Origin of the sequence: Nakamurella lactea DSM 19367 (genome assembly GCF_000426645.1) — a bacterium.
Lineage (GTDB): Bacteria > Actinomycetota > Actinomycetes > Mycobacteriales > Nakamurellaceae > Nakamurella > Nakamurella lactea.
This window is the reverse complement of the sequence record NZ_AUFT01000007.1, coordinates 403,700-455,947: the sequence shown is the minus strand read 5'-3', so window position 1 is coordinate 455,947 and position 52,248 is coordinate 403,700. Positions and strand designations below refer to the sequence as shown.

The window sequence follows — 52,248 nt, the reverse complement described above, 5'->3', positions numbered from 1 at the left end:
TGACGTCCCGGGACAGGTAGGCCACCGCCCGGCGCATCACCTCCGCCTCCTGCTCCAGCAGCCGGATCCGCTTGCGGGCCTCCCGCAGCTCGCCGGACTCGCCCGAGGCCGGCGCCGCCGCAGCCAGCCCGTCGGCGATGTCGGCCTTCTTTACCCAGTTGTGCACGCAGGCCTCGGAGATCCCGAAGTCCTTCGCGATCTGGGTCCAGGGGACTTCGCGTTTGCGGGCCAACGCGACCACGTCGTTGCGGAACTCTTCGGGGTAGGGCTTCGGCATGGTGACCATCCTTCCAGCAAGGACCTCATCCTCACAGGATCAGTGGTCAACCAGACCCGGGGCACTCCCGTGCCCAAGTTGCAGTTCGCCAGTGATAGTCGTGGTTGTCATCTGGTAAAACCTCACTTCGCAACCCAGCCATGGCGTATCTCGGCCACCGTAGCCGCTCTTGTGCCCATTGACCCCGGCCCTGGCGATTCTGCGCAGGCGAGAAGGCAGCGGGCCGACGATGATGGCTACGGCGGCTCGAGGCAACCCGGACAGCCATCAGCGAAATGCGGCCGGCTTTGCGGCCGCAGGTCTTGGAATTGAGGACACCCATGAAGACAGACGTGTTGACGCCGCTGCAAGTGTTCAACCTGCCTCAGCGCCTCGCTGTCCCGCTGTTCCAACGGAAGTACGTCTGGAGCCAGGCGGACCAGTGGGAGCCCCTCTGGGACGACATCCGCCGCCTCGCAGAACTACGGCTGAAGAGCCCAGGCGTAGAGGCGCAGCACTTCCTGGGCGCTGTCGTGCTTCAGGAGCAGTCTGGCCGGTCGGGTGCACTGCCCGAATGGACAGTGATCGACGGTCAGCAACGGCTGACGACCCTGCAACTGATCTTTGACGCCGCCGGCGCGGCCATGGAGGCACGCGGCCTGGACAAACTCGCGCGACGACTGGACAAACTCACCACCAACTCCGAGGACGACTCGGATGATCCGGACGACCGACTCAAGGTGCTGCCGACCAATCGCGACCGGGCCGCGTTTCACGAGGTGATGAACGCCCGTCCCCCCATTGACTACACCACGCTCGCCGAGCACCAGAGCCTGATCGTTCGAGCACACCAGTACTTCGGCGAGCGGGTGGAAGAGTGGATCTCGGACGCCGGCTCGACAAGCGACACCGTCGCGGCCCATCGGGCGGATCAACTTGTCCATGTACTGCGACTCGGGCTACAGCTGGTCATTGTCACCCTGGACCGCGACGACGACGCACAGGAGATCTTCGAAACCCTCAATGCCCGCGGAACACCTTTGACCGCCGCCGATCTCATCAAGAACTACGTCTTCAGAAAGATCGACGCCGAAGGCTCAGATACCGAACGCGCCTATCACGATCATTGGATGATCTTCGAGGACCCGTTCTGGGAAAAGGAGATCAGCGTCGGTCGATACTTCATCGCCCGGTCCTCGTTGTTCCTCAACCAGTGGCTGGTCGCACAGGTCGGCGAGGAGGTCGGCCCGCGGGCCACCTTCACCCGGTTCAAGCACTTCGTGGATCACGAATTCGACGGGACCATGCTGGACCTCGTCAGTTCGCTTCACCGGCAGGCCCAGTTGTACCAGCGGTGGTCGGAGCGATCCCTGGACCCGCACGCCGACCTCGGCCCGATCGAACTGTTCATGTATCGAACGGCCGAGTTCGAGTTCGTCAAGCCCGCGTTGCTGTGGGTCGGCGACGTCGACGCCCCACTTCCCGCGGCAACTGCGAGCGCCGTGGTGGCAGAAATCGAGAGCTGGGTCATGCGGCGTGCCCTGCTCGGCTTGTCGAACAGCGACCTCGGCCGGATCGTTGCCGACCTGATTCGGATCCATCGGCCGGTGCGGAGCGACATCGTCGCAGAACGAGTCACCGACTATCTTTCGCAACTCGATCGCGCCAGCACCTTTTGGCCCGGGGACGAGATAATGCGTCGAGAGTTGTCAGAGCTGCCTGCCTACCGGCGGATCCGACGAGGTCGGCTACGCAGATTCCTCGAGGCCGCTGAGGACTTTCAGCGGGGATTCGCGGCGGCCACACCCGCGAAGGCCAGCAACCGTGTCCCACGTGGCCAGCTTCAAATCGAGCACATCCTCCCCCAGCAGTGGCGATTGAATTGGCCCGTCGACGGGCTGACCGCCGAGATCTCCCGTGACGAACATGTTCACCGTCTCGGCAATCTCACTTTGATCACCGGCTCGCTCAACGCAGCGGTGTCCAACGGCCCCTGGCTCGGCGCGAACGGCAAGCGGGATCAGCTCGACCGATACGACACCCTGTTGGTCAACCGTTGGATCAAGCGGCACGGCGCGCAGGGATGGGACGAAACCACCATCGACCAACGGACCGATCTCCTCATCGATGCGTTACTCGGCACCTGGCCGGTGCCGGACGGGCACGTCGGAGTCGTGGCCGACCCCTTGCCTCCCACGGTTCAGAACATCGAGCTGAAGCAGCTCATCGCAGCCGGCCTCCTGTCCCCGGGCACCATGCTCGTCCCGCGCTCAGGCACTACATCACAACAGGCGGAAGTGCTCGATGACGGCAATCTGCAGATCGGCCCAAACCGATTCAGCAGCCCCTCGGGCGCGGCGCGATCCATACTTCAGCGACACTCCAACGGCTGGACCTATTGGCAATTGACCGACGGGACGACGCTCGCCGCACTCCGCGACGAATACGTCGCGGACAAAACCGAGGCCTCGAGCCGGCATAGCTCGCTCGACATGGGGCAGACGAAGATCAACGATGAGCCGACCAGCCCGCCGCCGCACACCGGCGAGGATGCCGGCTGATGACATTCGCCGAGCCTCAACCATGACCCGCAGCGCCTTACCGCGGAAAAGGTGCTCGCCGGGCTGCGGCCGTTCCAGCGGCGCACCGTCGATCACGTGATCCGCCGGTTCTACGGGCCGGACCCGACTCGTCGGTTCCTGGTGGCCGACGAAACCGGCCTGGGCAAGAGCATCGTCGCCCGCGGGGTGATCGCCCGGGCCGTCGAGAAGCTGCAAGACGACCCGGCGACCACCAGCATCGATGTGGTCTACGTGTGCTCCAACTCGGACCTGGCCCGGCAGAATCTGGCGCGGCTCAATGTGACCGGGCACGACGCCGCGGTCTCCCCCGGCCGGCTGGCGATGCTGGCCGCCACCCACGGCCGGATCCACCGGGACGACAGCACCTGGCAGACCCCGATCAACCTGGTGTCGTTCACGCCCGGAACGTCGTTCAACACCAGGAACAACGTCGGCAACGCCGAGGAACGGCTGCTGTTGCTGGAGATCCTCTGGCACCAGCTCGGTCTGCAGCACCGGCTCGATCAGCGGGCCGCCTACCGGGTGTGCCAGGGAGCCGTCGGCAGCTGGCAACGGATGAGCGACCGGCACCTGGCCTGCCGCAGATCGTGGGGAACGCTGGATCCCGAGGTGGTTGCGTACGTCCGGGCCGAGGCCGCAGCCCCCGACGCCAACCATGCCAGCCTGGTCGAGTGGCTGAGCACCTTGATCGGCCAGCACCGGGTTGGCTCCCAGATTACCGACGGGCTGCGCGCCGAGGCGGCCGAGGCGACGCGACAGGGTCGGGAGCTGCTGATCCGGTCAGGCCTGGCCGTACTGGAGCCCAACCTGGTGATTCTCGATGAGTTCCAGCGGTTCAAGGATCTGCTGAACACCGGCAGCGACGCCGGCGAGCTCGCGGAGCAGTTGTTCGGACATCCGAAGGCCAAGGTGCTGCTGTTGTCCGCGACGCCGTTCAAGGCGTTCACACTGGCCGAGGAACGCGACCAAGACGACCACCAACAGGACATGTTCGACACCCTGGAATTCCTAGCCAAGGGCGGCACCCACCACTCCATGGACGAGATCAAGGCTGGGCTGCGCCACTACCGCACCACGGTGCTGCGCGGCGAGAGTCCGGCCGATCAGGCCAGCCTGCTGCGGCATCGGTTGTTGCCCTTGATGAGCCGCACCGAGCGGCCGGCCGCCGTGCAACAGAACAGGGTGCGGGAGGTGGTGCACCGGGTCGACCGGGTGACAGCGGACGACCTGCTTGAGTTCGCCCGGCTGGATGCACTGGCCGGCAGTGTCGAGGCGCACATGACGGTCGAGTACTGGAAGTCCGCGCCGTACTTCGCGAACTTCATGGACGGCTACCAGGTCCACACCAAGACCCGCACCGCGCTGCAGGCGCAGGATCCGGACGTGGTCGCGCAGCTACGGATCGTCCGGCGCCTCCCCCGCTCCGACATCGAGCAGCGGCGACCGGTCGACCTGGGCAACGGCAAGCTGCGCGAACTCGCCGCGCAGACCACCGGAGCGGGCTGGGAAAGGCTGCTGTGGGTGCCGCCGACCCTGCCGTACACCACGCCGGGTGGGCCGTTCGGGGACAGCGCGGAGATGACGAAGCGGCTGATCTTCTCGTCGTGGATGGCGACGCCGACCGCGGTGGCGTCGCTGCTGAGTTATGACGCCGACCGGCGGCTCGCGGAATTCGGTCGTGTGCTGGACCGGCGCAGGCAGCGGGCGCGGCTGACGTACCGGATGCAGGACGGGCGGGCGGCGTCGATGTCGACACTGGCGTTGTTCTGGCCGGTGCCGGCGCTCGCCCGGTTGGGCGATCCGCTGGCGACCGCCCGCAGCCATGGCGAAGCCGTGAATCCGCAGGAAGTGCTGCGCCGGGCGTCCGGGGTGATCGCCGAACGGTTCCGGGAACCAGGTCAGGAGTCCGCAGCCAGCGAACTCGACCACTGGTATTGGGCCACCGCGCTGACGTTCGACAAGCGGTTGCCGGTGAACCCGGCGGTGGAGGCTGCCGACATTGCGGGACTGATGTCGTCCGGCACCCCGGCTGACGATGATCCCGGTTCCGGTTCCGGTGGCGCCCGGGCGCATGTGGAGGCGTTGGCCGCGCTCGAGCCGCCCAGCGCCGGCAACCGCCCGCCGGAACTGGCGGACACGGTCGCCGCCCTGGCCTGCTTCGGTCCGGCGAACGCGGCCTGGCGGGCGCTGCGGCGACTGGTCAAGCCCGGCGACGCGGTGACCGAGCGGACGGTGTGGGAGCAAGCGGTGCGGGTGGCGGAGGGGCTGCGGTCGCTGTTCAACCGGCCGGAGGCGATGAATCTGCTCGATGGGCTGTACGGTTCCGAGCCGCCGTACTGGCGGGCCGTGCTGCGGTACTGCGCGGACGGCAACCTGCAGGCGATGCTCGACGAGTATGCCTACCAGCTCGCCGCCGAACGCCCCGGCACGATGACGGAGGCGACCCTCGCCGACATCGCTGCCGAGATGTCCGCGACTCCGGCGCTGCGGCGGGCGACGTTCCGGGTGTTCGACCCGGACGCCTGCGAAAGCACGCAGTCGCTCGACGCCGCATTTGCGATGCGCTACGGCGACCGGACCGGTTCCACCACCGTGGGCGCGCGGCCGCAGGAGGTCCGGCAATCGTTCAACAGCCCGTTCTGGCCGTTCGTACTGGCCTCGACCTCGGTCGGGCAGGAGGGCATCGACTTCCACCACTGGTGCCACAGCCTGGTGCATTGGAACATCCCGGCGAACCCGATCGACTTCGAGCAGCGTGAGGGCCGGATCGACCGGTTCCGTGGGCACGCGGTGCGCCGCAACGTGATCGCCGACCTCGGGCGCGACATCCTGCGGATACCCGGGAACGAGCACCCGTGGGACGTCGCGTATCGGCTGGCTGAGGAACGAAGCGAGCAGCGCGACCAGCTTTACGGATCCTGGCTGTACGACGGGCCGGCGAAGATCGAGCGGACGCTGTTCGAGTTCCCGTTCAGCAAGGATGAGATCGCGCTGCAGCAGGTGAAGCGGGATCTGGCACTCTACCGGCTGGCGTTCGGCCAGGGACGGCAATAGGACTCTTTGGCAGTGGTGCGGTCGGAAGTGGGATCATTAGAGGACCCAGACGACACCATCGACCGCAAGCCTTAGAACACCTGACCACTGCTCAACGCGTGCATCAAAGTAGCACGCTTAGCATGCTATGCCTGATATTCGTTGGACGAGCGAGCGCGCGTCTTCACCTGTTCAGCATTGAGCCTGGGACCTAGGTTGCGATCGCAAAAGCCAAGTCCGGTTCCCGGGGTCGGTCAACCCTTACCTTCTCCAAACGTGTCCCTAATAATCCCCGCGAGCCGCCTCGCCGAATCCGCATTCAGCTGAAACGACTGGCTACTCTTTCCAGGAATTGCGCGATCGTCCGATCCGAACGTCGTCAGATGGAGATAGATCGAGCCTTCACTGGCGGTAACAGTTTGGAAGTAGCAATCAACCTCTGTGAGGTGAAGCCGAACAGATTGGTGACCCGGGCTGAATGACCTGATGACCGCCAAAATGTCCTCCCTGAGTTGAGTAACCCAGCTCGACTTGGTCCTGTCGGGCACGAAGGTAACGCGCGCGGATCGAGTCTGCAACGACGCTGGGGTCGTCATGCTCCCAGAACCGTAACACGTCGTAGCCGAGCGACTGAAGCCGCGCTGTCGTGTTCAGGTCCCGCTCGGCGTTGCCCTCGATTTTGGCCCGCCAGAACTCGGCGTTGGTCTTCGGCGGTACGAAGTGCTCGACGCAGCCATGCCAGAAGCAGCCGTCGATGAAGACATAGAGGCCGACCCTGCTGAAGAAGATGTCAGCGCGCCGACGACGGTCGAACGCGAGTGGCGTCGCGACGCGGTAGCGCAGGCCCATCGCGTGCAGTCGTGTCCGCACGGCGAGCTCCGGCGCGGTGTCGCGTGCACGGATGGCCTGCATGTTCCGTCGAACGGCAGGCGAAACGGGCGGCTTCGTCGGCTCGGCCGGAACCATGTCGGCACCCTCAAGTACGGTCGTCTACGGAGTGTTACCCGGTCGATCCCGGGTCGCCATGTCATTATTCCCCCAGGGAGGTTCCGGTTGGCCAGCCAGTGGAGCTACTTCGACATACCGCCGTCTGCGGCACGCTTGACCGGCTCGCTACGCGACATCGGGTACGACTTCCACACAGCTGTTGCGGACCTCGTCGACAACTCGATCGCTGCCGGCGCGAGCCAAGTTGACGTCGAGCTCGTTTTCGACCCGAACGCATCTTATGTGCTGATCTCGGACGACGGCGAGGGAATGACCCCCGCAGCGATGCTGGAGGCCCTACGGTTTGGCAGCCGCCGCGACTACGCGCCCAACGAGCTCGGCAGGTTTGGGCTCGGCCTGAAGACTGGGTCTTTTTCGCAGTGTCGGCGACTCAGCGTCGTCAGCCGTCACACGCCGGTTCGGCGCACATGCACTGTCCGCACGATCGATCTGGACTACGTTGAACGGGTCGATGCATGGGCCGTGCTAGCTGACGAAGGCGGCCCAGGCATTGAAGCTGCGCTCAATCGTCTCGAGGAGCGCCCAGGGACGGTCGTAGTCTGGGAGAACCTTGACCGTGTGCTGCCTGATCGCTACGCCGAATCCGGGTGGGGCCGTCGGCGCATGGCGTCCCTCGCCAAGAAGACCGCTGAACACCTGAGTATGGTCTTCCACAGGTTCATCGCCGGTTCGACCGGCACCGAACCGGTGACAATCTCGGTCAACGACGAGAAGCTGGATCCGTGGGACCCGTTTGCAGGGGACGAGAAGAATACAATCTCTCTCGAACCGGAGATCTTCGAGCTCGAGCTCGAAGACGGATCGTCCGATATCGCGTTTCGTGGCTACGTACTGCCGCCTCGCGATAAGTTCTCGACGCCTGAACGATTCGAGCACATGTCTGGACCTCTCAAGTGGAACCGTCAACAGGGTCTTTACATTTACCGCGCTAACCGCCTCGTGCAATTCGGTGGCTGGAACGGATTGCGCGGTATCGACGAACACACGAAGCTGGCGCGTGCCTCAATCGACTTCGACACGGACCTCGACGAGACGTTCCAGATTAACGTTGCAAAGATGAGCGTGGTGCTTCCGGCAACGCTGAAGAACATGCTGGAACGCCCCATTCACGACCTATGTGTTCGAGCGGACGCCGCGTATCGACAGTCACCATCTGATGTCGACTCACCGAGGTCGAGTCCGAAGTCTGCATCCTCCGATAGTGTCGCACTGCGCGAGGTTGGAGTCGCGTTGAAGGCGGCACTCCTTGAGTCCCAGGACCTTCCGGTATTCAGGGAGGCGCTGAATACCCTCCGGCAGCGTCACCCAGACCTTGCCACGTCGCTCGGACTCTGAGCCGGCCCTTGGTTTGACCGGCACCATTTCTCCAATGGGCACACGCCACATATCGGGTTGACGGGGAGGCAGACGTCGGTGCCCAGTTCCAACAGCGCGAGTTGCGCAAACTTCGCGTCTGGGCCGTAACCAATCATCTTCGAGATCGCGATGCGACCGGCGCTGTTCTGGTTCTTGCGGCCAAGCGGATTGGCCTGGAATCGATTCGCAATGCGCAAAGCTCCAGAGGTCACCACGACCGGTTCTTCTCCCTCGGTCGTCACCAGACGCGCCAAATCGGTGACGCCCGCAGGTACCACGCCTTCCGCCGCGAGTTCGTCCAGCCGTTCGTCTGTGAGATCGGGCCCACTGGCGATCACACGCGCAGCGGTGATCAGCTGCTCTACGCGCCGTTCCCGTCCGATCCATGAGAGAATCTCTGCGAGCCTCTCAGGTTCGCGGATTAGGTCCTCCGGCTCAGTGAACCTTTCCATAAGTGGCCATAAAGACGTCGCGGTGAGCGTCGAAACCCGATCGAATGCGAGCTCCCCGAGAATCACATGCCACGGTGATGTGCTGTGGAGCCACGGCGACGATGTCCGATTCACCTCGCGGAACCAAGATGCGAGCGAACTACCGATCTGCTCGCTTGATGGCGGGCGGTCGGCTTGGGTCGTGAGGCTCTTTCGCACGGCGCGCCCGACACTGAAGCCGAGTCGCGGCGGGACGGCGTTCCCGATCTGCTTGAATGCCGCCGACGGCGGGCCGGCGAACCGGAACCAGTCCGGGAAGGTCTGCACCCGGGCGGCCTCGCGCACCGTGAGGGTCCGGTTCTGCTCTGGGTGGATGTACCAGTACCCATCCTTGGCGATGTGCGCCGTGATGGTCCGAGACACGTCATCGCCCGCGAGGCGCTTGTACTTATCGTCGAATATGTCGTCCCGATATCGCTTGAGCTCGTCAGGCAGGTCCGAATAGCGGCTCTCCGAGTCGAGGAGCTCGAATGCACGCTCGTCGTCTTCGCGGACTGGCCGGGTGATGTGGTCGAAGACTTTACGTTCGTCTTCGCCGCACACGCCTTCCCGCATTGACCGCTGGAACGCAGTACGAGGTCCGTCGTAATTCGCCCACCCATCGGCGCCACCGTTCGGCCGCCAGCCGCCCGCTACCGGCGGCAAATCCGAGATGGCGTTCGCAAGGGTTACCTTTCGTGGTTCCTCCACCGGCCATTCGAACGGGGCTCCCCCGCGAACAGCGACAAGGATGAGCCGTTGACGGAACTGTGGAACGCCGTAACGCCAAGCCTCGACCACGCGCTCCTGAACAGTGTAACCAAGTCGCTCCAACTCGAAGACCATGCTCCGCAGGATGAACATCTCGCGGTCAAGCGCCATATCGGGGACATTCTCCATGACGACAGCGCGGGGCTCACCCAGGCGCACGATCTCTAGGAAAGATCGCCACAGGTCTCGGCGCTCGTCGTGAGGGTCGCGCAGCCCTTCGCGCACGAGGAAACGCATGCCCGAGCGTCCGGCTTTGGAGAACGGCTGACACGGTGGACCACCGGCAAGCACGTCAATCTGGTTGTCGCGGATCAGCCCCGCGACCTTCTCGACGATATTCGCATCCCCTAGGTCCCAGTCTAGCGCCATCCCACCAAAGTGGTGGCGGTGGGTCTCCAGAGCTTCCTTGTCATGGTCGGCGCCGATCACAACTCGGATGCCAGCCGCCTCAAGTCCGAGGCCCAGGCCCCCAGCGCCTGAGAACAGGTCGGCGGCGAGCAAGGGCTCTGACTCGTCGGTGCGTAGGTCACGGCACAACGCAGAAAGGCCTTCGGCCGTCTCGCAGTGCCGCTCGTTCGGTTCAAGCCGGACGAACGGGCCCCGGACCAGTTGGACGCCGGGTCGTCGGTCTTTTGTCATCGATCACTCCTCCAGCGAAGTGTAGGAGTGGTGACCGACATATGGCGGAGCAACCCACCGCGACCCCGCCAATCGGCTCTCGGCCGCCAGCTAGCCAGGCGCCGCCAGCGCAGCGGTCGACGCGTCGAACGCCTCCGAAATGAGTGCCTCCAAGTCTGCCGGATCGATGCCGCCTAGCGACACGATCGCCGCGATCCGGCGGATACGCTTCATGACATCCCGAAGAAGCTCGGTCCGTTGGACGGTGACGTCGCTCTTGACCCGTCGTAAGTGCTCGCTCGCAATGCCCCGCGCGATGACGGGGTTGCCGCCGATGGTCGATCGCTCGAGGATGCCGACTGCTTCATCTTCGAGCAGCTGGGGGCCGAGCTCAGTCCCGATATTGTGAGCACGCCACCACAGGCGACGGAACACATTCCGCGGTCGGCCTAGTAGCCGTTCGTAGTCCTCACGTTCTCGCTGGTTGGGGAAGCGCCAGAAAGCAACATCGGGCAGTAGCACTAAGGACAAGAACGACCATACTTCGTCACTCGCCGCGTCGGCAACGACGATGTCCATCCGTTCAAACAGCAGTCTGCAGCATCGTTGGTCGAACTCGCGCAGCGCTGGTGTGCCCTTTCCACCGCTAGTCGGGTAGCCACAGTCGACCGCGACCTCGCGGACGGCTGCTTGCAGCTCGCGAAGGTTCGCTAGCGTGACCTCCGCAGTTCGCGTCGGATAGAAGTAGCTCGCTCGGTGGGCCAGCGCCGAGCGTTCCATGAGGTCGGCATGCTGCAGTCCGCTCAGCTCTGCGAGCACGCTTGCTGCCACGGCATCTGGCAGTCGCGGGTAGAAGAGGCCGCTCATGGCACGTATCCGGTAAGAGCTTGAAGCTCTGCCTCGAACTCACCTGGGTTGCGGCGCAGATCCGATTGAAGCGAGTACAGATCTCGTCCCGGAAACAGTTGGCGAACGAGTGCTGCCAAGAACTCGCCTAGGCTACCTGCCTCATAGTCCGCCGCGATGTCTAGCTCGTCGTGTTCACAGGCGATTGCTAGGAGATGCCTTTGGACGGCGAAACGAAGGTTTCGCGTGAACTGTACTGCCGCCGGTGACTCGTGCTGGCGCATGTACTCCCGGACTTGTTCTTGATCGGTGTTGACAAACAACCGCAGACTGCCCGCAGCTGAATCGACGAGATCCGCCGATTCGAGGTGTAAGCACCACGCAGCACCGCGGCCTCCAGCGATTCCTGTATTGGCGAACGAGAGTTGAGTGACCGGGAACCTGGTGCCAACTCCCTCGAGGTGGGTCCTGCGACCCGTTGTCCACAGGATGGCGCCAGGCCGCTGTGCGGAGTAGGGCGATACAGCCGGCCCACCGAGCGAACCCAGCACGACTCGGATCTCTAGGTTCAAGGTTCCGCCAAGCAGATCTCCGGGGAGCCTGAGGTCGATCGTGGTCGAACCGTCCTCCAAGTCGACTGCAGCGCCGGCGCCTCGAAGCCCCGTGCCCGTGGCGTGCCACTGCATGTGTGCGCGTATCGCCGCCGTCGCGGGAAGGTCCGAATCAGCGAGCACCGCCGCGAGATTCGCCTCAACGATGCTCACGAGATGCACAGGCTGCTGATAGTCCCAGTTGGGCATTGACTCTGGCAGATCACTGGTGTCCCCGCTCCCGTCCGAGACCAGCCAGCTGAGTGCCCTAATGACCCCCTCGCGCGGCCGGAGATAACCTAGGCTCACCGGCGGCTTCACACGACACGCTTCTCATGGGCATGAAGCAAGACGGTGATTGCTGTGTCAGCGGGCTGGCTGACCCATAGGTCTACGAGCGATTCCCCGGCAGTTTCGGGTGAAAAGGCGGAACCGCCATACGGGGGTCCGCCATCGGTCGCCCAGCCTAGGATCACAGGTACTGAGGCGCCGGCTGGACGGTCGGAGACAGATTCCGCTCCTCCGCTCTCCAACACGACACGTGGCTCTGCCGTCACAACAACGGATTTACCCGCCGGCAGCTCGATCCGGACTCTGAAGACGGCTGCGAGTCTATCGCCCAGCATGGCTAGCCTCGGGGTACTCACAATTACTGCGGACGGCTCGGAGCGTCGGCGTCCACCCCTCGCACCCTTCCCGTCGGCTACCCCGCTACCGGTGCCGCGGTTCGCGGCTGCACCATCGCCGGCACCATCACCGCCCGTGCGCCCAGACAGGTTCCTCTCCATCGGTAAGAGTCGGGGATCGACAGCGGGTGCGATTCCAGCCAAGAGGTCACCGAGCGTGTTCGCCAACCGCACAACGCCTGCCGTCTGTTCATCAGCCTGATCGGAAACGGTGGCAATAGGGGCGGTACGAAACACTTTGCGGATCCTCTCCAGTGCCTGCTTCACAGGATTGCGTTCGTACTTCTCCATGCGCAGGTTCTCGGGCGCCCAGTCGTCGTGCGCGACAGGCTCCGATTGCGCGAATCTTTCGTTCATGGATGCGTCCGCAACAAATACGCCGATTGTGGCGAGTCCTTGCGCATTTCGAGGGACGTCTAAATAGCGAACCACTAATCGCGGGTCGCGCATCAACGCGATGTTATCGATCGGCAGATCGAAATCCGTCTCCGTCGATTGAAACTGTTCACGCTGTACATGTTTGTAAACAAGAACGCCAAGATCCATGCGGGGTCGCTCGGAACGCATCTCGCGATCCTCCCAGGGCCACATCGGGGCCACTCGCTGTCCCGAGAGAATCGCCGTCGCCCGACGATAGGCGCCCGCGTAATGTCTGTAGACTGGATGCGTAGCGGGCGAGGGTGGGTCAACAGGCTCGCCATTGGCCGCGAACGTGAACTTGATGGTGGCTCCGGCACCGCTGCCGATCATGTGCGGCCAAGCCCAGTGCGTCGCTGCACTAGCAATGTTGTTCACGATCAGGTCTAGGGTCTCACCGTTCTCTGCGACTGGACCAAGGACAGCGATGGCTGTTCCCGAACTGTCGGCCGGAATTCTATTTATCCCTATCCGCATTGCGAGTGCCTCCGCCTCGGGCCCGGTCAGAGGTTCCGCTGCACTCGAGTCTCCTGGAACTCCCCACCAGTGGCGGCCGGTGTAGCGCTTCCCTGCTTGGTCGTAGCTTTCGCCCAGACCTATCCCGATGAGACGGGACACGGCTGCATCGCGTGCAGTCGTGCGCGTGAACACCACGATTGTTGAGCAGACACTCGCCTCGTACAGTACGCCCTTGCCAAATCCGTATGTCCCGCCGCCGATTGCCTTATCGTGAGCTCGTCCGATGTTTCGGACGAAGTCAACGAAATCCGTAGGCTCATCTGTGGCGAGGTCGGCACGAGTCGGTCCCTGGAGGCCCTTGGTTCGACTGTCCGTCACTACGAGCATCGGCACCTCACCTGTGTCTAACATCTCCCAAATTCCGAGATCAGGTGGCTCGTCGGCAAATACCTCGTTCCTTAGCGCACGGACCTGACTATTTGAGGCGAAGAATCCTGCAACATCGTAATTGACCGCGCGCGCGGTTGGAAGCCTTGCATCCCAGCTATTCTGCAGTGTCTCGCGGAAAAACACCTCCCAGAAGTCGAGGTGAGGACGCCCGATCGCGCGACGGGCCGCCCGGGCATCGATGTTCCCTTCGGGCCTGTATTGTTCGGAGTGGAGATGCAGGCTCATCGGATCGCCTCCGCAAGGGTATTCACTACGTCGATCGGATACTCCATGGGTCTCGGTTCAGCGTTTCGGTCAGTGAGGTCGAGTGTGTAGCGCACCGAAAGCAGGCGGTCGGCGTTACCCGGATTTGTCAGGTTGGCCGGTACTAGGCGGGGAAATGATGGGGTGATCTCGTATGCACGTCGGTCCAAGAGCTCGAAACGGACGGATCGGTAGGCGTCCTCATCAGCAGACTCGTAACCGACTCCTGCAAGCAGGCTCAGTACTGCGTGTCGGCTCACACCGGCAGAATCCAGCCTTCCGATCACATCCGGGACTGAATCTCCGTCGTCATTCACACGCTCGACATGCTGGACCCAGAGGAAAAGGCGCCCGTCCGTCGGTTCTTCCAGTTGCCTGAGGCCGTGAATCTCGACAGCAATACGGTCGCGGAGGCCACATCCCTTAATCTCTACCGAAACTGACGACGACATGAAATCCTGCCTTTCACTGCCCGGACCCGTCCAGACCGCGAGGGCAGCTTCTGGGGCAGCAAGTTGGACTAGCTGTTCTAGGAACTGCAATTCACACAGAATTCCGAGCAGCTGTCCCTCGGAGAGCAACTGCGTCCGGGATTGCCCCAGCAGGTCCCGCCATTTGCCAATAATCCCCAAACTCGCTCCTGCAGGGTCGTCCGAATCCGTAGCGAGAGCAGCAAGCAGATCATCGCAAAGAGATGCGAACGTACCTGCGAGTGCTGGGATCTCGCAACGTACTGAGAGGTATCGCCGCCGCTGACCTGCATCGATCAGCTGTCTTGTGTGCAATGAGACCCCGCGGCTCAGTTCGTCATCAACGCCGGGCTGCTCGTCCGTCAGTGGAATGAGCAATAGCTGTCGGCCGTCGAAGTCGATAGCGTGCGCAACTGGTCCACCAGCCAACACCAAGCCCGAATCACGGATGCGAAGATTGTCGCGGCGCGCAGTAGAGCCTCCCAGCAATACGAAGGCACCTGCAGAGTCAGAAGTCATCCAAGCCCCCACCTACCGTTGGGGGTATCGCCTGCGCCTCTTCCGCCTCGCGGTCCTCGTCCGCTCCGGCCTGCTCATCCGCATGGTCCAACTCTTGGAGCTCGCCCTCGAAATCCTCTTGAATCTGGCTAGACAGGTCCGCTGACATATACGTGACCGAGCTGTTGCCGCGCGAATCCGGGAGAAACGCGGCCACGCCAAGCAAATGTTCAACCGCCTTCATCGGAAGTCGCTGCCGACTACCCGGCTTCGACTTTGTCTTCCTAGGCCGGGAGTCTTTGCTAATTGGGTAAAGGCATAAGAGACCGACGTCGCCGATGACGTGCTCCCGCAGCTTAAGCAAGTTGGCGTCACTAACGACCTCAACATCCTTCTCGATCTCAATTCGTGGAAGATCAATGTCGGCCGCGCGATCGATCGTGCTGACGAGCGCCTTGATGTTCGCGTGCGCTATCCCAGGCATGTCCAACCGGGCGCGTTCAATCAGGCGCGCTTCCCTGCCCATTCCGAGGGGGACCGTCCCGTTGGAGTCGTCCGAATGCTCCATGACGACAATGTTCCACCTATTTAGGAATCCGGCTGCGAATTCTCGCTCGACGTAACCGGCCAATAGGTCGCTTGTGACGCTCAACGCTGCAGGGTGGAAGTGATACGACCGCAGAAACTCAAGCACGAGATGTGTTGAGACGCCCCGATAGAGCGGACGGCCGTCTCGATTGGTCGTGGCTTCGACGGCTGCACTGGCGGCTGCCCCTACAAGCAGTCGCCGACCGGCTTCAAGGTTGTCGGTGAGCCAAGTTGCGTCCGTGTGGTTGAATAGAATCGTCTGCTGCCTGGTGGCCCCATAGCTGATCTCTGCGGTAACTGCATGGCGCATCTTAGCTGCGGACGTGATTCGCATCGCGGGATGAGTTCGGATGCGAATTGCCGCTTGCAGGGGCGTCATCGCCTCGCCGCTTATGTCGTACTTGCGGATGTCACGACGTACCTCCTCCTCTACCGTCGAGAGGTCAAAGAACCATCTGGCGAGGTCGGACGTCATCCAGATTCGCATCAGGTCTCCGTACCCGTGGCGATACCCGAACCAACGACCCATCTGCAACAGCGTGTCGTACGCCGACGCTGCACGAACGAAGTAGCTACACACTAGGCCCTCAAGGGTCAGGCCCCGGCTCAAGGTGTTGCCACCCACTGCGATTACGTAGGTGGGCTCGGCTTTCGAGTACAGTAGTCGCTCGTCGGATCGATAGTTATCAACGATGACGCGCGCCGTCGCAAGCACTAGGGGCAAATTCCCGACCACCGCGTCCCAGGCGACTGGAACCTCGCCTAGGCTATCAGGCGGGATCGCTTCGGCTTCCGCGTCCCACTGTTTCCGCAGTTCGGCCAGTAGGACCGTATCCTGCCGTTCGACACTCTTGCGGAGTTCCGTGAGTACCCCACGCACCACATCGGCGAGCTTTTCCTGCGCCCTAGCCAACATCGAAGTGTGGATGAGCATCGATGAGTGCCATGTACCCACGTCCCGAACAACCCGCGCCGCGGTGGCGAGCACGAACCAACGAACCGATTCGGCCAAGCTTTCTGGTGCCGACGGCTCCCATACGTCGACTGCTCCCTTGCCATTAGGCGGTTGGACCTCGCCCACATCCGTGGGCTCGATCGCCCGCACAATATCTAGGCCGTCTAGGCCTGGGTCACCCTCCTCGTCGGAATCTAGTGGCTCGCGCCCGAAGATCCGCTCCGGTCCAAAGTACGTGCCGCCTGGCTTCAGATCGACGATGAAGTCTCGCGGATACAAGTCCTTCTCGTCCTCGACGTCGATAAGAAGGTTTGCGAATGGAGTTGCCGTATATGCGACATATGCGGCGCGAGGCTGATCTAGGATTTGCTTGATAAGTCCATTGATTCGCGACCGGCGGGCAGCGGATCCCACGTCAATGCTCGCTTGGTCGGCCTCATCGTCAACCAGCATGATCGGACACCCTCGGACGGCGTCCTTGCCGGCTGAATCGAGCCAGTTGAGTAGGCGCTTCAGGCGGTATGGGTTCTTCTTCACTACTGCCAACAGCCGCTGGTCGGTCAGGCTGAGCAGATTGGCGGCATTACCCCGCTGGTGGAAGTCGGCCTCCAAGTCCGTCAACAAGTGCCACCGCGCATGCTGGTCACCGACGAGAGTCTCTTGTAGGCGTTCCTGGGTCTGTGTGCGGAGGTTGTCAGTAATGCCGGAAAGGACGATGAATAGTCGATAGCCGACGTCGGCCGCCTTGGCGATCACCGAGGTAAAGCTTGTCGTCTTTCCGCTCTGCACGTAACCGAGCACAAGGCCGCGGGTGGCAATCACATCGGCCCCCGGAGGCCGCAGCAGCCCGACAACCTTCGTCGAAGATCGATCGACCTCGTTCAGCGAATCGTTGTCCAACGACAGTCGTACCTTGACCGCCGGCCAGAAGGTGTCGTTGGCCTTCGGTCCATCGTACCAATAGCCCTTCGCCAGCTCGTTCGACACAAGCGAGAACGGGTCTCGAAGCTCGCGGATGAGCCCGACCTGGCGCTCGTAGTGAATTCGGGCCGCACGCTGGACTGGCTCCGGGACACCAAATTTTGCCAGTCGGCGAATGGCCCCCGCGATCGTGTCACCGCCTCGGACGAGACGGGCGATATCGTCCGCCAGTTCGCGCACAGCCTCGTCGTCCGCATCAACCTCTGTCATGTCTCGGCCCTCCGTCACATGGCAACCGCATAGCAACACGGGCTGGCCCGCTCGGTGTGTCTTCGGACACTATCGCAATTGGGCGGCGCAGCGTGCTGCGATCTCGCGTGTTGCGCATACGCCCGTTCTGGCCGTATCTGCCCAAGCGGGCGTCATCCGATGGGGACAGCGTGTGGCGGATACGGGTCTTCCGATTTCGGGGCGGGCTGTGCCCTGAATGGCGCCTGCTGGGCGCGGCGGGTGCGGGCCCGCCGTATCCGGCGGCGTTGGTTGGTGGCATTCGCGCCAGATCCAGTTCGTCCCCGGCCATTTCTACCGCCGCAGACGATCGGCTCTGGGGTGCGTCCTGGTACGGCGGTCGCCTTGGCCGCTGCCTTGAAGCTTGTTCGAATCGTCAACGCAGCCGACTTCCAAGCCGAATTCCAGATGCCCTGCTGGTCGACGAGAGGGATGCGCTGTCCTTCGAAGAGGAAATCGTTGCGTAGGTCGGTGCCGCCGATGGGCGTGGCACCGCCTCGCGAATGAGCATCCAGCCACTCAGCTGCTGCCTGGGCTGCGAGTCTCGCCTGAAGCCGGCCGGGGCTGAGTCACACCGCGATCCTATGGGAGCTGACTCTGCCTGCTCAGCCGCGAATGGCTGAGTTCAGGGGCTGACGTTGTCAGCACCAGAACCTATGCTCGCCGCAACAGCCGTCTAGGGGAGGAACCACCATGGGTCAAGACCATCCCGAGCCGACCGTCCTGTACGGCCACTCGTCCCTGCACGACTCGCTGTGCTTTCTCGATGAGCAATGGGCACGCGGGGCCGCCGACGACGTGACGGCCGTGATCAACGCTCGAACCGTTGGCGACCTGCGAGCACTCGAGCCGAAGCTGAAATTCCTGTCGCTGCCGATCGACCTGGCCGATCATGGGGACGATCCCGATGACGAACCCTGGTCAACCGCCGACTGCGGCGCCATCGAGGACGGCGACTGGCCGCCCATGCCAACCCAGACGACCCTCGAGTTCTCGAACCGTGACGTGATCGAGGCTGTCATCGCGGCGACCGGTGCGACCAAGCAGGAGACTGTGATCAACGGCCCGTACCTCGAGATCCCACCCTCGTCCGAACAGAACCTCGTCAAGGTCCTGGGCGAGTTCGGGTACCAGGTCGTGCGCGACGATCAGGTCGTGGCTGTCCTCGGACGAACGGCTGATGTCTGGTAGTCGGCTCGGATCGCTGGGGTAAGGGGAACCGTGGATCAGGAAGCCACACAGAGGCTGAGGGCGATCCGTGCGTCGCTGATGACGGCCAAGGATATGACGCCGGCCGAGCCGTCTTCGCCGCCGCGAGAGGGCCCCACCACTCCGATGCCCGATTCTAGTCCCAGCACCGGCCGCAGACGTAGCAAGCCGCCGGACCGCAGGGGTTCGAAGAAGCCAACCGCGTCGCCGGCACCCGCGCAACAACGAAGCTCCCGCGCTCCGCAGCACGGATCGCCGGGTGCGCAGGCGGTAACGAAGGCGATGCTTCCAGCACATCGCCTGCTCTTGAACGCTGTCCAGGCAACGCGACGGCCCCGAACCTTACGCGAATTCATGGATGCGTACCGTTCCTCCACCGCTGCACCACTTCCACAGATTGAGGTCGAATACACCCTCAGATCAATTCGCGCCCTCGTGCGTGGGTCTGTAGCGCAGCTCGACTCCAAACGACTGCGTGCCGCCCAGGAACACTTGGCAGACTTGGCGGCCCGGCAAAGGTATCGCCCGAAGCCACACCCCCCACGACGCCGTCCTCCACAATCGACGACCATCTCGGCGCCTCGGCGCACCAATGAACCCGACCTTGAACATGTCAGGGCCGGTCACGCTGCCCTGATCGCATTTGCGGCGCGAGATCACCCACCGACTCCGCTCGACGAATTTATCGCCGACTACCGAACCTCAACCACCGATCCGCTGCCCAATGAGCACGCAGTTAGCCTGCTGACGACTCTAGGCATCTGCACGCACGACATAGTTCGCGCGATCTTTCCGGGTGCTCTCGGTGAGTTCGAGCGACGCGCACTTGACCGCCTAACGATCAAGCTAGTCCAAGCGCGCTCAGCGGTCGTTCGGCTCGAACACTCCCGCAGTGAGCCGAGCGGCGACTCGCCATCTCCGAGTGACAGACGGGCCACCGACACTGGTGAGATCCACCCAGATAAAGCTGGCGCGAAAGCAACGCCCCACTCTACGAGCAGACTCGATAGCGGGCGTGAGCCAGCGCCGCCGGCGGCCGAGCCCACGGTTACGATTCCTTCACCTACTCCACCTTTCGCGAGTCGATCGATGCCCCGCTTGTTTGTCGACGCGGTTCCGGAGATCCCTCTTACTCCGATCTACCGGAAGAACCGAGCGAAGGGCATCAGCGCCAGGTTTAGCGAGGTGTTCGCGATCCAACGTGATGACACAGACGACTGGTATGACCCGATATGCTCGAGAGATACTCAACTCTTCGTCAGCCCTCAACTTGTCTTCAGAGACCACGATCCCTTCTGGGCTGACGCACGTGGCGATATTCAGCGATTCTTCACGCGAGCAGTCCTGACGCCAACCTCATCACGCAAGTGGTTAGTCCACGAGGCGGCACGGATGCTCCAATTCCCTGAGCCCCGCGAGTTCGCCCTAGGACTCACGGGTGCTGGTACGGCAGGCAGTGGCATCGGTACCATCACGGCATCGAGCATCGCAATGGCAATTCATGACGCGGCCGGACTTGTTGAGGACAAGCGCTTCTACCTCGAGTCGCTGACCATCCTGGCCGACGGAGTCGGACCGGACAGATTGTCGGATCTGGTGCTGAACATCCTCAAACAAAGGTTCATCGAATACACCAAGCGGATCGCTACCAAACACCACGTTCGCACTCAACTGAGCGAGGTACCGAACGCAACATTCGGGAAAGCGGGTTGGCGGTCTGAACCACATCGACTCCCCCACAATCCGTTCCACAAGGTGCCCATCTTGCTCGTGCCCAGCAGGTTTCTGCAAGAGTCATATGCGCTCGACAGCGCGTCGTTTTACAACTGGGCGGCCGCCAAGTTGACTGGTGATGATCGCCAGTTCCTCAACGACCTGATTGGGAGTGCTATCAGGGAGAGAGTGTCAACTTCTCGGCTACACGAAGCAGGTCGCGAGCTGGCACGTGCGCGGCCCGCATTGGTATCAGAATTTCTCGAGACCTCGCCCGCAGCATCCAGGCCATACGACATCGGCCGCGATCCAGCGCTTCGCGTCGCCTGGCTGGAGATCGGCCGCCGCTTTGCTCTGAAACACTCAGGCAGGCTGAAGGACCGCATGGCGAACACCTCTGATCCAGGGGTAGCCATTCAAGCAACCCTGGAGTGTCTCGCGGACGCGCTTAGTGCCGGGTTGGCCGACGATGCTTTCTGGAGTGACGCGGCGAGGAAGCGCGATCAGTGGGCGCCCGTCGTCTCTGTGTTCGTTGCGACAGTGCTCGAGCAACTAGGTATCGGCGTCAACTCCAACCCGATGCAACTGGGTGACGGCCTGGCCGAGATTACGATGCCAAACGGGCGTGTCTACGCGATCTGGCTCGAGCTTCAAGATGAGGCTGCGCGCCGTAGACCCACCGCCCCTCCGCGTCACCGTACCGTCGCAGCCGCGGCCGTTGTGTGGATCAGGTTTGTACGGAACGAGTCGGGCGTCCGCTTCGGCAGCCGTGCGGACAATCTCGCGGATCAATTGCGAAGGCCCGTCAGTCGAGTCGTCCTGGAGGTCGCGCGCGGCAGCAATTCTGGGCGCTTGCATTCTTTCAGATGACGGGAATTTTGCGGACACCATTCCCGCTCTGGCAACCACATTCATTGCGACTGCTATCGCCGGCCACCGACAGCAGGTATAGTGATGCTCTTCGATACGCTGGGACGTCCACCGGACGATTTCGCCGCCCACGTCATCTGTGCTCGACCAGTTCTGGTTGCATTCCCGCACAGGCGCGGAAACAGGGGCCCGGCCTCGCGCGCTCAGACTCGACCCGCTTACCCTGCGGTTATGGACGTCAATTTCGATCAAGTCGCCGTTCTTGCCTAATAGCCTCCGAGGTTAGCGTCAGGCAGCCCCGAGTCTTTGATGCTGAATAGGTGCATCCCAAACGCGCAAAGCCATTCATCGGCAGTACCTACTAAAGTCCGAGAACAGCGGCATCGACGATGCCCGAACCTCCACCACCGAGGACGCGAGCCGTGTTCTCGGAACCCGTACACTGTCCGTGAGGAGGCTTTCGGCGGGAAGCCGTGTGCTCAACCGACTGTTAGCGGTCGGCTCCAGGCTAGTGAAAGCGGTGGACGGGACCGACATGCATAGTTCCCGTGATCTCGCGGCCCGACTGACGAAAAGATTAGTGGCGATGGGGCACCCGCGCGGTAGCCAGCGGCCAACAATAATGACGGCGACTCCACGAGCTTCTTCTGGATCAACTAGGCGTATCAAAAATGGAATGCTTCAGCGCCGATCAATGCATACGAGACCGAACTTGCGCTTCCGCATGCGCACGGGCCGCGTGATACTGCAGTAAGGCGCGGACTAGAGCAATTCCACCAAATACGATTGCGCCCCAAAAAATTGCAACTGACGGACTACTATCCAAAAGGGACGATGCCGTTAAAACTGCGCCCACTCCGAAGACAATTCCGGAGATCCATGCAGAGCGGACCGAACGGCGCCTGATGCTTTTCGCAATGAATTCGATACGGATCTCGATCTCAGCTGAGTCGACAATCGAGGTACCCGATCGAAGGTTCTCCACACCCGTTGGTGCACTCACAACTGATTGATTGGTCCTCTCGGTCTGGTGAACCGGATACTGCAGCGTGGAGGGTGTAAAGGGGATCGACCCCGGTGGACCACTCGACTCTGACACGAGCGCACTAACTCGGCGGCGAGTCCGCGACTTGAAGTCCCTCCGAAACGTCGCAATCGAGTCGTGACGATGCAGTCGGGCGTCTTGGCCGGTCAACACAGGATTGTCGATCAGGTCAAGCTCGCTCGCCGATTCGAGATCCTGAAGCACTTCACGGTCGATCCGTTCCAGAATCGCCTGCATAGCACTCGCGTGCTCTGACATGACGATCCATGGATTCCTTTGCATGGCCGCGGCCCGCTCGAAGAAGTACCAGGCAATTCTATCCGCCGAGTCCCTGACCAACTGGTCGAGCTGCCCCTCAGTCAGGTTTTGGATTTTGAACTGTTGCGGGCTCATCACTGCGCCCTTGACCCGCGGAATGTCAGAGCTCTCTGCCCAGAATTTCCAATCGGGAGGCGGTGTCGGCTGCCCAACCGGCCACCAACCAGGTGGTGGCCGCCAACCAACGGGTGGCGGGGGCCACCCAGGCGGCGGGTTGAAGACCAGGTTCATGCGCGGATGATACTGCCCTTTGGTCTTGCGTAGTCCGTTGCGCTCGGCTCTGATTCGACGGAGCCTCGCCCGATAGTTGCTCGGATTGGCGTCGGGCAGCACCTCCAAGCTCGGGCACCCTCCCTGAGGCGACTTCATCGCATGATTCCACCCGGACGACGCCAGCGTCGTCCTCAGCGTCGGTACCAGGTCGACGCCGCAGACCTCGGCCAGCTGGATCAGGTAGATGAACACATCCGCCAGCTCGTCGGCGACCCGGCCGTGCAGTGGTTCGTCGGCCACCAGAGCGGCTGCCTCGTCGGCCGGCAGCCACTGCAGCAGTTCCGAGACCTCGCCGACCTCGCCCATCATCGCGATCAGCAGGCTCTTCGGGTCGTGGAAGCGACCCCAGTCCCGCTCCGCCGAGAACGCCCGGATGTCGCGGTGGAGCTGGTCGTAGTCCGTCATCCGGTCAGCTTGCCAGGCAACCGCGGTCAGCCGGCGAATGCGTCGATGAGTCGCTCCGCGAGCAGCTCCGGGGCCTCCCGTTGCGGGAGCCGATGGCGGTCACGGGTATCTGCAGCGGCGCGGCCTGGGCGAGGGTGCGCAGCTCTTCGCCTTCGGTCAGCATGCTGCGGTAAAGGCCTGCCGCACCGGCGAATCCGCCGGGCCGGCCGTAGCTGCGGGCGACGCGCCGCAGCGTCTGCTCGGCACCGACGACGCGATCCTCACCGGCTCCGCGCCGGACCCTTCGGTTGATCCGTGACCGGCCACCTGCGGGCCGGCGTGTGGCTACCACCGTTCGACGCATTGTCCGCGCGATGGCACGGATGGGCCGCCCTGGTCCGACAACGGATCGGCGCGGCCGGTCAGACTACGGCGACGTCGCCGGAGTAGACCGTGAACGTCGTGCCGCAGCCCTGCGCATGCTTGCGGGTCTCGGCCATCTCGGGGGTCGCGGCCGAGGTCTTGTAGGCGTCCTCGTTGGGCCAGAGCAGTTCGGCGACGAGGTACGGCGTGCCGCCCTGCGGGTGACTGAGCTGGAAGCTGCCCAGCCCGGGCACGGCCTTGACGAGGGGGACGTGCTCGTCGGTGTAGCGGCGGTCGAAGGCCTCCTTGTCGGCCGGCTCGTCGTAGACCACGGTCAGTCGGTACATCGGCAGTTGCCACCCTTCGGACTCGGCGTCAGAGATGTCAGGTCTGACACCCTAATGGGATCCACTGATCTCGGTAATCGTCCGGCCCAGCGTCTGATCACACGGGCTGCGGGACCTACTTGTGCACCGCGAAGTTCGTCAGCGCCGCGAAGTTCGTCAGCGCGGCCGTAATCCGCCGAGCACCAGGGTGACGATCCCGTCGGCGAAAGGCTCATCCAGCTCAGCGGTCCGGAGTATCCGGCGGTGGAACACCGGGCCGAACAACAGCTCCACCGCCGGTTCGACATCGACCGCCTCATCGACCTCCCCCGCTGCGACTGCTACCCGGATCCGGTCCGCGGTTGCGCCCAGCTGCGGGCGCAACAACCGGCGCACCAGGTCCTCGGCGATGTGCAGGTCGGTCTGGATCTCTGCGGTGATCGCCCGCTGCTTCGCCGGCTTATCGACGATAGGGAGCGTTCCGGCGGCGTCCTCACGGTTCGGCGCCGTCACGGCCAGCGTCCGACGACATCCGGATCCAGCCGCTGCAGGCCGCGAATGACCTCGTCGTCCGACCGGTCGTCCGGGACCGATAGGTGGATCTCCATCCGATCGGCCCACGGAGACACCACCACGATGATGTTCTCGAAGGCCGGCGACGCCTGGACCGTCACCACGTCGCCGGCCGTTCGGTCGACGCTACTGCCGACGGTCAGCCCGTCGAGGCTGTCCCGCCGGTGGCGTAGCTCCCGGGCGAGCAACCGCGGCCGCTCCTCCCAGGTCGCGACCGATCGTTGGCCGGCGTCGACGGCATCCAGGTAGGCCAGCAGTTCGAACCGGTAGCTGGTGTCGATCGTCGACCGGGACCCGCCCGGCGGTTCCCGCGACGGCTCCCAGATCACCTGGTCGCGGTCGCGGCGCACCTGCAGCCACAGGGATCCGCAGCCGGCGTGTCCGCAGCCGCAGATCCCGACCATCGCCCGGTGAGGTTCGCTGGTGGGCAACAGGTTTGCCGAGTCTGGCGGCAGCAAGTCCACCGGATCCGGCGGCAGGTAGACGAACGGGCCGTACGGATAGAGCGAGCCGTCCGGCCGGTGGGTCGGCCGCTGCAGTTCGAGGAGGTCGACGCCGTCGACGCTGATCAGGGTCTCGGCCCTGGTGCCGTTGGGACGGGAATCGATGAACAGGACATTGGTGCGCGGATCCGCGCCTGGCGCCGTCATGCGGCCGGGGCGAAGTCCGATCTCTGCGAGGTCATGGCACCCATGGTGCCACATCAGTGATGTTTGCGCCCCGGATGGCTGCAACCTAGAACCGGTCCGAACGTCGCGGCCGCGAGCTGGCGGAGTTGTTGTCGCGGTGGCGATCTCGGGACCGCATCGCCTTCGATTCGGATCGACGGAGCAGGTCGCCACCTGCAGTGCCACTCATCGGCGGCGCCACCACGACCGACGACGTCCCCGGTATCGACTAACTGCTAGAGCGCTGCGCGCGCCTCTGGGGGTAGCAGCAATGGCAGCTTGATGATCTTTCCGGTGCTGGCATTGACCCACCAGTTCTTGATCTTGTCGACGTTGGAGGACACTGGATTCCAGGTGTCGACGGGTCGAGGGCCGTGCTGCTTCACCTCGAAGTTGTCCATCTTTCGGAACGCTGCCTCCCGGGTGGCCTGGTCCGTCACGGATTCCTTCCCGTCCTTGAGCACACGAGTGGTCGCTTGCGGGAAGATGTCGGCAATGACGTCGGTCATCGGTCCCTGCCGCGCCTTGTCGTCGGGCGTCTTGGCGCCCTCCTTCTGACTGTCGGCGGCGGTGCCGAGCCAGTCGGCCGAGGCCCAGCCCTCGCCGAACTCGCTGGCCGGCCACACGGCGTAGTAGACCGCGTCCCTGATGAAGTTCGGTGTGACTCCGGTCGCCGGCTGATCCTTGTAGAACAGGCCGTAGAAGGTGTCGCCGATGTTCCCGATGTGCTGCCAGTCCTTGGCGGTGGTGTGACCCGACGTCGCGCTGCCCGAGGTGAAGGTGAGCATCATCGTGCTGCCCGGCTTCGGGACGGTGGTCGAGGGGCCCGAACCCGTCATCGTGGCCAGAGTGACCGTCGACAGTAATTCCTTGAAGGGCGGCGGCTTGACGTCGGCAATCTCGAAGATGCCGCCGGCGAGCTCCCTTCCGAGGACCGCGGTGAACTTGCTCGAGTAGTGGCGAAGGTTCCAGTGCTGCATCTCGTCGTTGGTCCACGACGCCGGCTCCACCTCCTCGATAGTCGTTGCCTCGACCCAGGTTGTGCTCTGTTTGGTGCGGACCGCCTCGAGCAGCGCATCGGCGAAGTCCGGAACCTTGGTGGCCTTGTGCAGTTGATCGGTGCCGTGGAACTCTTTCGTCAGCCGGGCCAGGATCACCTCTTTGCTGAGCTTGTCGCCCGTCAGGTCCGCCAGCGCCCTGGTCACCAGGCGCCGGATGGTCGTGGCCACGGCAAACTGAATGGCCTCCCGCGCCGTATCGAAGGCGTGCACTTCCTGATGGTCATCTGCCATGGCCACCAGCGCGTTCCGCACCTGGACCGGCGCCAGACCTGCGCTCCGCGCCTCTTCGCTGATGATGGAATTGAGTCGCTTCTTGTAGGCCGAGTCCCGGGTGATGTCCGCCGAGGAAACCTCGTCGCCATCGATGCTCAGGCCTGTCGTCTCCGCCTCTTCGCCGTCGTCCTCCTGGGCCTCGGCTACGCCGTTGGTCCGTCGTAGCGCGGCGATCGACGCGGCGCGGTGACTGGCCGGCTGCCCGCCCGGTTGGGCGATGACCGTCTGCGGCACCACCTGCGGGAAGCCACCCTGCACGGCAGTCGCGGTTGCCGGCTCGGTCGCCGGTCTGGCGTCGTCCGGAGTCGATGGAGTCGGTCGCGTCCGCTCGGCGTAGATCGGTCCGGTCATCTGCTCTCGATTCGCCAACATGACATTCGCGATCCCGACTACCTGCCGCGATGGTGCGGTTCGACCTATTAGGTGCCTGGCGACGAGGGTCTGTCAAGAGCCGTCATCGGCGGGATCTGGATGACCGCGCCGGCTGCCACCAGCAGGTGACATTCCGGCGCGGCCAGCCCCGTCAGACCCCGACCAGTTCCCCGTCACCCGCCGCGTCGACGTCCGCCGCCCTGGACGCCCGCGATGCTCCCCGCAACCCGAGGTAGGCGGCCACTCCGCCGAGCACCACCAGCGCCGCAGCCACCAGCAGCCCGGCCCGGTATCCGCCGAGGAAGGCGTCCAGCGGGTTCGACCCGTCACCCAGCAGGGCGGACTGCCGACCGCTGAGAACCGCGCCGATGACGGTGATTCCGAGCAGACCGGCCACCTCGCGGGAGGCGTTGAACACTCCGGACGCGACGCCGGCCTCGGCGATCGGCATGGCGTCGATGACGCTGGCGGTCAGCGGCACGGTGAAGCCGCCGGCCAGTCCGATCACCGCGAAGGCCGGCATCAACGACAGGAATGACGCATCGGCGCCGAGCAGGCTGACGGACGCGATGCCCAGCCCCATGAACACCAGCGCCACCGACACCACCCGGTGGGCACCCAGCCGGTGCGACACCCGCTCGGAGATGATCGCGCCGACCGCCATCAACAGCGCCATCGGCACGAACGCCGCGCCGGCCTTGGTGGAGGAGAAGCCGAGCACGTTCTGCAGATAGAGCGAGGTGAAGAAGTAGATGCCGAACAGCCCGAAAGCCCACAGCGACAAGGCAATCAGTCCGCCGGTGAACACCCGTGCACGGAACAGCCGCAGCGCGACCATCGGAGTGGCGGAGGCAGTTTCGATCCGCACGAACAGCACTCCAAGGAGCGCGGCTGCGGCGAAGGTGCCGAGGATCAGCGGCGAGGTCCAGCCCTTGTCGTGACCCTCGATCAGCGCGTAGGTCAACGCGAACAGGGCCAGCGCCGAGGTGACCACGCCGGGCAGGTCGATCCGGCGCGGGGCGTCGACGTCCCGTGACTCGTCGATCACCCGCCAGCCGAGCACCATGGTTGCCACGCCGACCGGGACGTTGATGAAGAAGATCCACTCCCAGCTCAGGTATTCCGACAGCACGCCGCCGATCAGCGGGCCGACGGCCAGCGCGAGCGCGCCGACGGCGCTCCAGATCCCAATGGCGGCAGCACGTTTGCGGCCCGCCTCGAAGGTGGCCGAGATGATCGCCAAGGTGGTCGGAGTGAGCAGCGCGGCGCCCAGCCCCTGCACCGCCCTGGCCGCGATCAGTTCACCGGCGGTGCCGGCCAGCCCGGCCGCGAGGGACGATCCGGTGAAGATCGCCAGCCCGACCATGAACACCCGCTTGCGCCCCCAGACGTCGGCCAACCGGCCACCGGCCAGCAGCAGGCTGGCGAACACCAAGATGTAGCCGCTGACCACCCATTCCAGGCCGGAGGTGGTCAGGTGCAGGTCGCGCTGCACCGCCGGGATCGCGACGTTGACGACGTTGTTGTCCAGGTACGTCATGAAGGTTGCCAGCCCGACGGCCAGCAGGGTCCAGGTCGATCGCATGGTTCCTTCTGCCTCTCCTCTACGGTGTACTTGTACGGCGTACATGTACGACGTAAAGGGAAGCCCATACGGTGTACAGTTGTCAACATGGTTTCGGGAACGTCCACCAAACGGAGCAATGCGCGCGGCGCCCGACGGGCGGTCGCTGCGCCCGAGCTGAGCCGCGAGTCGCTCATCGATCACGCGCTGGATCTGGCCGACCGGGAGGGGCTGGACGCGGTGGCGATCCGGCGGATCGCCACCGATTTCGGCGTCACCCCGATGGCGCTCTACTGGCATGTCAAGAACAAGGACGAGCTGCTGGATGCGATGGGAGACAGGATCTTCCAGTCGCTGAGCATCCCCCCGGCCGGCGCCGACTGGTTGGACCAGGTGCGGGCGGCGCTCGTCTCGTTGGTGGACGTGCTGCGGCGGCACCCCGGGTCGGTGGACCTGGCCATGGCGCGGGTCCTGCTGTCACCGGAGGGCCAGTTGCTCGCCGAACGCACCCTCGGCGCGCTGCGTGGAGCCGGATTCTCCGTCCGGCAGGCCGCCGATCTCGCCCGGCAGGCGCTGTTCACTGCGGTGATGCTGGTCCAGGGCCGGCCCGGCGCCGAGATCGACACCCACGAGGACGAGCGGGCGGCGAAGACGGCGGCCAAGACGGCCGCGATCGCCGGACTGTCGACGGCTCAGTTCCCGAACCTGGTGGACTGCGCGGAAGCGCTGACGAACTGCGATGACGAAGATGCCTACTACGGCGGCGGCATCGACCTGTACGTGGCCGGCGTCGAGGAACTGCACCGGAAGGCCGCCCGCTGACCGTCGCGGGACGGCGCCCATGCGAGCACGCGGCCGGCGGGCTCGCAGTCGGCTCGGTGGTGGTGGATCAGGCCGCCTTCAAGGTCAGCAGCACACTGTCGCTGGATCCGGCGTAGGTCGCATCACCGCTGTAGACGAGATCAACCGAATGACGCCCCGGCGGCATGGCAACGGTCGATACCACCAGGCGCGCCTTGCCCCGGTGCAGCGTCACTTCCCCGAGCACGGTTGAGCCGATCTGTGCGCGCACGGTGCCTGTCGGCGTTCGGTCGGACCCGTTGACAACGACGGCGATCCGCACGTCCTTACCCACCTTGGTGGTCACCGCGGACGGAGTCGCGGCGATGACTGACGTCAGCAGTTGCGGCCCGGCCTTCGGTACCGTCACCGTGTTGGCGGTCTCGGCGTTACCGGCCCGGTCGATGGCGCGGTACTCGAGGGTCATCTCACCAGCACCCGCCGGGATCGGGCCGTCGGCTGTCTCCCAGGCGCCTTGGGCGGCCCGATATTCGATCCGGAGCAGGCCGGAGGTCTCGTCCGCGGCCCGCAGCGTCACCGTTCGTTTCGTCGCGTCGACGGTGGCGTTCGACACCGGCGCGGTGGCATCGACCTTCGCCGAGGTCGACGTCGTGGCCGAGACGTTGCCGGCGGCATCGGTGGCCCGCACGTCCAGAGTGTGGGCGCCGTCGTCGGAGAACTCGACCGGACCACTGAGCGGGGCCCAGTCGGATCCGTCGATCCGCGCCTCTACCTTGGGGGCAGCATCGGTGTCGTCGGCAGCGGTCGCGGTGATGGCGACCGAACCGGTGTACCAACCGGCGGCGCCGGTCGGCGTCGGCGGGTCAGCGGTCACCGTGACGGTGGGCGCGGTGGTGTCGGACGCGGCTGCTGGGTGGGTGCGGAACGAGTCCACGATCATGTACCCGCCGGACTTCATCGTGCCGGTGATCGTATGGGTCCCTGCCGGCAAGCCCGAGATCGACAGCACGGTGCTCTGGTAGACACGGGTCGACGTTCTGAAACTCACTGTCTTGTAAAAGGTCCCGTCGACGGCGATGTCGACGTCACCCTCGTCGGAGTTGGTCTGCGAGATGATGTCCAGACCGGTGCCGTTGAACGCCAGACGCCAGGAATCGCCCAGGTTCTGAGTGGCCCAGATGTCCTCCAGATACGACCCGCCGCCACCGGTGTTGCCGCCACGCCAGATCCAGCCGGTGGTCGGCGCTCCGGTGTTGGTGTAGGCGACGCCGGAGGTGTTGTTGAGCTGCTCCGGCTGATCCGTCTTGGTCAGCTGCACGGTGATGTCGGTCTGCCCGCGCCGCACGCCGAGGTTGATGTCGTCGCCGGCCGCCAGCGAGTTGTAGACCTTCCAGAAGGTGTTCCGGTCGGCCGTCACGCCGTGTCCGTTGATCTGCAGGATGTCGTCACTGGACTGCAGTCCGGCGTCAGCGGCGTAGGAGCCGTCCGGTACGTCCGTCAGGTACAGGCCGAAGTTGTTCGTCAGACCCAGGGACGACTGGATGGCCAGCGAGGAGACATTGGTTGCCGTTGCGCCCATGAGCTTTTCGGGCTGGACGAGCAGCGGATCCGCCGGACCGCTCCCCTCGCCGTACGGCAGCTGCGCCTTCGGCGGCAACGGCGCTCCGGTGGCGCCGAACCCCGTCATCGGGAAGTTGACGAAGCCCAGCCCGATCGCCGGCGAGTCCGCGGCGACGGTGAAGTCGTAGGTCTCGGTCGGGTCGTCGGCGGTGAACTTCGGGTCGATGATCAGCGAGTGGACGTCCATCCCGGCCTGCACCCACGACGACGCCGCGTTCAGGGTCTTGCCGTCGGTCGACAGCTTCTCCCCAGGGTGCGAGTTGTCCGGGGTGATACCGATCGGCGAACCGCCGTTCCAGAACAGGTTCGCATCGATCGCGTACTTGTTGACGGCCGGCTTGTTCTGGGTGTTCTCGTAGGCGGTGCCGCCCAGGGTGATGTTGTGCTCGATGACGTCGCCGCCGTCGGCGTGGCTGACCTGTTCGTAGACGTGCCCGCTGACCAGAATGTTGTTCTCAACGGTGCGTTCGAAGCCATCGCGCAGTTTGATGCCACCGTCCAGCAGCAGGTTGTTGCGCAGCACCATGTTCGACGTTCCATCATCCAGGTCGATGGCCCAGTCGCCGTCGTGCCAGAACCGGTTGTGTTCGATGGTGGTCGGCTCGACCTGGTCCAGCTTCATGATCTGCCGCGCCGTTGCGTCGTCCATCGGCTGGCCGGTGGAGGCGAGCACATTGTTGCTGCCGGCCGAACCTGATGCCCAGAAACGTGATCGACCCCAGGCGTTGATCGATCCGTTGTCGCCGCTGCCGGAGACACAGTCGTAGAGATCATTGTTCTTGATGACGTGCCCGCCCCAGGTGCCGTCCTCGAAGTTGAGGCAGGCGCGGGGGCTCCCGCTCATCGTGTTGCCGTCGACGGTCACGTCGCGGCTCATCGAGATGTTGACGCCCGAGGACTGGACCTCGAAGCGGCCCATGTTCTGCATCAGGTTGTCGGTGATGTCGATGTCCCGCGGATAGTTCTCCGACGCCGGCCCCGCCGTCAGATCGGCGACCGGGATCTGGGTGTGGTAGTTGCCGGAGTACTCACGGACGGCGTCGGGTGAGCCGACCACCTGCACGTCGCTGGCACCGCTGCCACTGAAGGTGCTGTGGCTGACCACGTTTCCCTTGTTGTAGCCGTCCATGAAGACCCCGTTGCCGCCGACGGCATCGAACTGCGCATGGGCGATGACGATGTTCGCCGCGTTCTTCAGGTAGACGGCGCCCTTGCGGACCACCGACCAGTCGCCCTTGGCCAGGCCCTCGAAGGTGCTGTTGAACAGGGTGCGGTGGGTGTCGGCGAAGCGGAATCCGTCGAAGGTGATGTCGTGGATCGGCGCGGTGTCAGATTCGCCGGTGAGGCGGACCAGCTCGTTGAGTTCGGCGGTTTCCACGGTTGCCGTCGACAGGTCGGTGCCGGTGGGCGGGTAGTACAGCAGCTGCCCGCCGGTGTGGTCGTAGAACCATTCGCCCGGGGCGTCCAGCTCTTCCTTGATGTTTTCGGCCATCACCACGTTGCTGTTGTACGGCAGAGTCCGGTTGCAGTCCTGGGCGCGGTTATTGTCGCCCACATAGTGCAGTTGCAGAGCGTCGGCCGTTCGCCCGGTGATGGTGAACGACACGCTCCCCCAGTCACCGCAGTGCATGCCGCGGACGAATCCGGTGGTCGGGTCGGACCAGTTCGCCGATCTGGAGTTCAGCGTGGCGATGCTGGTCGAGCCGCCGAGGCGCTTCGCGCCGGCGTCGAAGTTGGGGTAGCGGGCGAGTATCTGTCGCTTGCCGTTGACGAACAGCCCGTCGAAGTCGAGTCCGGCCGGCAGCGTCGCGACCATGACGTGGCTGCCGGCAGATTGCGGCGCCCACGTCGGGTGCAGCGCCCGCCCACCGCTGATGGTGGTTCCGGTGGCTGCGTGCCAGGTGACAGGCGCCTCGGCAGTGCCGGAGTCCGCGGGGCCGAACTCGAGCGGTGCGGATTGGTAGTAGGTGCCGGCCGCGACCTCGACGGTGATCGCTCCGGTAGCCGTCGGCAGCGCGGCCCTGACCAACTGCTGGGCCTTTGCCAGATCCGCGACCGGAGCGTCGGCGCTGGTGCCGGAATTGCCGTCGTCGCCCGTAGTGGCGACGTAGATCGTCGTCCCGCCCGCTGCCGCCTGGGCGGACGTCGGAACCGCAACGACTCCGAGTACCCCGGTCGCCAAGGCCACCGCCACCATCCCGATCCGGCGGACCGGGCCCCACCGCATGGTCGTTGTGCTGACGGGCGGATACTCGATCATGCGTGCTCCTGGGCTTCGTTGCCGACGGCGGCACCGGATTCCTCCGATGTTTGGCTCGATTGGACTGTAGGCGGACCGCGGAAGCACGTCAACGATGCGGGGTTTGCCAAATGGGTGACGGATGACGGCGGCCATAGATCCGATGCATCGGGCCTTCGTGTCGAAGCCCTCCAACAACACGCTCCGAGACTGACCGAGACGCGTTGCCCGCGCGTACCACGAAGCGCCTACCGGTCAGATGGGATCGGTGAACGAGATCGGCTTGCCGGTGGCCTGGGCGTAGGCGATCTCCCGGCTCGTGGACTCGCCGATATACCCGCCCAGGTTGACGACCAGAACCCTGTCCGCCAGGTCGATCTTGCGCAGGTGCAGGGCGTCCAGCGCGGCCTTCTGCTCGTGGGTGATCACCTCGTCCGCTTCGTGATCCTCGGTGCGCAGGAAGACGCCTGGTGCGACGACGATGACACCTGCGAACGTCAGATCACGGTTCGCCGCGAGCATCTCGGCCACGAACCGGGTAGAGCCGCAGATGCAGACGATCTCAGGTCGGTCGGGCACGGCTCAGTCCTTCGGATCGAACGGGAAATCGTCAGTGTGTGCGTAGACAGCACAGACGGGCGTAGGAGCCACGAGTTTATGCAGCGGTCGCCACCCGACATGACGGCAACGAACGCCCACAGCGGGACCACACCACCGGAGGTCGCGACCACACTGCAGCCGACCGCCGGCCGTCGAGGCTGTCCCGCTGGCACCACTCCGGGTGAGCAACAGCGGCCGTTCCTGCTGGCCCGCTCATTGATAGTTGGCCACACCTCGGTCGCGGAGCCTAGGGCTTTACCCTTGGACGGCCCACCGACCTCGGGTCAGCACAGGTACGTCGTCCGCCGTCGTGGTGAACCCGCCCGCCGATGAGCCGGACACTGTCGTAGTCAAAGTGTGGCCGGGACGGACCGGTGTCGAGAAGCGTGCACCGAGGAAGGCCAGCCGAGCCGGATCTCCGCCCGCTGCCAGGGCGACGACAGCTCGGGCGGCGAAGGCCAGGGTGCACATTCCGTGCAGAATGATCCCGTCCAGACCCTGACCCGTAGCGAAAACCTCGTCCGTATGGATCCGGTAGCCGTCGCCCGACGCCGCCGCATAGCGATACGACTGATCACCGGCAACCGACTCGGTGAGCTCGCCCAGGGACGGGCGGTCCGCAACGTCGCCGGGGTTCCCCGGATCGCCGTCGAGCCGTGCCGGCTCACCCATCGGATGCAGTGACTCGTTCACCTGGAACAGGGTGAAGAGCTGAGTGCACACCGGGCCGGCGTCATCGAGCAACTCGCTGCGGCAGACCACGACCGTGCCGGCCATTTTCGGCACGACAGCGACGACCCGTGCACGTGGCTGCAGCGTCATCCCGACCCGGACAGGACGGTGGTAGGCGAACGCGTGCTCTCCGTGCAATCCCAGCCCCGGACCCTGATATACCGACTGAAGTGCCAGATTCTGGACCGACCACACCAACGTCACCGGAAATGTCGCCGGCACCAACAGTTCCGTCGAGCGCGAGCTGGCCAGCCAGTCGTCGCCGGACTGCTCACCGACGGCCTCGGCGAACTGGGCGACGGCTTCCTGCTCCACTGTCACTGGCCTGCCGACGCTCCATTCGTCGGAATCGAGCGCGCCCGTCACTGCCGGTCCTCGACCGATTCCCGATAGTCCCGCCATAGCTCGGGCATCACCCGATCAACGTCGTCGACACTCCAGTGCCGGTCGGTCTGTCGTCTCCGAGGTCCGTGCGTCCACGGTGCGGCGAACCCGACCCACCCGGCCTCGACCTCCAGCACTGTCCCCGTCAGACCGCGGGCAGCGTCCGACAGCAGCCACGCCAACGCGGGTGAGACATTCTCCGGCGCCCATAGGTCGGCGCCCTCGTCCATGTCGAACAGCCCCTCCGTCATCCGGGTACGAGCCCCTGGGGAGAGCGCATTCACGGCGATCCCATACTTCTCGACCTCTTTCGCCAGGGTCAGCGTGAAGCCGACCAGGCCGGCCTTGGCCGCAGCGTAGTTCGCCTGGCCGACGTTGCCGTAGAGCCCACTCGGCGACGAGGTGCAGACGATCCGGGCGTCCACTTGTTGACCGTCCTTGACAAGCGCTCGCCAGTGCCGCACGGCATGGTGGGTCAGCGCGAACGAGCCTTTCAGGTGCACGCGCATCACGGCGTCCCAATCCTCGCCGGACATGTTGAACAGCATCCTGTCTCGCAGGATTCCGGCGTTGTTCACCACCGCGTCGAGCCGGCCGAACTCCGCGACCGCGGTGTTCACCATCCGTTCTGCCTGATCCAGGTCGCTGACGTCTCCGTGGTCGGCGATCGCCGATCCGCCAGCTGCCCGAACCTCGTGCACGACGGCGTCGGCCGGCGAGCAGTCGGAGCCGCCGCCGTCGCGTGCACTACCCAGGTCATTGACCACCACCGATGCGCCCTCGGCAGCCAGACACAAGGCGTGCGCCCTACCGAGACCACGGCCGGCTCCGGTCACGATAGCGACGCAACCGTCGAGGCGACCCATGTCAGCGACCCGCTGCCGGAGCGGTCGTTCGTGGTCGGGTCAATTCTGCGACCGGAGTGCCGTACACCTGCGCACCCAGAGACTGCCCACCGTCGGCCGAGAGTACTTCGCCGGTGATGTAGCCGGCCCGATCTGACAGGAGAAAGCCGGCTATATCAGCGATCTCGGCCGGCTCTGCGAACCGACGGGCCGGCACCGATTCCAACACCCGTTCCCGCTCCGCAGCGGTGGCCCAGAGCGCGGCACCAGCACCTTCGGTCGTGGTCGGCCCGGGCGAAATGCAGTTGGCCCTGATCCCGTACCGGGCCCACTCCGCGGCCAGGGTCCGGGTCATCGTTACCACCCCGGCCTTCGCCGCCGCCGAGTGTACGGTGCCCGGATGTCCCAGCCAGGCGTAGCTGGCGACCACCGACAGGATTGCTCCTGGCCGGTCAGCCGCGATCAAGGCCCGACCCACCGCCGACGCGCAATGCCAGCTGCCGTTGAGCACGATGTCGATCACCGCCCGCCAGCCGTTGGTGCTCAGATCCTCTGCCGGGCAGACGAAATTGCCGGCAGCGTTGTTGACCAGGCCATCGATCCGACCGAAGCGCTCGACCGTATCGGCGACCATGCCCTCGACCGCCTCTGGATCCCGAACATCGGTCACCCGGGCCATCGCAGTACCGCTGAGCCCCTCGCCCGCGGCGACGACCTCGCGAAGGCGCTCCTCGGTGCGGCCGGCCACCGTCACCGACGCGCCAAGTTCCATCAGCCGCAGCGCAGTGGCTCTGCCAATCCCCGAGCCACCACCAGTCACCACAAAGGCCCGTCCATCAAGTGATTCCATCGTCATTCCCTTTTCCTTGTCCTCTCAGGTCCTCGCCCGTCCGTCCGGTCGAATCGAGGGATCAATCTGCCGGCAGCGGCCGGACCGGGGCGTAACGCGCCCGCCGCGGCCAGAACGATTGCAGTAGCAGGGCCAATGCGAGCACGCCGGCTGCCGCGCCTCCGATGAAAACCACTGTGTAGGAGCCGGTCCAGGTCATCACCACGCCGAGCGCAGCGCCACCGAGCCCCGCGCCCACGTCGTAGGAGACGCTGTAGGCCGCGACCACCAGACCTTCGTCGCGGCGCGGCGCCCCGTCGAGGGCAACCTGCATCAAGGTCGTGTACATCAGGGCGATCGCGATCGCCATCAAACCGGCGGCCAGGAACAGCGCCGCCGGCCGGCGCCATAGCGCAGCCAGCAACAGGCCGCAGATGTTGGCCAGACAGCCGATCGTGATCACTTCGATGATCGGCATGCGGTCGAACCATCGAGCACCGCCGATGCGGATGACGATGACGGCGGCCGAGTAGGTCAGGAACACTGTTCCCGTTGCCGCCAAACCGATCGTCGGCCCGTACAGCGGGACGAACGCCTGGAAGGCCGCCCATCCGGCAATGGAGAGAGCCAGGACCGCGGCCGGCCGCACGGCGGCCGGATGGGCCAGCGCCCGGAGCAACAGCATCGGGCTGATTTGTTCCGACTGGTCGGCCGGCGGGTCGCCGAACAGCGCAACACCGAAGACGGTGCTGCCGATCGCCAGCGACATCAGCCCTCCGGACAGCACCCAGACCCAGCCGGCGGACAGGTGTTCCATCGCCCAGTCCCCGACCACTGGCCCGAACGCGACGCCCGAGAACAACGGCACGGAGAACACGGCCAGCGTACTTCCGCGACGCGCCGCGGTGGTCGAGCGCACCACACCCGTTGCGGCGCACGTGTAAAACAGACCGACCGCAGCACCATCGATGAATCGCAGGCCCCACATCCAGGCGAGCTGCGGGACCAGCGGTGTCGCGACCAGTGCCACTGCGCCGACGGCGACGGCGGCCGTCATCAACCTCTCCGGGCGCCCCCGTCGGAGGTAGGCGCCGGCCAGGGGCCGCGAGGCGATGCTGGCCACACCGTAGACAAACACGGTGACGCCGACATCGGTCCCGGAACCGTTGAGTTCGCCGACGATCCAGTGCGGCACCAGCGGAATCAGCACGCCGACCGACAGGTAGACCCACCACATCGACAGCAAGGTTCTGGCGAACGCCGAGTGAGACACTGCATGCCCCCTGGCGCTCAGTGAGCATTCGCATGAAACACCGGTAGGTGGTATCCATCGGCGATCGGACTCCACTGCAGGGACACGGGGTCGCCGACGCGGATGGCCTCCAGGTCGTCGGCCGTGACGTTCGCCAGGAACCGGACCCCGTCCTCCAGGTCGACGAAGGCCACGGCGTAGGGGCAGTCCTCGGCAGTCATCGGCGCGAACGGCCGATAGTGCACCGAGACGGCATGTACCGTCCCTCTCCCCGCCGACTCGCGCCACTGAAGTTCGGTGGACAGGCAGCCCGGACAGGCCTCGCGCGGATGGTGCACATGACGTTCACAGTTCGGACACCACTGCAAGAGCAGGCGACGCTCCCGAGTCGCCGCCCAATACCGCGCGGTCGCGGCGGACGGGAGTGGCGCGAACTCGTTCCGGCTCACAGCGCAGCCTCCGTTCCCAGCACCACGGTGGACATCGCCGAAAGGAACTGGCCAGAGCCATGTGCGACTGCAATCTCCAGATCCTGGATCTGCCGCGCGCCCGCAGCGCCCCGCAGTTGTCGAACAGCCTCGGTCAACAGGAAGATCCCGTACATGCCGGGATGGGTGTAGGACAGCCCACCGCCGTTGGTGTTCATCGGCAACGAGCCGCCTGGCCTGGTATTTCCGTCGGCGACGAAAGCACCCGCCTCGCCCTTCGGGACAAATCCGAGATCTTCCAAATGCAACAGAGCGGTGATGGTGAACGAGTCGTATCCCATCAGCAGGCCGACGTCGCCGGCGGTGACTCCGGCGTGGTCCAGCGCACGTTTGCCAGTGATGGCCCCGGGGGTGACAGTGAGATCAGGCATCGCGTGGATCATGTTGTGGGAGTGCAGACTTGCAGCCCCGAGCACCGGGACGACCGGATTCCGCAGGTCCTTCGCCCGTTCAGTGCTGGTCACCACGATCGCTCCGGCGCCGTCGGTCACCAGACAGCAGTCCAGCTGATGCAGCGGCGAGCAGATCCTCGGAGAGGCCAACACATCGTCCACGGTGAGTGGGTCGGTGAACCTGGCCATCGGATTGAATCCGGCCCACTGGCGGGTCGCGACAGCGATAGAGGCGAGCTGTTCTTCCGTGGTGCCGTACTGGCTCATGTGCCGATCAGCGGCTAGCGCGTACGAACCCATCAGGCCGAGCCCGTACGGGACCTCGAACTCGTCCCGTGGGCCGGCAGGCTCCACCCAACCTCCCAGTCCTTGTTTGCGGTCGCTGCGCGGCGTTGCCGCGTAGACGATCACGATGGTCTCGGCGAGTCCGGTGGCAATCGCCGCAGCCGCCTTCTCCACATACAGCTCGTACCCACTGCCACCGGTGTAAGTGGATTCGGTGAAGGCCGGCGCGATCGACAGGAACTCGGCGAGGTCAAGGGATGAATCGGCGTGGGCCACGCCATCGACGTCGGCCAACGTAAGACCTGCATCGTCCAGTGCAGCCTTGATCACCTGTGCCTCTAGGGTGCGCCCGCGCGCGGGCAGCTCACCGGTGGGTGATGCGGCTTCGGCGATGCCGACGATAGCCGCTTCGCCGCGCAGGCTCCGGGTCGATCTCATTTGGCGTTCCTCCCGTGGTGAGCGCCGGTCGGTCGCTTGGTCCGCAACCCGCCCGGCGCCAATTGATCACGTCGAAGCTGTGACTGATGGTCCTCGATCAGAGGGAGAACTCGTTCCAACGCTTGAACACCATGTCGCGGTTCTCTCCCCACCATTCCGCATTGTTGATGAATTGCACCGCGGCGTGATCGGGGTGAGTTGGCAGCTTGATGGCCCATTCCTCATCCATTTTGGCGAGGGCCAACGAGTTCGTCGGCCCACATGGATAATTGCCCCATAGCCGTGCCTGGACCTCCGGCTGCACGGAGTACTCCGCGAGCTGGATGGCCGCGTCCTTGTTCTGAGCGCCCTTGGGGATGATCCAGGCCGCCGGCGTGTACATGCCGTCGTTCCAGGTGAAGTCGATCGGCGCCTTCTCGCCCTGCAGGGTGAAGACCCGGCCGCTCCAGATACTGGCCGCCGCAACCTGCTTGGACACCAACATCTGCCCGGGTTGGGAGCCTGAGGACCACCACTGGGGGACGCTGCCCTTGATCTCCTCCATCTTCTTGAACGCTCGGTCCACGTCCAGCGGGTACAGCTTGTCCCTGGCCACACCGTCGGCGAGCAGAGCGAACTCCAACTCGGGATTGCCGCCGCCCTCGATACCACCCATGGTGCGCTTGCCGGGGAACGTGCTCGTGTCGAAGAAGTCTGCCCAATTCTCCATCTTCTTGCCATTGAGGGTTTCGGCGTTCCAGCCGATGTTGGTCGAGAAGACGTAGTAGGCAATCGCTTGTTTGTCGGTGAAGGCCGGATCCATACCCTTGATCGAATGCAGTCGCTCCGGAAATTCTTCGAAGTACTCCGAGCCGAGGCTGAGCACATTCGACTTGCTTCCGGCCACCAGATCCCATTCGACGTTGCCGGAATCGACCATGGCCTTGATCTTTGCGTCGGACGGTGGGCCGGAGATCACCACCTCGATGCCTGTTTCCTTGGTGAACGGCTCGTAGAGGTATGTCTTCTCCGCGTCCTGAATGGCGCCACCCCAGTCGGCTACGACGACCTTTTTGTTCGATCCGCCGCCACCGGACACGGCCGGCTCTCCGCCCTGTGCCGCCTTAGTGGGGTCGCCGCCACAGGCGGCCAACAACGATCCCGCTCCGCCGAGCGCCAGCGCTCCGCCGGCCATCATGGCGGACCGCCGGAGCAGATCACGTCGGTTCATTCCGACGTTGAACAGCGATGCGGACACTGGTTTGCGGGCCATTCTGATCTCCTTCGTCGAGGTGCGGTCTGATCTGTCGATGTGCGGTCGGGTCCGCACGGGTACAGCTGCCGAATCTGCTGCCATGCTGTCGGCTCTGCTCAGGCGAACATGCCGCGCTTGAGCAGACTGCGGGCCAGGATCACCCGCTGGATCTCCGAGGTCCCTTCCCAGATGCGCTCGATCCGCGCGTTGCGGTACGCGCGCTCCACAAACATCTCGTTCATATATCCGGTTCCGCCGAAGATCTGCAGCACTCGGTCGACGACACGACCGAGCGCTTCGCTGGCGAACACTTTGGTGGCGGATGCCTTGGCCGACACCATCTTCGGGTCCTGGCCTTGGTCGTCGTCCCAGGCGACGTTGTAGGTCATCATGCGGGAGGCGTACAGATCAGTGGCGCAGTCGGCGAGCATGAACTGGATGGCCTGGAAGTCGGCGATCGGCTGGCCGAACTGGACCCGTTGCTTGGACCACTCCAGTGCCTCGTCGATGAGCCGCGCCATCGGCCCGAGGCAGCGCGCGGCCGTCATGATGCGCCCGTTGCGCAGCCAGTCCCGGGCCAGGACGAACCCCTGGCCCGGTTCGCCGAGCACATTTGCCGAGTCGATCATGCAGTCGTCAAACACCAGTTCAGCCTGCCGGTAGCCGCGATGCCCCATCGTCTTGTGCACCTGGCCGACCGAGAATCCCGGGGTGCCCTTCTCCACCAGGAACGCGGTGATGCGGTCGTCCTCCTGGTCCGGGTGGGTGACGGCGAAGACGATCGCGAAATCGGCGGAGTCACCATGGCTGATGAAGCGTTTGCGGCCGTTGAGCCGCCATCGGCCGTCCACCAGTTCGGCGTGGGTCTTGATGCCGGCGGCGTCGGATCCGGTGTCGGGCTCCGTCAACGCGAAGCAGTCCTGCTTTTCGCCGCGGATGCACGGGTAGAGAAAGCGCTCACGTTGTTCCGGCGTGCAGGCCAGAAGAATGTTGGACGCTCCGGGGATCGTTCCGGAGGAGACTCCGCCGAGGGCGCGTGACGTCTCTTCCACGATCAGCACCTGGTCCAGCGTGCCGAATCCGGCGCCACCGACCTCCTCGGGCATTCCCAGGCCGGCGAGGCCGAGCTTCACCGCCTTGATCCGTAGCTCACGTTCGACGTCCTCGGGCAACCCGTCGTGCTCCTCAACGTGGTCCTCCCAGGGGATCAGCTCGTTCTCCACGAAAGTGCGGACGATTCCGCGGAATTCGGTCATTTCTTCTGAGATGGTGAAGTCCATGGCGTTTGGGTCATCCTTCCTCGGTGGCAGACGGATCCGCCGTGACGATCAGTGCATCGAGTGCCTGGCACGGCGAACCGGGCGGTGGCACCAGTAGCGGGTTGATATCGATCTCGGCTATGCCGGGATGATCGGCCAACAGGCGTCCCACCCGAAGCACCACTTCGATCAGCGCGCCCACATCCACCGGCGCGGCGCCCCGGTATCCGGCGAGCAGCCGATTTACCCGCAGTCGCCCGAGCACGGCCAGCACGTCGCTCCTGCTGTATGGCCATAGCAATCGACCGGCGTCCGCCATCAGCTCCGTCAGCAGCCCACCGGCCCCGATCACGACCAGCGAACCGGCCCGGTCGTTGCGGCCGCCGACGATCATCTCGATCCCGGAGGTTCCCACCATCTGCTCGATCCGGACGCCGTGGATCCGGGTGGCCTCGGTGGTCTCGGCCTGCGTCATCAGGCGGTCGTAGGCATCGCGGACGGCGGCCGGCGTCGACAGATTCAGAAGCACGCCGCCGACGTCGCTCTTGTGCGCCAAGTTGTCGGCGACAATCTTGGCGACCACCGGAAACCCGACCGCAGCGGCCAACTCGGCCGCGGAGTCGCGGTCGTTAACTGTCCCGCCGTCCGGGACCGAAATTCCGTAGCAGGAAATGACTTGCTTCGCCTCGGTCTCGGTGAGCACTGCAGCGGGATGCTGGTCCAACAGGGTGCGCACCTGTTCGGCGTCGGGGGACGAGACCGCTGGCAGGTCGACGTCATCAGTCGAGGCAACCGGTCCGTTGGCCCACCGCCCCGCCAGGCCGATAGCCCGCAATGCCGGCCGCAGCCCGGCAAGCAGCAGAATCCCGCTCTCCCTGGCCAGCTCAACCAATTCGCCCGAGACGTCGGTGGTGGTCGTCATCAGCGCGACCGGAACGTCCAGCTCCGTTGCCGCTTTGCCTGCGCCGCCGACCATCTCCACCCAACCCGAGTCCTGCGGCCGGCCGGCAGCGGTCGGCGCGTCGCCGACGAACGCCACGACGTCGGTCGTCGGGCATTGGCCCAGGGCTGCGACGGATGCGGCATAGATTTCCTGGTCTCCCCAGCCGCCGGCGGTCAGGTCGAACGGGTTGCCCACCGAGCCGTAGGCCGGCACCAGCTCCCGGAGCCGGCGGGCGGTCTCGGTATCCAACTCAGGTAGCTGAACACCCGCCGGCTCGGCGAGGTCGGCGATCAGCCCACACTCACCGCCCGAGCTGGCGAACACCCCGAGACGCGGGCCGCGGGGCCGCACCGATCCCGACAAGAGGGTGCAGACGGCGACCAGCTCGTCCAGGTCGTCCACGCGGATCACCCCGGTCTGCTCGAACAACGCGCCGTAAGCGGCGTCGCTGCCTGCCAGCGTCCCGGTGTGGGCGACCGTCGCCTTCTCGCCTTGGGCGGATCGACCGACTTTGAGCACCGCGATGGCAACACCCGCTGCCGACGCCTGCAGCGCCAGCTTCCGGAATCGCGGAAGGTCCCGGAACCCTTCGACGATCAGTCCGACCACCCGGACCTGCGGGTCCGTGAGGAAGTAGTCGAGGCAGTCAGTGACATCGAGCACCGCCTGGTTGCCCGCGGAAACCGCATAAGCGACAGCGGGTATCCGGCCGGAGTGCATCAGCGTCAGTGCCATGTTGCCGCTTTGCGCGGCGAGCGCAACCGTTCCGTCCGTATCGGCATGCCGGTACGGCATCGTGATGCCCCAAAGCGCAGTGCGGTCCCGAAATCCGGCTATTCCCAGACAATTGGGGCCGATCATCTTCAGTGAATCACCACACGCCGCCCGCAGCTGTCGCTGCAGAGGTTCACCGCGTTGGCCCAGTTCGGCGAAGCCGCTCGCGTACACCACGGCACCGCGGACACCCAGGCTCGCCGCCTCCGCCAGGACCTGTGGGGTGGATGCCGCTGGGACGGCCACCGCGATCGCGTCCGGCACGCCCGGGAGCGCCGACAAAGTGGGGAATGCCTCGACACCGCCCACGAAGTCCAGGCGGGGGTGCACCGCCCACAGTCGTCCGTGGTAACCGACACCGGCGAGGTTCTGCAGCGTAGTCAGGCCGTATCCGCCCTTGGGCGACGCACCGACGACCGCGACACTTCGCGGCGCGAACAACGGATGCAGCGGGTGGTCGGATGAGTTCATCAGTGGCCCACGAACTTCGGCTGCCGCTTCTCGACCGTCGCCTTCAGGCCCTCGACGTGGTCGGCGGTCTTCCCGCACAGCTCCCCCCCACGAAGTTCGATCCGGAGCGCTTCATCGAAGGAGACCAGGGAGTTGTGTCGGAGGTTCTGCTTCGCGATGCCGATGGCAGTGGTCGGTCCGGCCGCCAAGCCGCCGGCGACCTCCATTGCCCGCGGCAGGAGTTCATCCGGGCTGACCACCTCGCTGACCAGTCCGATGCTGTCCGCTTCGGCGGCCTCGATGATCCGTCCGGTGTAGATCATCTCGGCAGCGCGCGACTCGCCGACGATCCGCGGCAGCAGGAACGAGCCCCCGGCGTCCGGGCAGAACCCCAAACGCATGTACACCTCGCCAAAACGCGCTGCCGTGGAGGCGATACGGATATCGGCGGTGAGCGTGATATCGCAGCCGGCGCCGACTGCTACCCCGTTGACCGCTGCAATAACGGGTTTCGGCAACCAATACAGCCGGCTCATGAACCGATGCATTTTCGGTGGCCAGGCTTCGTCGTCCGGCTTGTCGCCTTCACTCCACTCCTGAACGTCTGCGCCGGCACAGAATGCGCGCCCGGCGCCGGTGATCACCACCGCCCGGACCGCATCGTTGATGGCGATCTCTGCGAACACCCGGTCGAGATCACCGATCGTGGCGCTGTCGATGGCGTTGAGCCTGTCGGGTCGGTTCAGGGTGACGATGCCGACGTTGCCGTCGATGTTGAGTTTGACGGAAGTGACCGAAGACAGATCCATGTGGTTCCCTTCAGCTGCGTTCGTCCCAGGGGACGTCGTTGGGGTGGTGGGTGTGCCCGCGGCCTAGTCGGCGACCGGGAGGAACAGGGTGTCGGTGGGGCGCCAGGTGAGCCATTGCCGCGACCCGACGTCGATGGCGCCCGCGGCCGCGGGGCTGCTCACCTGGATCCGGGCGCCCGAGTCGTCGCGGAGGTAGACCTGGTGGTCCGAGCCGAGGTACACGCTGGCCTCGACCACGCCGGAGACACAGTTGTCGTCCGAGACCCCGGGCTCGCTGTTGTGCAGCACAAATTTCTCGGGTCGCACCACCATCACTCCGGTGTCGTCGTCACACAGGTTGGTGCTGGGGTCGATCCGCACCCGACCGGAGAGCTGTTCGACCTCTAGCGCGCAGCTGCCATTCGGCCGGGATCGCGTGGCGGGCAGACAGACCGAGTCGCCGAGAAACTTTGCCACGAAGGAGTTCGCCGGCCGCTCGTACATCTCGTTGGGTGGCGCGACCTGGAGCAGCCGGCCGTTGTTCATGATGCCGATGCGATCGGACATGGCCAGCGCTTCGTCCTGATCGTGCGTGACATACAGAACGGTGGCATCGATCCGTTGTTGCAGACTCTTGAGTTCCAGCCGCATGTGGTCTCGCAGGTTGCGGTCCAGCGCACCGAGCGGCTCGTCCATCAGCAGAATGGAAGGGGAGAAGACAAATGCGCGGGCCAGCGCAACTCGCTGCTGCTGACCGCCCGACAACTCCCGCGGATAGCGCTTCCGGTAATCCGACAGTTGCGTCATCGACAGGACGTCGTTCACCTTGGTCGTGATGTCCGTTTTCGAAGTGCGACGCATCTTGAGTGGGAAGGCGACGTTGTCGGCCACGGTCATGTGAGGGAACAACGCATAGTGCTGGAAAACGAGCCCGATGTTCCTCTTCTCGGGAACGGTGTGCGTGATTAACTCGTTGTCGATCTCGATCTCACCGGACGTTGCCGACTCGAGACCGGCCAGCATACGCAAGGTGGTTGTCTTGCCCGACCCGGACGGCCCGAGCAACGTGAAGAATTCACCCTTCTCGATGCCGAGGTTCAGGTCGACGACGGCCGCTGCGTCGCCGAATGATTTGTTGATGCCTTTGAAGACGACCTGCTCAGCCATCGGATCCTTCCAATTCGGTCGCTGCTGCAAGTGCACGGGTTCGGCGTCGGTCTCGAACAGCGGAGTACAGCTCGGCCAGCAAGAACAGGCCGACGGATACGACAATGAGCACGGTTCCGGCGACCGCAAGAGTCGGGTCGAGGTCATAGCGGACGCTGTCCCAGAGTTTCCGTGGCAGTGTGACGGATCCGCTCCCGGCGACGAACAGGATGATCACGGCCTCGTCGAACGCGGTGACGAAGGCGAACACGGCGCCGGCGCCGATCGCGGACGTCAATCGCGGGAGGGTGATCTTCCATAGGGTGCGAACCGGTCCGGCTCCCAGAGTCCGCGCGGCGTTCTCTAGTTCGGGATCGAAGTGTTGCAGGGCACTGGACACTGCCACCAGCACGAACGGAATACCCATCACCGAATAGGCAACGGACACCGCGACCCATTCACCGATCAGCTGGAGTCGGGAGAACACCGCGTAGTAACTGATGGCCAGGACGATCAGGGGCATGATGACCGGCGAGTAGAGGATCCCGTAGACGATGCCCTTGGACCGATTCTTTGTGCGGGCTAACGCCCAGGCGGCCAACGTGCCGATGGTGGTTGCGATGAGCGCGGCCACCACGGCGATACGGACGCTGTTCAAGGTGGCATCGACCCAAGACGAGTCGGAGAAGAATTTTCGGTACGCGTTGAGCGAAACCCCTTTGAGCGGGAATGCCAAGTAGTTCACGCCGTTGAAGGACTCGGCGATGACGATGAGGATCGGGATCACCAGGAACGCGAGGATCGCCCACACCAGGATCCGAAGGCCCCACCGGAACGCTTTCTCCATTCCCGTCATCGGAAGACCGGAACGAGTTCTCGTGGTCCGTCGGGCTACAACCGTTTCGGTCACTGGACACCTACCAAGCCCTGGACCTTGGTGAGCTTGCGGATCACGAAGTACAGCACCACCGAGGCAACGAGCAGCATCGTGGACAGTGCCGCGGCGCCGGGCCAATCGAAGGTCACGTTGACCTTCCGCTCGATCAACATCGCGATCATGGTCTGCCGGGGACCGCCGACGAGCGCCGGCGTGATGTAGTACCCGAGCCCCATGATGAAGACCAACATGGTCCCGCTGACCGCCGCAGGGACTGCAAGCGGGAGGTACACCCGGACGAACGCCCGGACCGGTCCCGCGCCCAACGTTCGTGCCGCGCGCATCAAGCTGTAGTCGATCTGGTCCAGAGTCGACTTAATGATCAAAATCGTGAACGGCAGCAACACATGCACCATCGAGATCACCACTGCGGGCTCGCTGTACAGCAGCCCCGAGGTCCCTCCGGTGAACGGTGACAGCAACTTGGCCACCACACCGTCGTCGCCCAGCAGCACGATCCACGCGAAGGAGCGGACCAGCACCGATGTCCAGAACGGGATGATCACCAGCAGCGCAACCAACCTGGCCCGGCGCGCCGGCAGCCTGGACATGAAGTAAGCCACCGGGAGTCCGAGAACCAGACAGATCACCGCCACTTCGACCGAGATGCGCAGAGTGATCAACAGGACTCGCTGGACGATCGGATCGGTGAGCGCTGCCGTGAAGTTGCCGAAGCCGACGACCGGCTCAGTGGCACTGTCCAGCAGGGTCTGGCCCACCGGGATGACGTACACCACCGTCATGTACAGCAGCGGAACCAGCAGCACGATCGTGGTAAAGCTCGGTGTCCTGCGTTTGCGTCGCACAGCGGGTGGCAACCCAGGGGAACCACCCGTGGTCTGCTCCGCTGGGAGGGTAAGCGACATAGGTCGCGGTCTCCTCTCGTTTCAGGTGTCGGCGCCGGAAGTCCTGCTCGGGCTGATCTGGGCCCAGTCAAGTACCAGGCTTGACGGATGTCATCGGCCGCCAACCGCAAAGCTCCGACAGGTGTGCTGTGCCACACACACAAAGACGGCCACCAGTGCCGACCTCGGTGCCGACTGGCCCGCAGGCCGCTCGGGTGATCCGAGAGCGGCAGCCTTCCCCGGAAAGGCTTGGTCGGGTAGACAGGGAACCACCACTGACTATGAGGAGCGCCAATGTCGTCGCCCGGCACGCTGTCCGACGCCGCCACCGAACTCACGGCAGCAACGAATCAGATAGCGAACGAGTTCATCCGTCTGCAGGTCTCCGCCGACTCGCACGGCAGTGAACGACTCCGCTCACGGGAACCGTTCGAGATCGCCCGGCAGATCGTGGCTCGATGCGCGGTCGCCCTCTGCGGAGATGACGAACTGGTGAGCAAGCAGTGCGCCGGCGGGAATCGCGGTGCGCGAGCCGCCCTTGAGGGTCTCCCGCCGGCGGAGGCTGTTGACTGGATCCGCGCGCTGGAACGCGTCGTCAATGACCGATTCCTGGCCTGTCAGAGCGTCGACATTTCGGACGCGCGCGAGGGCCTGCAACGGCTGGGTCGGTTGTTTGACGACCTGTGTACCCAGGAGATGGACGCGTATCAGAACACGGTCGAGGAGCTGTCCGGGTGGTATTCCCGGGTCGGCACCGACTTGCTCGGCTGTCTGGCATCCGGCGCTCCGGTTGAGCCGCACACGGTCAATGCGCAGGCCCGTATCTTGTCGGTCGATCCGCATCAGCCATTCCGTGCCATCGCGATCAGTCACGAGCCGGCGCCGAGCCCACAGCAGTGGTCACGCGTGCGACGCCGTATTTTGGACGGACTCCGGCGCCATGATCCGCAGGGACAGATTCTGGTCCGCGATCGAACCGGCCTGTTACTCGCCCTCGTCCCGACTTTGGGCGACCCGTCCGCCGTGGTCGAGCAGCTGAACCGGCTGCTGAGCGACGAGGAGCTGAGCCGGTCCTTGTTCATTGCCTCCGGTGAGCCGGCCGCGACGTTGGCCGCGGCCGGTCAATCCTGCCGACAGGCGTTGTCCGCCTTGGAGATCGGCGTCTATCGAGGTCAGCGCGGTAAGGTCACCCAGTGCACCGAGGTGATCCTCGAAGTGTTGTTGGTGCACAACAACTGGGTGTCCAGGAGGATCATCCACTCCCGGCTGGGTGCGTTGCTGGAAAAGCCGCACCTGGTGGAAACTCTACGGTCCTACATCGCCTGTGACATGGCGCTACAGCGGACCGCAGAAGAACTGGTGGTGCACCCGAACACGGTCGCATACCGGCTCAGGCAAATCGCCGCACTGACTGGTCGCGACATGCGTTCGGTGTCGGACCTGGCCGATCTGCAGGTGGCCCTGATGGCACTCGATGTCGTGGAGATGCGGAAGGACCTGGACAACGGCCGACCGGACCTGCGGAGTCTGTTGCTGGCCTGACTGTGCCCGTCACATCACAGACTGCGGCCAATTTTGGGTGTCGAGCCCGAAGACGCGTCGACGAAATGCGCTTAGCGTCACGACTGCCGGGACACCGGTCACCGTAATCGACGGAGTGGTCCGTCGGACCTGGTGCGATCGCGGGGAAGTGATGTCCGATGGAGCATCGTGACGACTTGTACGTTGGCGGGCAATGGGTTCCGGCTCGTGGCACCGAGCTGATCGCGGTCATCGACCCGAGTACCGAGGAATGTGTCGCGACGATTCGTGAGTCGTCCGAGCTGGACGTGGATGCGGCGGTAGAGGCCGCGGCCGCCGCCGTCGGGCCGCTGGGCCGGATGTCGGCGGACGAACGCGCCGCGATGCTGGACGCCGTCGCCGATGCCTTGGAACGCCGGCTCGACTCGATCGCTGACGCAATATCCCGGGAAATGGGAATGCCCCGTCACCTGACCGGATCCCACCAGGCCGAGCCGGCGATCAGGGGCTTCCGGAATAGCGCCAAGGGTCTGGCCCAGGTGAACTTCACCGAGCAGGTGGGCCACTCCACCATCCGGCGGGAGCCGGTCGGTGTGGTCGCTGCGATCACGCCATGGAACTACCCACTCATGCAGATTGCGTCGAAGGTCGGACCCGCACTAGCGGCGGGCTGCCCAGTGGTACTCAAGCCGAGCGAGATCGCCCCGCTGGACGCATATCTGCTCGCCGAGGCCATCGACGAAGTTGGCCTGCCTGCCGGGACGTTCAACCTCGTAGTGGGGACCGGCCCGCACGTCGGCGAAATGCTGGTCCGTCACCCGAAGGTCGACATGGTGTCATTGACCGGTTCCACCCGTGCCGGGCAGCGGGTCGGCCAGCTGGCTGCGGGCAGCATCAAGCGACTTGCGCTGGAGTTGGGCGGAAAGTCTCCGTCAGTGGTGCTCGAAGACGGCGACCTGGACGCCGCGGTTGCGCACAGCGTGCACTCGGTGATGGTGAACAGTGGTCAGACGTGCACCGCTCTGACCAGGCTGCTGGTGCCACTCGACCTGCTGGCCGAGGCCGAAGCCGCAGTAGTCGCCAGGATGAGCAGCTATCAGGTGGGACCGGCAACCGAGTCGTCGTCCGACCTTGGACCTCTCGCCTATGCCGCTCAGGTCCAGCGCGTCGAGGAGCACTTGGAGCGGGCCGTACTCGACGGCGCCCGCAGCATCTTCAGCTATGACCGGGATCGCCTGCCGGACAACGGCTACTACGTGCCGCCGACTGCGTTCGTGGCGACGGATCCGGCCATTCCCCTTGTGCAGCAGGAAATCTTCGGTCCCGTGATCGTCGTGCAGCCGTACCTGACGTTGGAGGAGGCGATCGAACTCGCCAACGGCACCGAGTACGGCCTGGCGGCTGCCGTGTGGTCGAAAGACGCGGACCACGCCATGGACGTCGCGTCCCGTGTCCGGGCAGGGACCGTGGACATCAACGGCGCCCCGTTCAACTCGCTTGCCCCGTTCGGTGGATACAAGAAGTCAGGGCACGGACGAGAACTGGGTAGCTTCGGAATCCTGGAGTTCACCGAACTTAAATCCGTCCAGCTACCGGAAGGGTCAATCAGGTGAACGGCACCGGCGGCGATGCGGTCGTTGCAGCGCTGCGAGCGCTCCAGGTCGATGTGGTGTTCGGAGTCGCTTCGATCCACAATCTGCCGATCCTCGACGCCATCGCCCGAGGTGGCGAGATTCGGGTGATCAACGTCCGGCACGAGCAGGCAGCGGTACATGCCGCCGACGGATTCTCGCGGGTGACCGGTCGGCTGGGGGTGGCCATCACGTCCACGGGTCCAGGCGCCGCAAACTCGATGGGCGGGCTGTTCGAGGCCGGATTTGCCTCGTCCCGGGTGCTGATGCTCACCGGGCAGGTTGAGAGCCGCTTCTACGGACAGGGCAAGGCATTTCTGCATGAGGCGGAGCACCAGCTGCCGATGCTGGCGACCATCACTCGGCAGGCCTGGTCGGTGCGGCGGGGCGCGGACATCATCGAGACCGTGGTCGCGGCCGGCCGCGCGGCGCAGGCCGGCCGGCCGGCGCCGACCGCAGTCGAGATTCCCGTCGATCTGCAATATGCCGTCGCCGAGCGGCTCGTGGCCGAGTGCCCACCGATCGTTGCGACGACGCCAGACCCGGAGCGGGTTCAGGCAGCCGCCGACCTGTTAAGCGTGGCCCAGAGGCCGTTGATCTGGGCCGGCGGCGGGGTGAATCACGCTGGTGCCGCAGCGGTCCTCCGCAAGTTCGCGGAACGTTGGTCGATTCCGGTGGTCACCTCGACCGCCGGCCGCGGGTCGCTGCCCGAGGACCACCCACTCTGCCTGGGAAGCCTGATCACCGACGAACCGCTGCGCGAGGTGGTCGCCAGCGCGGATGTTGTACTCGCCGTGGGCACCCACTTCCAGATGTACACGACAGGCTTCTGGCAGCTGCCGCTGACCGACCGGCTGATCCATCTGGACGCTGATCCCACCGTGATCGGCAGAACGTATCCGGCCGAGGTCTCGCTGGTGGCCGACGCCAGGCTCGGGCTGGCAGCCATCGCGGACACCGTCGCTGAAACCAGGGCCGAACCTGGATGGCTGACGCTGGCCCAGAAGGCCGCGCACGCGGCGAGGGACTCCGCGCTGGAGCGGCTGGGACCTGACCATCGCGGAATTTTGGACAGTGTGCGCCGTCACCTACCTCGAGATGGCGTGGTCGTTCGCGATGCCACCGTGCCCGCCTATGCCTGGGGCGATCGATTGCTACCTATCTATGTCGATCGCACGTCGTTGAACCCAGTCAGCGCGGCAATCGGCCCCGGATTGCCCCTCGCGGTCGGCGCCGCGGTGGGTACCGGTCGCCGAACCTTTGTCATGCATGGTGACGGTGGCATCATGCTGTCGATC

39 protein-coding genes (1 of these 39 running past the window's edge) are annotated in these 52,248 nt (G+C 64.6%); 9 read left to right on the top strand and 30 right to left on the bottom strand.

From position 1 onward, the window contains the following. A partial coding sequence (locus K340_RS36595) for an IS3 family transposase (RefSeq protein ID WP_029136592.1) occupies positions 1 to 277 on the bottom strand: 277 nt, incomplete at its 3' end. 320 nt (positions 278 to 597) lie between these two features. Between K340_RS36595 and K340_RS28910 the strand changes: the two genes are divergently transcribed. Together K340_RS28910 and K340_RS28905 are read left to right on the top strand one after the other, a co-directional pair. Then, positions 598 to 2,817, top strand: a complete 2,220-nt coding sequence (locus tag K340_RS28910) for a GmrSD restriction endonuclease domain-containing protein (protein WP_051265679.1) — start codon at positions 598 to 600, stop codon at positions 2,815 to 2,817. A 51-nt stretch (positions 2,818 to 2,868) separates the two neighbouring features. Continuing rightward, positions 2,869 to 5,892 (top strand): hypothetical protein, encoded by a 3,024-nt coding sequence (locus tag K340_RS28905; RefSeq protein ID WP_037363923.1) that lies wholly within the window; start codon positions 2,869 to 2,871, stop codon positions 5,890 to 5,892. 411 nt (positions 5,893 to 6,303) lie between these two features. On the opposite strand, the gene K340_RS28900 is transcribed toward K340_RS28905, so the two are convergent. Continuing rightward, a complete protein-coding gene (locus K340_RS28900) occupies positions 6,304 to 6,837 on the bottom strand; it encodes a very short patch repair endonuclease (protein ID WP_211229356.1) in 534 nt (177 codons plus the stop codon). An 87-nt stretch (positions 6,838 to 6,924) separates the two neighbouring features. Between K340_RS28900 and K340_RS0109865 the strand changes: the two genes are divergently transcribed. Further along, a complete protein-coding gene (locus K340_RS0109865; RefSeq protein ID WP_029136591.1) occupies positions 6,925 to 8,214 on the top strand; it encodes an ATP-binding protein in 1,290 nt (429 codons plus the stop codon). Here the strand turns inward: K340_RS0109865 and dcm are convergent. The 6 genes from dcm to K340_RS28890 form a co-directional block, all read right to left on the bottom strand. Beyond that, positions 8,181 to 10,115, bottom strand: coding sequence for a DNA cytosine methyltransferase (gene dcm / locus K340_RS0109860; protein WP_029136590.1), 1,935 nt, complete (start codon positions 10,113 to 10,115; stop codon positions 8,181 to 8,183). The two genes, K340_RS0109865 and dcm, sit on opposite strands and share 34 nt — an antisense overlap. A gap of 90 nt (positions 10,116 to 10,205) precedes the next feature. Further along, positions 10,206 to 10,961, bottom strand: coding sequence for a DUF6339 family protein (locus K340_RS34100; RefSeq protein WP_029136589.1), 756 nt, complete (start codon positions 10,959 to 10,961; stop codon positions 10,206 to 10,208). Further along, the gene (locus K340_RS0109850) at positions 10,958 to 11,851 is read right to left on the bottom strand and encodes a hypothetical protein (protein WP_029136588.1); all 894 of its coding nucleotides are present in this window, start codon (positions 11,849 to 11,851) and stop codon (positions 10,958 to 10,960) included. Before K340_RS0109850 ends, K340_RS34100 begins: the two co-directional genes overlap by 4 nt. Next, entirely contained in the window at positions 11,848 to 13,767 is a 1,920-nt protein-coding gene (locus K340_RS35795) for a hypothetical protein (protein WP_154674163.1), read from the bottom strand. Before K340_RS35795 ends, K340_RS0109850 begins: the two co-directional genes overlap by 4 nt. Continuing rightward, entirely contained in the window at positions 13,764 to 14,774 is a 1,011-nt protein-coding gene (locus tag K340_RS35055) for a PD-(D/E)XK motif protein (RefSeq protein ID WP_084614231.1), read from the bottom strand. Before K340_RS35055 ends, K340_RS35795 begins: the two co-directional genes overlap by 4 nt. After that, complete coding sequence (locus K340_RS28890) at positions 14,764 to 17,487, bottom strand: Z1 domain-containing protein (protein ID WP_084614242.1); 2,724 nt, start codon at positions 17,485 to 17,487, stop codon at positions 14,764 to 14,766. The genes K340_RS35055 and K340_RS28890 overlap by 11 nt, the downstream gene beginning before the upstream one ends. Before the next feature lie 711 nt (positions 17,488 to 18,198). Here K340_RS28890 and K340_RS0109840 point away from each other — a divergent pair. Together K340_RS0109840 and K340_RS0109835 are read left to right on the top strand one after the other, a co-directional pair. Continuing rightward, positions 18,199 to 18,696: a hypothetical protein gene (locus tag K340_RS0109840; protein WP_029136587.1), complete on the top strand. Its 498-nt coding sequence runs from the start codon at positions 18,199 to 18,201 to the stop codon at positions 18,694 to 18,696. 1,107 nt (positions 18,697 to 19,803) lie between these two features. Beyond that, positions 19,804 to 21,297 (top strand): hypothetical protein, encoded by a 1,494-nt coding sequence (locus K340_RS0109835; protein ID WP_029136586.1) that lies wholly within the window; start codon positions 19,804 to 19,806, stop codon positions 21,295 to 21,297. A 691-nt stretch (positions 21,298 to 21,988) separates the two neighbouring features. Here the strand turns inward: K340_RS0109835 and K340_RS36590 are convergent. The 6 genes from K340_RS36590 to K340_RS28870 form a co-directional block, all read right to left on the bottom strand. Then, a complete protein-coding gene (locus K340_RS36590) occupies positions 21,989 to 23,338 on the bottom strand; it encodes a nucleotide pyrophosphohydrolase (protein WP_211229355.1) in 1,350 nt (449 codons plus the stop codon). 401 nt (positions 23,339 to 23,739) lie between these two features. Further along, positions 23,740 to 24,027: an EthD family reductase gene (locus K340_RS28880; protein ID WP_051265675.1), complete on the bottom strand. Its 288-nt coding sequence runs from the start codon at positions 24,025 to 24,027 to the stop codon at positions 23,740 to 23,742. Between the two features lie 156 nt (positions 24,028 to 24,183). After that, positions 24,184 to 24,519, bottom strand: a complete 336-nt coding sequence (locus K340_RS28875) for a TetR-like C-terminal domain-containing protein (RefSeq protein ID WP_051265673.1) — start codon at positions 24,517 to 24,519, stop codon at positions 24,184 to 24,186. After that, positions 24,516 to 25,229 (bottom strand): hypothetical protein, encoded by a 714-nt coding sequence (locus tag K340_RS0109815; RefSeq protein ID WP_029136585.1) that lies wholly within the window; start codon positions 25,227 to 25,229, stop codon positions 24,516 to 24,518. Before K340_RS0109815 ends, K340_RS28875 begins: the two co-directional genes overlap by 4 nt. 254 nt (positions 25,230 to 25,483) lie before the next feature. Further along, positions 25,484 to 26,932 (bottom strand): hypothetical protein, encoded by a 1,449-nt coding sequence (locus K340_RS0109805; protein WP_154674162.1) that lies wholly within the window; start codon positions 26,930 to 26,932, stop codon positions 25,484 to 25,486. 172 nt (positions 26,933 to 27,104) lie between these two features. Next, on the bottom strand, positions 27,105 to 28,538 hold the full coding sequence (locus K340_RS28870) for an MFS transporter (RefSeq protein WP_037363608.1): 1,434 nt from the start codon (positions 28,536 to 28,538) through the stop codon (positions 27,105 to 27,107). Between the two features lie 87 nt (positions 28,539 to 28,625). Here K340_RS28870 and K340_RS28865 point away from each other — a divergent pair, with 87 nt between their 5' ends. Beyond that, positions 28,626 to 29,339 (top strand): TetR/AcrR family transcriptional regulator, encoded by a 714-nt coding sequence (locus tag K340_RS28865; RefSeq protein WP_051265671.1) that lies wholly within the window; start codon positions 28,626 to 28,628, stop codon positions 29,337 to 29,339. 67 nt (positions 29,340 to 29,406) lie between these two features. Here K340_RS28865 and K340_RS28860 read toward each other — a convergent pair whose 3' ends face one another. The 16 genes from K340_RS28860 to K340_RS36990 all read right to left on the bottom strand — a co-directional run bounded on the left by K340_RS28860 (position 29,407) and on the right by K340_RS36990 (position 48,671). Next, positions 29,407 to 33,198 carry an OmpL47-type beta-barrel domain-containing protein gene (locus tag K340_RS28860; RefSeq protein ID WP_051265669.1) on the bottom strand — a complete coding sequence of 1,264 codons (3,792 nt, stop codon included), beginning with the start codon at positions 33,196 to 33,198 and terminating at the stop codon, positions 29,407 to 29,409. A gap of 234 nt (positions 33,199 to 33,432) precedes the next feature. Then, positions 33,433 to 33,756, bottom strand: coding sequence for a hypothetical protein (locus K340_RS0109785; protein WP_029136583.1), 324 nt, complete (start codon positions 33,754 to 33,756; stop codon positions 33,433 to 33,435). 276 nt (positions 33,757 to 34,032) lie between these two features. Continuing rightward, on the bottom strand, positions 34,033 to 34,875 hold the full coding sequence (locus K340_RS28855) for a MaoC family dehydratase (RefSeq protein ID WP_051265667.1): 843 nt from the start codon (positions 34,873 to 34,875) through the stop codon (positions 34,033 to 34,035). Then, positions 34,872 to 35,759, bottom strand: coding sequence for an SDR family oxidoreductase (locus K340_RS28850; protein WP_037363606.1), 888 nt, complete (start codon positions 35,757 to 35,759; stop codon positions 34,872 to 34,874). Before K340_RS28850 ends, K340_RS28855 begins: the two co-directional genes overlap by 4 nt. 1 nt (position 35,760) lies before the next feature. Then, complete coding sequence (locus K340_RS28845) at positions 35,761 to 36,594, bottom strand: SDR family oxidoreductase (protein WP_037363603.1); 834 nt, start codon at positions 36,592 to 36,594, stop codon at positions 35,761 to 35,763. A gap of 55 nt (positions 36,595 to 36,649) precedes the next feature. Further along, entirely contained in the window at positions 36,650 to 37,840 is a 1,191-nt protein-coding gene (locus K340_RS0109765; RefSeq protein ID WP_029136582.1) for an MFS transporter, read from the bottom strand. Positions 37,841 to 37,857: 17 nt separating this feature from the next. After that, on the bottom strand, positions 37,858 to 38,268 hold the full coding sequence (locus K340_RS36995; protein WP_029136581.1) for a Zn-ribbon domain-containing OB-fold protein: 411 nt from the start codon (positions 38,266 to 38,268) through the stop codon (positions 37,858 to 37,860). Continuing rightward, positions 38,265 to 39,422, bottom strand: coding sequence for an acetyl-CoA acetyltransferase (locus tag K340_RS0109755; RefSeq protein WP_037363601.1), 1,158 nt, complete (start codon positions 39,420 to 39,422; stop codon positions 38,265 to 38,267). The genes K340_RS36995 and K340_RS0109755 overlap by 4 nt, the downstream gene beginning before the upstream one ends. A gap of 97 nt (positions 39,423 to 39,519) precedes the next feature. After that, positions 39,520 to 40,674 carry an ABC transporter substrate-binding protein gene (locus tag K340_RS28840; protein ID WP_161632083.1) on the bottom strand — a complete coding sequence of 385 codons (1,155 nt, stop codon included), beginning with the start codon at positions 40,672 to 40,674 and terminating at the stop codon, positions 39,520 to 39,522. Between the two features lie 98 nt (positions 40,675 to 40,772). Continuing rightward, a complete protein-coding gene (locus K340_RS0109745) occupies positions 40,773 to 41,936 on the bottom strand; it encodes an acyl-CoA dehydrogenase family protein (protein WP_029136579.1) in 1,164 nt (387 codons plus the stop codon). 10 nt (positions 41,937 to 41,946) lie between these two features. Beyond that, on the bottom strand, positions 41,947 to 44,103 hold the full coding sequence (locus K340_RS0109740) for an acetate--CoA ligase family protein (protein WP_029136578.1): 2,157 nt from the start codon (positions 44,101 to 44,103) through the stop codon (positions 41,947 to 41,949). After that, positions 44,103 to 44,891 (bottom strand): enoyl-CoA hydratase/isomerase family protein, encoded by a 789-nt coding sequence (locus K340_RS0109735; RefSeq protein WP_051265659.1) that lies wholly within the window; start codon positions 44,889 to 44,891, stop codon positions 44,103 to 44,105. The genes K340_RS0109740 and K340_RS0109735 overlap by 1 nt, the downstream gene beginning before the upstream one ends. Positions 44,892 to 44,954: 63 nt before the next feature. Further along, positions 44,955 to 46,037 (bottom strand): ABC transporter ATP-binding protein, encoded by a 1,083-nt coding sequence (locus tag K340_RS35790; RefSeq protein ID WP_051265657.1) that lies wholly within the window; start codon positions 46,035 to 46,037, stop codon positions 44,955 to 44,957. Beyond that, on the bottom strand, positions 46,030 to 46,872 hold the full coding sequence (locus K340_RS28830) for an ABC transporter permease (protein ID WP_084614226.1): 843 nt from the start codon (positions 46,870 to 46,872) through the stop codon (positions 46,030 to 46,032). The genes K340_RS35790 and K340_RS28830 overlap by 8 nt, the downstream gene beginning before the upstream one ends. Positions 46,873 to 46,922: 50 nt before the next feature. Then, positions 46,923 to 47,759, bottom strand: a complete 837-nt coding sequence (locus K340_RS0109720; protein WP_161632082.1) for an ABC transporter permease — start codon at positions 47,757 to 47,759, stop codon at positions 46,923 to 46,925. 456 nt (positions 47,760 to 48,215) lie between these two features. Continuing rightward, entirely contained in the window at positions 48,216 to 48,671 is a 456-nt protein-coding gene (locus K340_RS36990; protein ID WP_245599516.1) for a hypothetical protein, read from the bottom strand. Between K340_RS36990 and K340_RS36985 the strand changes: the two genes are divergently transcribed. The 3 genes from K340_RS36985 to K340_RS28825 all read left to right on the top strand — a co-directional run. Continuing rightward, positions 48,558 to 49,340, top strand: a complete 783-nt coding sequence (locus K340_RS36985) for a PucR family transcriptional regulator (RefSeq protein ID WP_245599515.1) — start codon at positions 48,558 to 48,560, stop codon at positions 49,338 to 49,340. The two genes, K340_RS36990 and K340_RS36985, sit on opposite strands and share 114 nt — an antisense overlap. Positions 49,341 to 49,498: 158 nt before the next feature. Next, a complete protein-coding gene (locus K340_RS0109710) occupies positions 49,499 to 50,932 on the top strand; it encodes an aldehyde dehydrogenase family protein (protein ID WP_029136574.1) in 1,434 nt (477 codons plus the stop codon). After that, positions 50,929 to 52,248, top strand: partial view of a thiamine pyrophosphate-binding protein gene (locus K340_RS28825; RefSeq protein ID WP_051265651.1) — the 5' portion only. 318 nt of this gene lie beyond the right edge of the window; 1,320 of the gene's 1,638 nt are visible here — the first part of the coding sequence; its start codon is at positions 50,929 to 50,931; the stop codon falls past the right edge of the window. The genes K340_RS0109710 and K340_RS28825 overlap by 4 nt, the downstream gene beginning before the upstream one ends.

Excerpts from the sequence above, each read along its gene's own strand:
- K340_RS28910 (WP_051265679.1), top strand. The coding sequence starts at position 598 with ATGAAGACAGACGTGTTGACGCCGCTGCAAGTGTTCAACCTGCCTCAG.
- K340_RS28900 (WP_211229356.1), bottom strand. The coding sequence starts at position 6,837 with ATGGTTCCGGCCGAGCCGACGAAGCCGCCCGTTTCGCCTGCCGTTCGA.
- dcm (WP_029136590.1), bottom strand. The coding sequence starts at position 10,115 with ATGACAAAAGACCGACGACCCGGCGTCCAACTGGTCCGGGGCCCGTTC.
- K340_RS34100 (WP_029136589.1), bottom strand. The coding sequence starts at position 10,961 with ATGAGCGGCCTCTTCTACCCGCGACTGCCAGATGCCGTGGCAGCAAGC.
- K340_RS35795 (WP_154674163.1), bottom strand. The coding sequence starts at position 13,767 with ATGAGCCTGCATCTCCACTCCGAACAATACAGGCCCGAAGGGAACATC.
- K340_RS35055 (WP_084614231.1), bottom strand. The coding sequence starts at position 14,774 with ATGACTTCTGACTCTGCAGGTGCCTTCGTATTGCTGGGAGGCTCTACT.
- K340_RS28890 (WP_084614242.1), bottom strand. The coding sequence starts at position 17,487 with ATGACAGAGGTTGATGCGGACGACGAGGCTGTGCGCGAACTGGCGGAC.
- K340_RS0109840 (WP_029136587.1), top strand. The coding sequence starts at position 18,199 with ATGGGTCAAGACCATCCCGAGCCGACCGTCCTGTACGGCCACTCGTCC.
- K340_RS0109835 (WP_029136586.1), top strand. The coding sequence starts at position 19,804 with ATGCCCCGCTTGTTTGTCGACGCGGTTCCGGAGATCCCTCTTACTCCG.
- K340_RS36590 (WP_211229355.1), bottom strand. The coding sequence starts at position 23,338 with ATGACGGACTACGACCAGCTCCACCGCGACATCCGGGCGTTCTCGGCG.
- K340_RS28880 (WP_051265675.1), bottom strand. The coding sequence starts at position 24,027 with ATGTACCGACTGACCGTGGTCTACGACGAGCCGGCCGACAAGGAGGCC.
- K340_RS0109815 (WP_029136585.1), bottom strand. The coding sequence starts at position 25,229 with ATGACGGCGCCAGGCGCGGATCCGCGCACCAATGTCCTGTTCATCGAT.
- K340_RS0109805 (WP_154674162.1), bottom strand. The coding sequence starts at position 26,932 with ATGACCGGACCGATCTACGCCGAGCGGACGCGACCGACTCCATCGACT.
- K340_RS28870 (WP_037363608.1), bottom strand. The coding sequence starts at position 28,538 with ATGCGATCGACCTGGACCCTGCTGGCCGTCGGGCTGGCAACCTTCATG.
- K340_RS28865 (WP_051265671.1), top strand. The coding sequence starts at position 28,626 with ATGGTTTCGGGAACGTCCACCAAACGGAGCAATGCGCGCGGCGCCCGA.
- K340_RS28860 (WP_051265669.1), bottom strand. The coding sequence starts at position 33,198 with ATGATCGAGTATCCGCCCGTCAGCACAACGACCATGCGGTGGGGCCCG.
- K340_RS28850 (WP_037363606.1), bottom strand. The coding sequence starts at position 35,759 with ATGGGTCGCCTCGACGGTTGCGTCGCTATCGTGACCGGAGCCGGCCGT.
- K340_RS28845 (WP_037363603.1), bottom strand. The coding sequence starts at position 36,594 with ATGACGATGGAATCACTTGATGGACGGGCCTTTGTGGTGACTGGTGGT.
- K340_RS0109755 (WP_037363601.1), bottom strand. The coding sequence starts at position 39,422 with ATGAGATCGACCCGGAGCCTGCGCGGCGAAGCGGCTATCGTCGGCATC.
- K340_RS28840 (WP_161632083.1), bottom strand. The coding sequence starts at position 40,674 with ATGGCCCGCAAACCAGTGTCCGCATCGCTGTTCAACGTCGGAATGAAC.
- K340_RS0109745 (WP_029136579.1), bottom strand. The coding sequence starts at position 41,936 with ATGGACTTCACCATCTCAGAAGAAATGACCGAATTCCGCGGAATCGTC.
- K340_RS0109740 (WP_029136578.1), bottom strand. The coding sequence starts at position 44,103 with ATGAACTCATCCGACCACCCGCTGCATCCGTTGTTCGCGCCGCGAAGT.
- K340_RS0109735 (WP_051265659.1), bottom strand. The coding sequence starts at position 44,891 with ATGGATCTGTCTTCGGTCACTTCCGTCAAACTCAACATCGACGGCAAC.
- K340_RS35790 (WP_051265657.1), bottom strand. The coding sequence starts at position 46,037 with ATGGCTGAGCAGGTCGTCTTCAAAGGCATCAACAAATCATTCGGCGAC.
- K340_RS28830 (WP_084614226.1), bottom strand. The coding sequence starts at position 46,872 with ATGACGGGAATGGAGAAAGCGTTCCGGTGGGGCCTTCGGATCCTGGTG.
- K340_RS0109710 (WP_029136574.1), top strand. The coding sequence starts at position 49,499 with ATGGAGCATCGTGACGACTTGTACGTTGGCGGGCAATGGGTTCCGGCT.